This is a genomic window from Acinetobacter sp. 12966 (genome assembly GCF_031196995.1).
Lineage (GTDB): Bacteria > Pseudomonadota > Gammaproteobacteria > Pseudomonadales > Moraxellaceae > Acinetobacter > Acinetobacter geminorum.
In genome coordinates this window covers 1-46,979 of record NZ_JAVIMC010000027.1, presented here as the reverse complement: position 1 = coordinate 46,979, position 46,979 = coordinate 1, and the positions used below count along the sequence as shown (strand labels likewise).

Here is a 46,979-nt window from a genome sequence, read left to right as displayed (position 1 = left end):
TTTTTCAACAAGTTTCTATCTGCATCACCGCCGATGGATGTGCATTATAGAGGATTACCAACCCTTTGCAAGCGAAAATTAAAAATTAATGACTCGAGCGTTTACTTTTAAACCAAAATTCCAATTAACATATTGTTTTATATAAATAATTATTTTAATTTTTTATTTTTGGCTTAAATAAGCCAGTATCATGTTCGATAATTCACGTTTAAGTTGTTGTTCTGAGATAAGAAAATTGCTCTGACTTACATATCGCATCATCGTAAAAAGCGTACTATTAATAATTACAAAGGATTTATGCTTTACCTGTTCGAAGTCCCACTGATGAGGATTTCTACTGAATGTATATAGCCCTACTTCAAAAAAATGCTTTTCTAAAATCTGAGCAGCTTGCGAATGACTATAGTCATGCCAATGTTTCAATACTTCTATAAAAAATCCATGATCGGCTTTTAATGCATTAAATCCCAACTCTATTGCTAAGGGAATGAGCAGCTCTAAAGGAATATTTCCTTGTCGCACAACTAATTCTTTAAGTTGATGTCCTAACAGTTCGCTTTTACGGCGTAATAGTTCTTCTATGATTTGATCTTTATTCTCAAAGTATTGGTAAATCGACCCAACACTTACTCCAGATTTCTCTGCAATTTTAGGCGTCGTCGTATGTAGTAATCCATACTGGGCGATACACTGCTGTGTTGCCTCTAAAATATGGTCAACAATAATTTTTGAACGCTGTTGCTGTGGGGCTTTTCTCATCGTTTTTTATTCGTTAAATGCGAATTGAATGCGAATAATTATTCATATTAGCCTATTTATTATTCAGTTCAATAAATAAGTAACGATATGCAAACGATTAGCCCGACTCGACTTGCTTCTTTTAATGACATGCAAGACAGTAATTTCTTTACTCAGTTTTTAAATATCTGTTGTGAAAAACCTGTACAACCAAACTATACGGAATATGTGTCTTTACAACGTGCTCTTTATGAAGGGGACGTTGAAATGGATAAGGTGATTGATTGGGTTATGCAAAATCCCAAAGATCACCGCATGATTTTTGAGAAGATATTATTTCAAGGCCGCGATGACCTATCTGAGCCTATACCTACTGAGTTAGAAAATTTCTTTAATTACATTGAACAAAAGCCTGAATGGTTAGATCAGCGTCAAATTGATGAGGCTGTTAAATTTACTCATCGTTTAGGAATAAATAATGGTTTTATTCTTAGAGATTTATCCTTAATGGCGGGATATTTATATCCGGGATTTAATCAGCCGCTAATTTTAACGGGAGCATTAAAGAAACAAGCGGGTACACGTTTAGCTGAAACCACAAAATGGTGGGTTGATATTACTGAACCTCAAGGACTTGAGCGTCTAAGCGCAGGTTTTACATCAACGATTTATGTTCGTTTTATTCATGCACTCGTTCGCCGACAATTAAAAAAGTCTGATCGTTGGGATAGCGAGGTTTGGGGAATTCCTCTTAATCAATTTGATTTAGCTATGACCAATTTGGCTTTTAGCAGTGTAGTTTTACTCGGTATTAGAGCCTTAGGTGTATGGCCGACCAAACAAGAAGCCAAGAGTTTTTTACATTTTTGGCGTTATGTTGGCTGGTTGATGGGTATTGATGAAAAATGGCTTATTCAATCTGAATCTGAGGGTTGGAGGTTACTTTACTGGATGCAGTTTGCTCACCCTCGCTCCGATCACAGCAGTGTTGAGTTAGGATCAAGCTTATCTAAAGAGCCTTTTGAGAGAAAATATCTGCATTTACGCTCTTTGCAGCAGAAGCTTGCTTATCGACAACATTTAGAACTTACCCAATTTTTTATTGGCAAGAAGAGAATGAAACTACTCGGATTGCCTCAGCAGTCGGCTTCATGGTTTGCTTATTATCTGATTGTGCGTAATTCACTACTTTATAATGGTGCAAAGCTTTCACCAAAAGTTGAAAAGTTTTTATCTAAATCAGGCCGTAATATACAAAAACTTGGCTTAACGCTTTATCAGAATCAAGGTAAGGCAAAAACCTTAGCGAGTATGCATCAATAATTTTTAAAACCTAAAAAACAAAAATGGAAGCCCGTTAATTAGACTTCCATTTTCAAATACTAAGGAACTTATTGAGCTGATGAACTATGCATTTCAGCGTGATTCATTTGCTCGTGTGACTCCATCATTTGCTTCTTTTTTTGACTTGGCATGTAGTCAGGTTCATTGTTGATTGCCAAGTAAAAAATAATCATAAACAATAAACTCAAGATAGAAGCCACAATAAGTAACTTCCATCCCCACCAAGATTGTTCAGGTGATAATTTATTAGTCATTTCATTTCTCTCTTTAAATTAATATTTTCAGTTCATTTAATTCGCTAAGCTTTTTAAAACTTCATGCTCATACGGACCCAGTAGTTTCTTCCGATATTGTTGAACTGCTCTTCACTAGCAAATCCAAAGCCTGCACTACCCGCTTTATTTAAGTGTTCGGTATAGATCTTATCTAATACGTTATCAATGCCAACAGAGACATCGATATCTTTACGAAGGTTGTAACTTCCGTTTAGAGAAAGAGTCGAGAAACCTTTACTTGGTTTTAGGTCATATCCCACGATATTACCCTGATGTAGACTCACACGGTTTTGCTCAGCCACAGCTCGCCATAATAATCCTAAATTATATTTATCAGCCACATAGCGAATATTTAGGCGACCTTCTAAAGGTGAAATTTGAGGTAGTGGTTTGTCATCTGTAGTGTTTTTACCCCATGCATACATCGCACTCAAATCTGCCTGAATATGATCGGTAAATTGATATCCAACACCCGCTTCCGCACCTGCGATGGTTGCATCGACATTCTTAGCACCCGCAGTAATATCATGGCTCATATCATGCCCACCCATTCCAGTACTTGGGTGATGGTGATAACTCATTAAAATGTAGTCATCAACCAAACCAGCATAAGCAGAAGCCCATGTGTTTAATGCGCCATGCTGTTGCTGGAAACCCAGATCCAACTGTAATGTTTTCTCAGGATTCACACCGTTAAAAGTATTAGTTGAACCAGCGTTACCATGTTTAGGCGAGAAAAGTTCCCAATAATCAGGCATACGCTCTACATAACCTAAACCAATATAGCTTTTTAGGTCATGCTCAGGATGTTGATTTTCCCAACGGACAAATGCACTCGGTAAAGTCTTTTCAAGTTTAGTATTAAAACCTTTTGCTTGAGAATCAGCACGCTCATCTTCAACTGTTACTCGATCTAAACGTGCACCTGTAACCATTTTGTTGAAATCGTTCCATTGATAGCCGAGTTCGCCAAAAGCACCATATGATTGAAAACGCATATCTTGGCGATATGGAATATTCATAGAAGGCATTGTTGGCGATGACATGCTACCGCCATGTTTATTAAATTGAGAATCAACGCCTGTGATCAAACTCCATTTGTTCCATTCAGAAGTCATTGCCAAACGTGAGTTTAAGGTACGGCGTGTCACTTGCATTGCCATTGGATTCGGCATCAGCATGGTCATACCACCATGATTCATTTCAACTAATGGCGGGGTACGTAAGCTAAAGTTATCCATAATATGGTCGTTATAGCTGTAGTTCACCTGCCCTTCAATTTTCTTAATGACATCAGTGATATTTTTCTTTTCGAAACGCAGCCCTAAGCTTTCACGCGCAAACTGAGATCCGTCCATTGAACGTCCAGCATAAAGCGATTCACCATCAGATTTTCCACCAGTGAGTTCGACCCACGTGTTTTCATCTAGAGTAAAGCCCAGCGCTACATCAGCATTCCACTTTTTCCATGCTGATGGCACGGTATTGCCACCACCATCTTGATAACTATTCGATTCTGAACGGTTAGCATTTAAACGAATATATTTTTTCTCATCGCCAACGGCCGCTTCAACATTATGATCAATACGTCCAAATGAACCTAGCAAGACACTCGCTTGACCGCGATAAGGTTTTTCAGAGGTGAGCTTCTCAGGCTGACGCTCAAAAAGGACTGTTGCAGCAGAACCTGTATTGGCATATTGAACAGTTTGCGGACCTTTAATAACAGAAATACGATCATAACTTTCTGGTGAAATATAAGAAGTTGGAGCATCCATACGGTTTGGACAAGCACCTAAGTTCTCAGTTCCATCCGTTAGAATTTTGATGCGTGAACCAAACATACCTCGGAATGTCACATCACCATTGGTTCCACCGCTTTGTATGGAGTTAAACCCCATAATACTTTGTAGGTAGTCTGCACCATCTGTAGCAGGCACTGGCTGAATGGGTTGCTTTGGGTCTGCATGTACAATCAGACCATTTGCATCGTTGCCTTGTTGTGCTGTAACAACAATAGGTGCTAATGAGTGAAGCACTTTGGTATCGGCATCATTTTTTTCTGAATCAGCAAAAACTAGCCCCGAATGAGAGACAGCAAGCATCGCAACCCATAAAGGTTGTAGTAAAAATTTAGAATGTGGCATTTTTATACGCTCTAAAACATAAATAAAGTGATATCGAAGTCAGTTAAGACCCCAACAAAAAATTGCTTTTATTTATGCAAATAGAGGTGGTGCACGCCCTTGCGGGAGTAGAAAAAGTCGCTGTAGTGCAAAGTAGACGTGTCTAAATGCTTGTTGATAAGCGACTAAGCGGACTTGTATGCGGACTAAAACTTCTTTTACGCCAAATTCAGGTGGCAAAACCAGATTGGCATAGACGGTACAATATTGACACTGGTGATTTGCATCATGATGATCATGTTGCTCAGAAGCTTGTGCCTGTTCAATATGATGTTCATGATGTGAATGCATGGCATGTGACATGGTTTCCATCTGTGCTTTAGGTTTAAGCAAAGCGAGGGTAATAGTTTCACAGACCGGAGCAATTTGATACTGCTTCGGTAATAGCGGCTGTAGAAATACCGCAACCTGTAAAAATACTGCTGCACATGCAAGCAGTAAACCACTACGGAAAACCAAAAATCACATCCACACTATATTATTAATGTTTCAAGAATAGAAATTTTTAACGTTTTACTGCAACTTTTTCACGCTCACGTTGACGAACAACTTTTTCGACTTTTTCTCGAGCACGCTGACGTTTAAGTGGCGACAAATAATCCACAAATAATTTGCCATTTAAGTGATCCATTTCATGTTGGATACAAACAGCGAGAAGTCCATCAGCTTCTAACTCAAATGCTTGACCTTCAAGGTTAATTGCCTCAATTTTCACACGTGACGGGCGCTCAACTTTGTCGTATATTTGTGGCACCGATAGGCAGCCTTCTTCGTACTGCTGCTTATCTTCTGTCAGTGGAGTTATTTTGGGGTTAATGAAAACCATAGGGTCATCTTTAGATTCAGACAAATCTATGACGATAAGCTGAATATGACGATCGACCTGAGAAGCTGCTAAACCAATACCGGGTGCCGCATACATGGTTTCAAGCATATCTGCTGCAAGTTGACGAATTTCATCAGTAACTTCTTCAACAGGCTTAGCAATGGTACGAAGACGGGGATCAGGAAAACTTAAAATAGGTAATAAGGCCATACTGACGTCCTCACTTATGCCATTGATTGAAAAACCAAATGAAGGAAATACTTCATCGAAAAATTGTGTGTTAGCCGCCTATTATAACGCATCTGCACGCATAATTTTTAGGAATTATCATAATGAAAAAGGTTTTTGACGGCATGGTTCAATTTCATGCTTTGGGGATAAAAAAGCATTTACTTGCTTTAGCACTTTTTACAGGGGTTGCATTCGGTACAGTAGCAGAGGTTTATGCTGCTAGTCCAAACCATAATCCACCCTCTCTTAAAAGTAATGCACCACATGTCTACGTTGTAAAACGAGGAGATACGCTATGGGATATTTCCGGTCATTTTCTAAACAAACCTTGGCGCTGGCCTGAAATTTGGGCAAGCAACCAACATGTTAAAAATCCACACTGGATTTATCCAGGTGATCGATTACTGTTATGTAGTTTAGATGGCCGTCCATTGGTTGGAAAAGATGAGGGAGATGGCTGTGTCGGCATTATTCGCCGTTACACAGGTCAAATGACAAATTTGCAACCTCAAGTTCGTGTGGAGTCACTTAACAATAACGTACCTGTTATTCCTCTTGAACATATCAAACAATGGTTAGAACACAGCACAATTTTGCCAGCCGACGCAATTGAACACACTCCTTATATTGTTGGTACTGCTGATCAACGCGTGCTTGCGGCAAAAGGTCAAACTATTTATGCGCGCGGACAAGGTTTAATTGATGGTCAACGTTATGCAGTTTATCGTGAAGGTGAACCTTATTATTTCACAGACAGTAAAGGTAAAAAGCATAGTCTAGGTATTGAGCTGCAACAAGTTGCTTCAGGGATTGCGATCTCTTCTGAAAAAGACATAACAACGCTTGAGTTAACTGATAGCTACAATTCCGAAGTACGTCGTGGTGATCGGGTGATGCCAGAAGAAGAGGCAACCCTACCTACTTTATTTTATCCAGTAGACGCTACTCAGATGACCGATGGCGGCAAAATTATTCGTGTAATGGGATCAATTGGTACTGCTGCCAAAAATAGTGTAGTGACTTTGGATAGAGGTACTGTACAAGGTATTCAAGTAGGACAAGTTTTTGATATTACGCAACAAGGTGAAACCATTCGAGATCCTAAAACCAAAGAACCAATACAGTTACCAGGACAACAAATTGGTAGTCTGATGGTCTTTAGAACTTTTGATCAGTTGAGTTATGCCTACGTATTAGAAAGCGATTTACCAGTTAAAGTTGGTTCAAGCATTCAGCCACCCCGCTTTAATGATTAATGCTGGATGTACCTTTTACAATGCTTACTCAACTTTCTTCACACCATTACCACACGCTTAAAGTGTGGTATTTGGTGCAACACTCTTTAGTCAGCTTTAAAAAAATTGTCGATTATTTTGGTAGCTGTGAAAAGGCGGTCCAACCGGCTGGATTATCTCAATGGCGCAATCTCGGGTTACATGCTAATCACTTAAAACGCGTAGCTGAGTTTCAAACCGCTCAAGGTCTAGCTCAGTTTGAAAAACTAATTCAACAGATCCATCAACATACTGACTTTATTTTAACGAAAGATGACTCAGGCTATCCCACTCAGTTATTACCTTATACAGACCATCCACCTATAATTTTTGGAAAAGGCCAAGCTCAAGCTTTATTGCAACCGCAAATTGCGATTGTAGGTAGCCGAAAACCAAGCCCCCATGGTCGTCAGGTCGCTTATGATTTTGCCTATTACTTAAGTGAAAAAGGTTTTTATGTGAGTAGTGGCTTGGCATATGGCATTGATGAAGCTGCTCACCAAGGAGCATCAGCACATCAACGTACGATTGCTGTGACAGGAACAGGTTTAGACAGTACTTACCCTGCTCAAAATAAAAAACTTGCAGAACATATTTTGGCTCAAAACAGCGCCATCATTACTGAGTTTTTGCCTGGAACACCTCCATTACAACAGCATTTCCCACGTAGAAACCGAATTGTCAGCGGTTTGAGTTTAGGCGTGTTAGTGGTAGAAGCTACATTAAAAAGTGGTTCTCTCATCACTGCGAACAAAGCTGCCGAACAAGGTAAAACTGTATTTGCCATTCCTGGTCATATTTACAGTGAGTTTCATCAAGGTTGCCATCAACTTATTCGCGAGGGAGCAATTTTAGTCGATCATCCTGAACAAATTATTGAAGACCTTGCTTTACCCACTCAATGGCAAAGTCAGCAACAAAACTCCACCGAGGAGGCTGTAGTTTCTAGTACCCCAGAAATTCCTGAGCATTTAGTTAACCTTTATCAGTCTTTAGACTGGGTAGGACAAAATATTGATCAGCTTGTTTTACATCACTCTCAGCCTGTTGCAGAACTCACCTCTTCACTGATGGAACTAGAACTACTTGGTTTATGTATGCAACAATCAGGATTGTATTTACGTTGTCGCTCTTAGTATTGGAGTGCACAATAGCAATTCTGTCTGATTGAAAGGAAGAGTATTAACATGATTACCACCTCAGTTACCGAAGCAGCCGAATGTTTACAACAAGGTCAAGTTTTGGCATATCCAACTGAGGCAGTTTGGGGACTAGGTTGTGACCCTTTTAATGAGCAAGCTTTTCAAAAGATTCTTGAGTTAAAGCAAAGGCCTATTGAAAAGGGTGTAATTTTATTAGCAGGTCATATTAGCCAAGTCGAGCACCTGCTAACTTCTCTACCACAAACAACCCAACAAGAAATTATTGATTGTTGGACTAATCATCAACCTTCAGAAAGAGCAACAACCTGGCTATTACCAGCCGGTGAACATATTCCTTCATGGATTAAAGGTGAGCATCCTCTTGTCGCTGTTCGAGTCACTACACATCCTTTATGTGTGGCATTATGCAATGCTTTTCATGGCTTTATTGTCTCGACTAGTGCGAACCCAAGTGGACAAGAACCTGCGCACTCACTACAGGATGCCTGCCAATACTTTGGTTCACAATTAAACTATCTGAATGGTGACTTAGGCCAGAGCCAACAACCAAGCCGAATCATTAACGCTCTTACCAGAGAGATTATTCGCGCCTAATTTCAAACAAAAAAAAGCTCAGTTATATAGGGATAACTGAGCATAAAAAAGGATGGGTATATACCACATCCAGAGGGTTTGGATATCTGTAGAACAAAAGGTAATTTACAAAGAAAAGAGCGCCTTTCGTAGTGGCAGCTATTATGTGGTAAGAGGTTCAATGAGAGAAATATATTATTTCTCTAAAAAAAGCATGAAAAGTGTAGGGAATTTGCGGTTTTTTGCCTATAAATTAAAATTATATTAATATTTTTACTCGGCTTTTTTAATATTTATATTACAACCTATTTCTATAAACTATTTATAAATCATATAGAAAAACTTTAACTAAGAAAAAATTGGCATATTTTTATGAGTTTTTTTCAAAATATGCCATAGTTTTTTTAGCAACTTTAGTTTTGTTCTTGCACTAATTCGCTCTTTTTAGGACTCACCTTCTTCTGAGCCATAATGATACCAATTAAAATAACAATCCCACCTAACGTATGATAAATGGTCCACTGCTCAGACAACCAGACGCTTGCAATAACTGCTGTAAAGACAGGTACCAAGTTCATAAAAATACTTGTTCTATTAGGACCGAGTTGTTGAACAGCTAACATCCAAACTAACGGCGCAATAAGTGAAGCAAATACACCCGCATAAATAGCACTTGGTGCATTTTGTACATTTAAAGCATCAAGTCCAAACCAGAGAATTAAAGGAATATGAAATATGACAGAAAATCCAATCTGAACATATAAGCTTGTCATAATTGGTAGAGGCAACTGCCATTTTTTAAGAAAGACACCATAAAATGCATAGAAGAATACGGCAATAATCATCAAAGCATCACCAAGGTGTCCGCCACCACTTAAAAGCTTATTAATATTTCCTTGGGACATGACATATAACAAACCTGCAAAAGATAGAATACTGCCAAAAACTGCAAAGCGATTAGGCACATCTTTTAAAATGGCAAGCGAAACAAAGATCGTAAAGATGGGAATAAATGCATTCACAATTCCCATATTGGTTGCACTAGTATAATGGGCAGCCGTATAAGCTAAGCCTTGATAAAGCACCATCCCAAATGCACTTAACACAGCAAGCTTAGGTAAATAGGGTATGACTAGTCGTCTTTGTCTCCACACAGACATAAACATAAATGGAGTCAAAATAATAAAAGCGATTAACCACCGATAGAAGCTAATACTTACTGGCGAGATATAATCCGAGACATAGCGGGTGACTACAATATTTAAAGACCAAATCAATACTGCCAAAATGGGAAAAATAAACGCCCATTTGTGATATTTCATGACCTGACTCATAGTAATACACCATCTACAAAAGAGATTTTATTTTGAAGAATGTCTTAATAAATTGAAATATCGTATTTCCGACATTGATATTGAACTTAAGACATCATCTTTTTTTAGAATAATCTCCAAGCTTTCATGGCATGTTCTACAACTTTATGTAATTGATCTGTACTGGCACCGTCTCTTGCCTGAATGGTAAGGCCTTGAATGACAGTGGCATAAAAGTCTGTCATTTCTTGTAGAGGAGCATTAGCTGGCAAATCACCCTGCTCAACACCTTGTTTGAGACGCTCCAATAATTTTTGTTTGGTTTTTATGCGCTTGTCTAATAGGTTCTGCTGCACATCTTGAGTTGCATCAGAACAATTCATGGCAGCAACCACCAACATACAACCAGCTGGTTTATTGGGTTGAACCAGTCGTTTTACGTTGTCATAAAGATATAACTCAAACGCAATTTTTGTAGTTTTTGCTTCTAAAAAGATGGTCTCGATAGGACAGGCTTCATGAGCCAAATAGTAATCAATACTTTTATAAAACAGCCCCGCCTTATCACCAAAGGCACTGTATAGGCTTGGTGCTGTAATTTCCAAAGCTTGCGTTAAATCACTAATAGACGTTGCTTCATAGCCATGCTCCCAAAAGAGCAACATTGCTTTTTGCAGAACCTCTTGTTCATCAAAGCATTTAGGACGTCCGCGCTTTTTTTTCAGCGTATCTTCTGCAACAGCTAAATTCGTTTCATGCCTATTTGTCATAAAGATCACATCTATTTTTATAACAATCGTTATTAAATTAATTGACGTTCGATTTTTTATCAACTATTTTATTTTCATAATGATCGTTAGTTAATTAATAAATTGTCTTTCTTTACTCCAAATTTAGCCAAGTAAGGATTTCCTATGGACCAATCGTCTATCTCTAAAGCACGACCCACGACCTCCACTCAAGGAAGCTGGTTTGCCATTTTGGCCGTTTCTATCGCAGCATTTGCCTTAGTTACAAGTGAATTTTTACCCGTTGGTGTTTTAAATAGTGTTGCAACAGATTTAAATATTTCTGTAGGTACAGCAGGCTTGATTATTACGGTACCCGGCATTATGGCAGCAATTGCAGCCCCTCTATTGCCTGTATCGGTAAAACAACTTGATCGGCGTTATGTGCTTATCTTACTGACTGCAATTATGGTTATTGCCAATACCATTACTGCCTTTGCTGAAAACTTTCATATTTTATTATTGAGCCGCTTAATTTTAGGTATTTCAATTGGTGGTTTCTGGGCAACAGCTATTGCTTTAAGTGGGAAATTAGCTCCTTCACACCTTCCCATCGCTAAAGCAACTGCGGTAGTAATGGCGGGTGTAACTTTTGCTACAGTTCTAGGTGTACCGATTGGAACTTGGTTAAGCGAGTTTTATGGCTGGCGTAGTGCTTTTGGAATTACTGCAGGCATTGGCTTAGTTGTTTTAATCTTACAATTAATCTTTTTACCTAAACTTGTACCAGATTCGGCAATTCACATGAAAGATTTGCCAGCCCTATTACGCACTCCTAAAGCACGTAGTGGCATGTTGATTGTTTTATTGATCGGACTCGCTCACTTTTGTGCCTATAGCTATTTAGCACCTTTCTTTAAAAATGTTGCTGGTTTTAATGGGACAACCATTAGTTCATTATTATTGCTCTATGGAATTGCTGGTATTTTCGGAAATGCTTTTGCCGGATATAGTGGGAATCTAAATGTCCGTTATACATTAGCTTTTGTGGGTACATGCTTTGCAATCGTATTCTTTGGATTTCCTCTTTTTGCCGTTCATGAGTTTGGTGCTATTGTTTTAACCGCGTTATGGGGATTTGCATTTGGTGCCTTCCCTACCTCAGCGAATATTTGGATGTTTGTACATGCGCCAAATGCAGTTGAAAAAGGTATGCCGCTTTTTGTAGGTATGTTTCAGGTGATGATTGCGACAGGTTCATTATTAGGGGGATATGTAGTTGATCATTTCAATGAAAATACTTTAATTTATGGTGTATTAAGCTTCGTTGCCCTAGCATTACTGAGTACATTTACCTTAGCGAAAGGTCTTAATAACCCTAAAGCTACTTGTGAAAATTAAAATATGAGTCAGAGCATATAGATGAACAATGAGGACCAGCAATTTTCATTATTACACAGTATAGAAGTTCATGAATTTCTATACCAAAAAGAAGATATTGTTCGTCCTCATGCATCTCTTTGGGGAGATTTTAATTTCAGTTTAAATGGCATATTAGAAATGGAGATTGAAGAACAGCTATATCTTTCTCCACCTAGCTATGGTCTTTGGATTCCACCTCAAACTGTTCATCAATCTACTCATATTGACCATGAAATTCACTATATCTGTATTCGACTACACCCTCGCCTATGTTCTATTTTAGGAAATAGCTGTCGATGCTTTAGTATTCAGCCTTTTTTTCGCACTTTAGTTTTACAAATTCTAGAACAGCAAAAACAAACCGAACAACCTGAATATTTAGAACATCTTTTACAAGTTTTATTCGATCAACTCAAACAAGCTCCAGCTTATTCACATTATTTACCGCAAACACGGCATCCTGTTTTATTGCCTATTTTAGAAAAACTTTCAGATCCTTTACTTTTTGATCACTCTTTACAGCAGTTGCTACAAAACTTTTCGGTCAGTGATCGCCACTTATTACGTTTGAGTCAACAAGAGCTTCAGCTTTCGTTGTCCGAATGGAGAAATCGGGCCAAAATTGTTTATGCCATTCATCAGATTCATCAAGGGACGCCTATCAAGCGTTTAGCATATGATTTAGGTTATCAACATAGCTCAAGTTTTATTGAATTTTTTAAACGTTACACTGGGCAAACACCTATCCAAATCAGAAATAACTAGAATTCAGCTTATCTTTAAAAACTTTTTCTTTTTTGAACACGAATATTATTGCACTACCCCTCAATAGCAGTTAAAACAAATGCGTTACTTGATATCAATTACAATCTTTAGGAAAGACTCATGACACAATCTGTATATCACATTCCGGTAAAAGCTATTTCAGGCGAAACGGTCGATCTTCAACAATATAAAGGTAAAGTTTTACTTATCGTAAATACTGCTTCTAAATGTGGTTTAACTCCACAATACGAAGGCTTAGAAAAACTTTATCAAGCAAAAAAAGATCAAGGTCTTGAAATTTTAGGTTTCCCAGCAAACAACTTTAAAGAGCAAGAACCAGGTTCTGATGAAGAAATTCAACAGTTCTGTTCATTAAATTATGATATTCATTTCCCTTTATTTTCTAAGGTCTCTGTAGTCGGCGAAGATAAGCACCCACTTTACCAAACTTTGACATCAGCTCAGCCAGAACGCACTGGTGAAGGTCCTTTCCGTGAGCGTTTAGAAGGCTTAGGTATTCCAACCAACCCTGCTCCAGAAGTTTTATGGAACTTCGAAAAGTTTTTAATTAATAAGAATGGTGAAGTCGTGGCTCGCTTTGCTCCAAACATAACAGCAGACGATGAACAAATCGTTAAAGCAGTTGAAGCAGAGTTAGCAAAATAATATTTTAAAATGTGAGAAAGGGCGTTTTATACGCTCTTTTTTATGCTCTCCTCAAAGTGTTGTTCGTTTGCAAAAATACAATCTTTCTTCATATTTTATACCTATAGTATCTATTTGCTTTATTTGATGTTGTTTGTAGTTATGAAAAAAGTTTTACAGGGCGCATTTCTTCCTTTTGTAATTTTTGCCTCAGGCATGCTTTTACTCGGGTGCGATCAGGCACAAGACAATGCTACCGAACAAGAAAAGACTGAAATAGCTGAACAGGCATCTAACCAAAACATTGAACAACAAGAGTCAGATATTGCCCCCAACAAAACCGAACTTAAAAGTGGCAATATTTTTTATATGGTCCGCGATGCTGCTAATTTACAGCTTAAAGCTGGCGACTACGTTGAACAACTTAAAGACACTCAGCTTGATGTTGAACAAGCCATCCAAGATAAAAATCAGAATGAACTAAAAACTACTGTCACCACTTTAAAACAGCAACTAGAAGGTTTAAATCAAGCACTTTTGACTTTAGATATCAAAAGTCAGGAAATTGAGAATATTCGCCAAAGTTTATTACATGCCAACCAACAAGCTCTTAGCATGCCATTACTCAATGGGAAATTAGATCAAATCAATTTTGACCAAATTGAAAAACAGCTTAATACCATTCAAATGGATATGGTGAAGCTTGCTGCCATGATTATGGCAGGAGATGAAAAGTCAGATTCAAAAACTGAATCTTAAAAAAACAACTTATAAAAAAAGCCACCTTACGGTGGCTTTTTCAATCTCAAACCGGCAATTATAGTGCGCGGTTTTTGATTTTACGGATAGTTTCAAGCTGTGCAGCTGTTTCTGCCAAGGCAGCCAACGCAGCAGCCGAGTCCAAATCACTCTTTTGGTTTGCAAGCAATTGTTCAGCATTTTTACGTGCTTCTAAAATTGCCGCTTCATCCAAGTTGTCAGCACGGATTGCAGTATCTGCAAGAACCGTTACAACATGAGGTTGAACTTCTAAAACACCGCCAGATACATAGACGATTTCTTCTGTACCATTTTCCAACTGAACACGAATCGGGCCCGGTTGAAGCAAGGTTACAAGTGGAGCATGTCCTGGCAAAATACCAAGCTCACCACCAGCACCTTTCGCGATTAACATCGTTACTGCGCCAGAGTAAATAGACTCTTTAACACTTACGACATCACATTGCATAGTCGCCATGAGATGATCTCCTTAAATTAGAGTTTCTCAGCTTTAGCAATCACTTCGTCAATACCACCAACCATATAGAACGCTTGTTCTGGGATGTGATCGTATTCACCAGCTAATAGACCTTTAAAGCCACGAATCGTTTCTTTAAGTGGTACTAATTTACCAGGAGCACCAGTAAACACTTCAGCTACGTGGAATGGTTGAGAGAAGAAACGTTGGATTTTACGCGCACGGTAAACAACCAATTTATCTTCTTCAGCTAATTCATCCATACCCAAGATTGCGATGATGTCTTTAAGCTCTTTATAACGTTGCAATACGTTTTGTACTGCACGCGCAATTTCATAGTGCTCTTGACCAACAACTAATGGGTCTAACTGACGTGAAGTTGAGTCAAGTGGATCGATCGCTGGATAGATACCAGAAGATGCGATGTCACGGCTCAATACTACTGTTGCATCTAAGTGAGCAAATGTAGTTGCAGGAGATGGATCTGTTAAGTCATCGGCAGGTACATATACTGCTTGGATCGATGTGATCGAACCAGATTTAGTAGATGTAATACGCTCTTGAAGAACACCCATTTCTTCTGCAAGTGTAGGTTGGTAACCTACCGCAGACGGCATACGACCTAACAATGCTGATACTTCAGTACCTGCAAGTGTATAACGGTAGATGTTGTCAACGAATAATAATACGTCACGACCTTTACCATTTTCGTCTTTTTGATCACGGAAGTATTCAGCCATAGTCAAACCAGTTAACGCTACGCGTAAACGGTTACCTGGTGGCTCGTTCATCTGACCGTAGACCATTGCTACTTTGTCAAGAACGTTAGAATCTTTCATTTCGTGATAGAAGTCGTTACCTTCACGAGTACGCTCACCAACACCAGCAAACACAGATAAACCTGAGTGAGCTTTCGCGATGTTGTTGATCAACTCCATCATGTTAACGGTTTTACCAACACCAGCACCACCGAATAGACCAACTTTACCACCTTTTGCGAACGGGCAAAGTAAGTCAATTACTTTAATACCAGTTTCTAAAAGATCAGTAGAAGCTGCTTGTTCAGCATAAGAAGGTGCTTGACGGTGAATCGGCAAACGCTCTTCAGTCGCTACCGGACCTGCTTCATCAATTGGGCGGCCCAAAACGTCCATGATACGACCAAGCGTAGCTGGACCTACTGGAACAGAAATCGGTGCATTTGTGCTAGTTACATTAAGGCCACGTTTAAGACCTTCTGTAGAACCCATTGCGATGGTACGAACAACACCATCGCCAAGCTGTTGCTGAACTTCTAATGTAGTTTCAGTACCGTCAACTTGGAGAGCGTCATAGATCTTAGGAACGCTATTGCGCTCAAACTCGACGTCGATAACCGCGCCGATGATCTGAATGATACGACCGCTACTCATTGCTGTCTCCTCAATTCAAACTTAATAATGTTAAACGGCAGCGGCACCGCCAACGATCTCGGAAATTTCCTGAGTAATCGCGGCTTGACGCAGCTTGTTGTAAATGAGTTGTAGGTCTTTAATCAATTGTCCTGCGTTGTCTGTCGCTGCTTTCATCGCGACCATACGAGCTGACTGCTCACATGCAACGTTTTCAATCACACCTTGATAAACCATAGACTCGATATAGCGAACCAACAAACCATTTAACAATTCTTCTGCTTCTGGTTCGTAGATATAGTCCCAACCATAAGTACGGTTGAGATCATCGCCTTCTTCTGCTGGTGCTAAAGGAACAAGTTGTTCTACTTTAGGCTGCTGAGTCATTGCATTAACGAAGCCATTTGATACGAGATAGATACGATCTAATTCGCCTTTATCAAATGCATCAAGCATAACTTGGACTGAGCCAGTTAACTGTTCCAAACTCGGCGCATCGCCAAGTTGGGTAGTTGCACCGAGCACTTTACCGCCGTAATTCTTAAAAAACGAAACCGCTTTTTGACCAATTAAAGCAAATTCAACTTCAATTGACTGCTGTTGTTGTGCTTTGACATGCTGCACAACTTTCTTGAACAAGTTAATGTTCAAGCCACCTGCCAAACCACGATCTGAAGACACTACGATATAGCCAACACGCTTAACTGGGCGGTCAACCATATAACGGTGTTTGTATTCAGGGTTTGCTTGTACCAAGTGAGCAATTACACGGCGCATATTATCGGCATACGGACGGCCCTGAGCCATGCGCTCTTGCGCACGACGCATTTTAGAAGCAGCTACCATTTGCATCGCGCGAGTAATCTTTTGCGTGCTCTTGATACTAGCTACTTTGGCGCGAATTTCTTTTAAATTTGCCATACGCTTAACCTAGTATTCGAAAGCTCTTTCGAGCTTCCGAAGGTTGATCCGTGAACCAAACTTAACTAAAACTAAACTTAGTAAGTTTGAGTCGCTTTAAAGCTTTCAATACCTGCTTTGATTGCTGCTTCGATGTCTTTGTTGTAATCACCAGTTTCATCGATTTGTTTCATCAACGGAGCATATTCTGAGCGGAAGTAAGAAATTAACGCAGCATCAAAGTCTACGATTTTCTTAACTTCTACGTCAGCCATGTAGCCTTCGTTAGATGCATAAACAGAAACAGCTTGGTCAGCAATTGAGTAAGGAGCATATTGTTTTTGCTTCATTAACTCAGTTACACGTTGACCATGTTCAAGTTGCTTACGAGTTGCTTCGTCAAGGTCAGAAGCGAACTGAGCAAACGCAGCCAATTCACGGTATTGTGCTAAAGCAGTACGGATACCACCAGACAATTTTTTGATGATCTTAGTTTGAGCAGAACCACCAACACGAGATACAGAGATACCCGCGTTCACAGCAGGACGAATACCTGCGTTGAATAATGATGTTTCTAAGAAGATCTGACCGTCAGTAATCGAAATTACGTTCGTTGGTACGAATGCAGATACGTCACCTGCTTGAGTTTCAATAATTGGCAATGCAGTTAAAGAACCAGTTTGACCAGTTACTGCGCCATTAGTGAATTTCTCAACGTAGTCAGCAGATACACGAGAAGCACGTTCAAGAAGACGTGAGTGAAGATAGAATACGTCACCTGGATACGCTTCACGACCTGGTGGACGACGTAAAAGTAATGAAATTTGACGGTAAGCAACAGCTTGCTTAGACAAATCATCATAAATAATAAGAGCGTCTTCACCGCGGTCACGGAAGTATTCACCCATTGTACAGCCAGAGTACGGAGCTAAGTACTGCATTGCAGCAGGATCAGCAGCCGCAGCAGCGACAACAGTTGTATACGCCATAGCGCCAGTTTCTTCTAGCTTACGCACAACGTTTGCAATTGTTGATTGTTTTTGACCAATCGCAACGTATACACATTTAATGCCAGAGTTTTTCTGAGCGATAATCGCATCGATCGCCATCGCTGTTTTACCAGTTTGACGGTCACCGATGATCAACTCACGTTGGCCACGACCAACAGGAATCATTGTATCAACTGATTTATAACCAGTTTGAACAGGCTCATCTACAGATTGACGCCAAATTACGCCTGGTGCTACTTTTTCAACAGCATCAGTTAATTTCGCATCAATTGGGCCTTTACCATCAATTGGGTTACCCAAAGCGTCGACAACACGGCCAAGAAGTTCAGGACCAACTGGAACTTCTAATACACGACCTGTACAACGAGCTTTTTGACCTTCTTGAAGGCTTAGGTAGTTACCTAAAACAACGGCACCCACTGAATCCTGTTCTAGGTTCAGTGCCATACCAAATAAGCCGCCGTCGAATTCGATCATTTCACCGTACATTGCATCAGCAAGACCGTGAATGCGCACGATACCGTCGGATACCATAACAATGGTACCTTCGTTTTTAGCGGTCGCGCTGGTGTCCAGATCTCCGATACGCTGTTTAATGAGCGCACTGATCTCGGATGGATTCAGTTGTTGCATTGCGCTATTCCTCAATCTTTTATTAGTTCAGTCTTCATCATTTGCATTATGCAAGAAGACGAGTACGCATTTTTTCAAGCTTGTTAAGCGCAGAATCATCTATCACTTGATCGCCTGCACGAATTACAACACCTGCAATAAGCTCAGGTTTAACTTCAACTGAAACAGTTACTGTGCTGTTAAAACGCTTTTCTAAAGCAGATTTCAACAGTTGCTCTTGTTCAGCAGTTAACGGGAAAGCCGATTCAATCACGACATCCACATTGTTGTTATTCTGTGATTTAAGCTGTTCATATTCTGCTTCAATTTCAGGTAACAGCATTAAACGATCGTTATCTGCAAGAAGTGTCAAAAAGTTAGACACTGCTTGAGATTGATCTTCACCTAAAACTTTAGCAAAAAGCTTCACTTGCTCCGCAGGAGTAAGTTCAGGGCGATTTAAATAAGCGGAAAATGCTTCGTCTTGCACCGCAGCACTGAGCACTTGTAACGCATTCGACCAATTGTCTGTTGCACCTTGCTCAGAAGCATAAGCAAATGCTGCTTTGGCATACGGACGTGCCAACGTCAAGAGTTCAGCCATAATTCGCCTCGCTTAAAGTTTAGCAGCCAGCTGAGACAGCATGGCGTTATGAGCTTCTGCATCAACTTGCTGGTTCAGGATTTTTTCTGCACCAGTTACTGCCAAAGCAGCTACTTGTTGACGTAATTCTTCGCGAGCAGAATTGATTTCTTGATCAACAGCTTCTTTAGCCTGTTGACGAATACGCTCACCTTCAGCCGCAGCTTGAGTACGAGCTTCTTCGATCAATTGCGCTGCACGACGGTTCGCTTGTTCGATCAATTGAGCCGCTTGTGCTTTAGCTGCATCAAGCTCTTGCTTAACTTGCGCTTGTGCATCGGCAAGGTCAGCTTTCGCTTTTTCTGCTGCATTTAAGCCATCAGCGATTTTACGCTGACGCTCACTAATCGCATTGATTAGTGGTGGCCAAACAAACTTCATGCAGAATGCAACAAAGAATGCAAACGCAATCGCTTGACCAATCAATGTGAGGTTGATATTCATTGCAATTCCTCAAATAGTGGATTTAGGAATTAAGATGATTAACCTACAAATGGATTAGCGAAGATGAAGAACAAGCCAATACCAACACCGATCATAGGCACAGCATCAAGAAGACCCGCGATTAAGAACATACGAGTTTGAAGTTGTGGAGCCAATTCTGGTTGACGAGCAACAGCTTCTAAAAAGCGACCACCCAAAAGACCAAAACCAATCGCAGTACCCAAAGCACCGAAAGCGATCAAGATAGCAGATGCAATTGCAACTAGACCTAAAGTGAGTTCCATGAAAAATTCCTCAGAGGTTAGGTTATTACCAAATTAAATTAAAAAAATTCAGCCCAACCATCATTTGATAGTTAGGCAATACCATTAATGTTTTTCGCTTGCCATGCTCAAGTAAACGATGGTAAGCATCATAAAGATGAATGCCTGCAACGTGATTACAAGAATGTGGAAGATCGCCCAAGGCACAGACAACGCCCATTGAATCCAGAACGGCAATAAAGCAATTAGGATAAAGATCAACTCACCGGCATACATGTTACCGAATAGTCGGAGAGCTAATGAAATCGGACGAGCAAGGAATGTTACCAATTCCAAAATCAAGTTCACTGGAATAAGCAACGCTTTTGCAACTGGATTACTTGGGTTAAATGGGTTAAGTGCCAACTCGCCAACGAAACCACCAACACCCTTTTCGCGGATGCTGTAGAACAAGATAAGTACAAATACAGATAAAGACATACCTAAAGTAATGTTTGGATCTGTAGATGGAACGATCTTGAAGTAAACGTGGTGAGGGTCCATACCAAATACGTTTGCACCTACAAACGCTGCAACTTGAGGAATCCAGTCAACTGGGATCAAGTCCATTAAGTTCATGAGGAAAATCCACACGAAAATAGTGAGTGCAAGCGGAGCGATTAAACGTGATTTGCCATGAAAAGTATCACGGACACTTGAGTCAACAAACTCAATGATCATTTCGATTGCTGACTGGAATTTAGTTGGAACACCTGCATTTGCAGCTTTCGCAACGATCCAGAACATCAAACAGAAAATCACACCAAGGCCAATTGACCAACCCATTGAATCCAAGTGAATTGCAGTGAACCCCATCGAATGAGCTTCTTCAGCAGTCTCAGCCAATTTCCATGTACCGTCTGGCATTTTGCCATAGGTCATATTGGTCAAGTGATGCTTGATATACTCTGTCGAAGTGAGGGCATGTTCTTCAGCAGCCATAAATCACACCTGGTCAATGTCAATTACTAAAAAGAAGGGAAACGAACATCGGCGTACTGTCGATATCTCGCCACCCTCCAAAAAATCTTCAATTCTTCTTGTTTCTACACCCGTTTTTGTAGACGTGACACCCAAAACGGAGCGACCCACGACATTGCCTGAACGAGAATAAAACCAAACAGCAATGCTAACGGTGATAAAGGTTTAACATTGCTCAAAATCAAAATAAATCCAACGATCATGATTGCAAATTTGCCTAACATGCCCCTATACATGTTAGACAGCACTTGTTTTGATGCTCGTGCACCTGCTGTTCTGAAGGATTGCCACGAAAAATAACCCGTAGAAAGCCAGCAGACCAACGCACCAAGTGCCGCACTTAATGCTGCTGTCATGTCTTTTATGCTCCACGCCACAAGTGCGGAAACAGGGATCATACATGCTTGTAAGAAGACCAAAGCTTTTGCTAATCGTCGGTCAATCAAGCGACTAGTTTGGCTCATTATTTATCCACTCACAGCATAAATGCTTGACAAGTTTAGCTGATGATCGCTTTTAATCGCAGGCATTATAGAGTTACACCCCTGAACATGCAATCTTTTCCCGACTTTAGTCGGGGTTTTTCATGACAGGTGGTGCTGACGCTACAGTCAGCCTTTGTTTACTTTTTATCTTACTTTTGCGTACTTAATACACATTTATCTGTTTTTATAGCCAGTTTCTTCCATGCAGTGACGAAATCATCCTCATTATTCATGCTCTCGTCTACTGGTTGAAAAGTAATGTTACCTAATTTTTGATATTGACTCTTAGTGGTAAAACTCTCTGCCAACAAACACATCTGATTTTTTGGTCGACTATCATTAAGATACTTAATTTGAGCTGCTGTTGGTGCAACGTGAGGGTCATCTGTTAAAGCACCAGCGAATTTTAAGTTTAGTGAACGCTCTAAATATTGATAGGCATCATGATATGCCCAATACGGTTTGCCATTACTTGAACTATCGTAAGCTTGTGCTGCCTGCAACATTTTACGAGCAAACACATTGGCATTATTCCAGTACTTTGCCTTATTTTCAGGATGTTGCTGAGAGCGCAAAGCCGCAATAAAGAAACCAATTCGAACCGCATTGTTAGGCTCTAACCATACATGTGTATCTACTGTATTAGGTAAAGCTACACCACGTGTACTACGCTGGGGCAAAACAGAAACGATACCACTATCCAATAGAGCAATTGCCTTCTTATTATTACCTAATAACTTATTTAAAGGTGCTTCATGTGCTTTACCCAACCAAATCACCAAAGACGCATCATTAATTGCTTTACGATGCGCTGGGGTTAATTGTACGTCATGCCCTGTTTGTCCCTTTAATAAGAGTTGTGGTTCTTCAACCCCTTGAGTGACTTCTTTTGCAATCAGATAAATCGGGTGTGTAGAAACCACCAACCCCTGACTCCACCCTAACGTACTCAAAAGTGAGAACATACTGAAAACAAAAAAACGGAACATGACAGACCATCAATTTAAATTAGCTCGAAGCATGTTATAATATAACAAAGTTACAAAAATACCTAAGATTAATCGAATGAAGCATCGCTTCATGCTAATATTCCGTTAAAAATTCGAGGTTACCCCTATGAGTTCCTGTTCGCATGAACATCATGATTCTTTGCATGGTGTGCATGATCACCATAATGTCGCAAGTCGTTTAGCTGAAGCAGAAAGTTTATGTTCTGCGACTGGCGCACGTCTTACACCTTTGCGCAAAGAAGTTCTGGAACTCATTTTAAATGCATCGGGTCCAATGGGTGCGTATGACTTATTGGCACGTATAAAAAGTCAAACTGATCGCCCTGCTGCACCTCCGACTGTTTATAGAACTTTAGATTTCTTATTAGAAAAAGGCCTCATTCACCGCCTAACTTCTATTAATGCGTATATTCCTTGCTGCCACCCACGTGAAGGCCATCAAGCAGCATTCCTGATTTGTACTGAATGTCATATGGTTAAAGAAGCTTCTTCTCAAGGTCTCACACACCAGCTTGACCAGCTTGCAGCTTCAGATGACTTCGTGGCTCAACACAGCATTATTGAAATTTCGGGGAAATGCCAACAGTGCCGCACAACTCCTTAAATCCTGTATTAATTCAGCTTGAGCAGGTTTCTGTTCATCGTGATGATCGGGATATATTAAAGAAAGTTGATTTTGCCCTACATGAAAATGAAATTGTGTCTTTAATTGGCCCCAATGGCGCTGGCAAATCAACACTGATAAAGGTTCTACTCGGTATTCTCCAGCCGAGTAGTGGGCGTGTTGTCAATCATAAAAAACTTAAAATGGCTTATGTGCCACAAAAGTTTAATCCTTCACACAGTCTCCCTTTACGTGTTCAGGATCTTCTTGATTTAGAAAAATGCAGCTCTGCCCTGCGTCAGGAAATTATTCAAGACACAGGTATTTCAAAGTTACAACAATCAAAAGTACAACAACTTTCAGGTGGAGAACGCCAAAGAGTACTATTGGCTCGTGCACTGCTTCGTCAGCCAGATATTTTAGTTCTTGATGAACCCATGCAAGGTCTAGATATTCAGTCAGAAGCGGAACTTTATGATTATGTTCGTAGCCTGCCAGAACGATATGGTTGTGCGATCTTAATTGTCTCTCATGACTTACAATGGGTTATGCAAGGAACACACCGCGTAGTGTGTTTAAATAAACATATTTGCTGTAGTGGACTACCCGAGAATATTCAACAACACCCTGAATATCAGGCAATATTTGGAACCCAAAGGGTCTTCTATCAACATCATCATGACCATTGTGCTCACGGTGATGCTGCTCACCCTTGCCCTCATAATGACCGCCCTCATATTCACCCAGAACCGGAAGCTTAAGCCATGATGGAATGGTTACAATTATTGTTGCCCGCATGGATTATGGGAACCCTGCTGGTATTTTTGACTGCACCTCTGGGTTGTTTAATGCTTTGGAGACGCATGTCTTTTTTTGCTGACACGATGGCGCACGGAACACTACTCGGGGTTGCTATTGCAGGAGCCTTAAGTCTTCCATTATGGCTTGGCGTTGCAGGCACAGCGGTTTTACTGGTAGGCGTATTATGGGCTTTACACGACAATCGTTTGCCCAACGATGCTCTGTTAGCCTTATGCTCAGCGACATTACTGTGTAGTGGTTTATTGTTTATTCAACATGTACCAAGTTTAAGACCAGAGCTTTTAAGTTATTTATTTGGCGACTTGCTCAGCATTGATTGGCCTGACCTCCCTGTTTTCACTTTGATTATTGCGATATCACTCGTAATTCTTTACCGTTTTTGGCAGCCACAAATACAGTTTGCAATTGATCCGGATATCGCAATTAGTGAAGGAGTGAATGCAAACTGGCAACGCCTTATTTTCATGCTGTTATTAGCCTTATTTACAGTTTTAGCCTTGCGTGCTGTGGGTTCTTTACTAATGGGTGCATTACTCGTGATCCCAGCCTTAAGCGCTCGCCTATTGGCAAACTCGCCAAAGCAAATGGTTATTTGGGCATTCGTGTTAGCCCAGCTCGGTGTTAGTGTCGGTTTATGGTCAAGTGCAGCACTCAATATCTCTACAGGTCTTAGTATTGTTTTATGTATGGCATTAAGTTTTGCTGTTATTTTTATAACTCAAAAGCTAAAAAATCAAACACAGGCGGCCTAACTTAGGACGCCTGATGAACAGTGCTCAATAATAAAGCCGCACAGCTAAACATTACAGCAAAGCCCCGATTTAAATATTTTTGCTGTCTAGGGGATCGAAGTAATCTTAAAACCTTGGATGCCAGCCCCGTATATCCAGCCATTACAATCAAATCGATCGTAATCATAGTGGCTGCCATAATTAGATATTGTATCCATTGAGGCTTGCTCAAATCTAAAAACTGCGGCAAAACTGCCAATAAAAATACGATCGCTTTAGGATTACTAATATTGACTACAAAACCATTTAATAGCAGAGCTAAAGCAGACTTATCTCTTTTTTCTTGTTGAATTTCTATATCTTTTACAGGTGCTGTCCACTGCAAATAGGCTAAATATAATAAATAGGCTACGCCAAACCACTTAACGGCCTGAAAAGCTAAAGGAGTCGTTGCAAATAAGACCCCGACACCTGCTGCCACCACCATAATTTGAAGCACCAAGGCAACTTGTAAACCAATTGCATTCCAGTAACCATGTCTAAAGCCATAATTTAGGCCACTCGACATTGAGGCAATAGCTCCCGCACCCGGAGAGACACTAATGACCCAACAGGCCAACATATAGGCAAACCAAACTTGCAAAGACATAGTAAAAATAGACAATAAAAGTGGAATTATACTGTTTTATAAAACTATATTGATGAGAATTCAAACAATAAAATCAAGAAATAGACTACTAACCGCTCTTCGCATCAGGCACAATAATTAAAGCTCATACTAAATTATAATTGAGGAGATACCTTCCAATGACTGCTCAATCTGTCATTTTGCCGTTGCCATCAGATCATGCCCGATTTATTGTTCTTCGCTTAAAAGACCTATCAATTGATGAATTAAAAGAACAACTCGAAGCGTTGTTTGAAACACGTGACCGTCTCATTACTCAGCATTCAGACGCGCAAATTAAAACAGCAGTCGCTTTTGGTCCAGAACTTTGGAAGCAACTTTACAGTCAATCTCCTGCTGGCTTTAAACAACTTGAACCAGAAAACGGCGCATTCAACATGCCAGCCGTACCAGCTGATGTCCTCATCCATATTGCTAGTATGCGTTCTGATATTTGTTTTGCATTAAGCCAAGCATTTTTTGAAGGTATTAAAGATAAAGTTGAAGTTCTTGATGAGCGTGTTTGCTTCCGCTATTTTGATGGCCGAGATATTACAGGCTTTATAGACGGCACAGAAAACCCTCAATTTCCAGATGACCGCGCAGAAACAGCCCTATTGCCAGAAAGCGCGGGAGTTTTTGCTGATGGCAGTTTCATTTTCGCGCAACGCTATGCACATGACTTAGAAAAATGGAAAAAACTAAAAGTTGATGCTCAAGAAAATGTCATGGGTCGTACTAAGCTTGAGTCAATTGAACTGGATGATGACGTTAAACCAGAAAATGCTCATGTCGCACGTACTGTTGTCGAAGATAATGAAGGCGAAGAAATGGAAATCTTGCGTCATAGTCTGCCTTATGGCGACGGCAGAGGTGATCAGGGTTTATTTTTCATTGCGTACACCAAGGACCTGAATATTATTGATGCCATGTTAAAACGTATGTTTGGTACAAGTGGAGATGGTATCCATGATCGCCTATTGCATTTCGTGACACCATTAGACGGCGCATATTACTTCGCACCTAGTGAAGAATTGCTAGAAGAAGTTTTAGAAGACTAAAATAAAAAGAGGAGCTTAAGCTCCTCTTTTTACGTTCTCAACCTTAGAAAGGAATACGCTTATATTTGCGGTATTCAGGTTTCCAGAATGATTGATCAATTTTTTGCTGTAGCAAATCATCACTAATTGTTACAGCGACACCATCAGCCATAGCAGCTTTTGCAACTTCGAACGCAATAACTTTAGAAACTTGTTGAATCTCACCCAACGGCGGTAATAAATCAGCTTGTGGATCTTTAAGCAATGGAGAGCAATTTGCTAAAGCACTACTTGACGCCATTAACATATTTTCAGTAACGCGTTTAGCACCCGATGCCACCACACCTAAGCCAATGCCCGGGAAAATGTACGAGTTATTACACTGAGAAATATTATAAAGCTTGCCGTGATGATTCACAGGAGCAAACGGGCTACCTGTTGCAATTAATGCTCTACCTTCAGTCCATTCCACAATATCAGCCGGTACTGCTTCAACACGTGAAGTTGGGTTAGACAATGGCATGACAATTGGGCGTTCACAATTCGCTGCCATGGTCTTAATAATCTCTTCTGTGAAGAGACCTGGTTGACCAGAAACACCAATTAACACTGTAGGCTTAGCATTTTTAACAACATCAAGGAGTGAAATCACTTCTTCAATATTGCCCCATTGATCAACCACTTCAGCTTTTTGCGCCAATTTGCGCTGGAAGTCCAATAAGTTTGGCTGATTTTCGGTAATCAAACCAAAACGATCCACCATGTAAACGCGTGCACGGGCTTCAGAATCAGTCAGACCTTCAGCAACCATTTGTGCAACGATTTGCTCTGCAATACCACATCCCGCAGAGCCCGCACCTAAGAAAGCAATTGTTTGATCTTTTAATTGCTTGCCTGCTGCACGACTTGCAGCAATCAAACTACCTACAGATACCGCTGCTGTTCCTTGAATATCATCGTTAAAACAACAAATTTTATCGCGATATTTTTCTAGAAGTGGCATCGCATTTTTTTGTGCGAAATCTTCAAACTGAATTAATGCTTTTGGCCAACGACGCTTTACAGCTTCAATCACCATATCGACAAATGCATAATATTCATCACCACTAATACGTGGCTGACGCCAACCCATATAGATCGGATCATTTAGTAATTGTGGATTATTCGTCCCCACATCAATTGTGATTGGTAATGTATAGGCTGGGCTAATTCCACCACAAGCGGTGTAAAGTGAAAGTTTCCCAATAGGAATACCCATACCACCAATGCCTTGGTCGCCAAGACCTAAGATACGCTCACCATCAGTAATCACGATCACTTTTACATTATTTTTATTTACGTTTTGCAAAATATCATCAATCACATCACGATCTGGATATGAAATAAAAACACCACGATGACGACGATAGATATCGGAGAAACGTTGACATGCTTCACCCACTGTTGGGGTATAAATAATCGGCATCATTTCTTCAAGATGATTTTCGATTAAATGATAGAACAAGGTTTCATTGGTATCTTGGATATTACGCAAATAGATATGGCGATTGATATCATCAGTAAAAGCGCAATATTGCTGATAAGAGCGCTGGCTCTGCTCTTCAATAGTTTCAATAATATGGGGGAGTAAACCGTGTAAGTTAAAGTTACTTCTTTCTTCTTCAGTGAAAGCCGAACCTTTATTTAAAAGTGGTAACTCTAAAAGTGTAAAACCTGCATATGGGATATAAAGGGGATGTTTACTTGGGTGTCCTGATATCATTGCCTATCTCATTTTCCAGCTTAGAGTAGAGAAAAACACGTTTTGTATGGTCTCTAAAACTCTTTGTGCGTATAAGCTTAAGCCTAATTCGATCAAAATAGATATTTTAAACCGTGATGTTAAAATTGAACACTATTTAGTTAAAACATGTTTAAAAATAAATGATAAAAATCAGAGTATTAATGTTTTTATAATTTTAAAAATTTCTTTTATTTTCTCAATTTTAAAAGCAATAATTATATGATTTAGCGGCAACAGGTATTTCCTCAGAAAATAGCATTAAATTAAACACATAATTTACTCACAAAAACTGCCCAGAAGGCTTGTAATTCTTTATTTTCAGAATAATAAGGCGATTCATCAACCAACATTCATTTAAAAAATAATCATCAGTAATTTGCATAAAGAATTATTGGAATATTAAATCCCCTCCCCTAAGTCATCGGAAATTTGCTATATTTGACGTTTTTCTGCGACATCTATTTTCGATTGATATGAATACGGCAATACAAGCAGCTCTCGACCATGCAGTGCAAACTCTTCAACAAGAAGGGGTGCTTCCTTCCGACTGGAAAAACACAAGCAACTTAACACGCACCAAAGACCGAAGCCATGGCGACTTTGCTTCTAATATTGCTATGATCGGCTCGAAAGCTGCTGGTATGAAACCACGCGATTTAGCTGAGAAAGTTCTAGCTGCATTACCAGAAGTGGCAGATATCAGTAAAGCTGAAATCGCAGGACCCGGATTTATTAACTTCTTTTTAAATGCAGACCAGCGTTTTGCTATTCTTGATCAAATTCAAGCACAAAAAGAAATTTTTGGTCGTAGCCAAGCAAATGCAGCGAAAAAGATTCAAGTCGAATTTGTTTCTGCAAACCCAACGTCTAGCCTACACGTAGGTCATGGACGTGGTGCGGCATATGGTATGACTGTTGCTAATTTACTTGAAGCAACGGGTGCTAAAGTTGACCGCGAGTACTACGTGAATGATGCTGGCCGTCAAATGGATATTTTGGCGACTTCTACTTATTTACGTTATTTGGAACTACTTGGACAAAACCTTGTATTCCCTAAAAATGCTTATCAAGGCGATTACGTTAAAGAAATCGCACAAGGCATCATTGATAAAGATGGTGATGCTTACGTTCGTGAAGTTGCGAATGTTTATAAAGATGTCCCAGAAGATGTGCAATATGCTGAAGAGCTAGATAGCGAAGGCAACAAAGTTGTATTATCTGGTGATAAAGAAAAGCATATTGATGGCCTTATTGCCAACTCACAACAATTATTGGGTGAAGGCTACCGCGTATTTCATCAAGCTGCCCTTCACGCCATTTTAGATGATATTAAAGATGACCTTGCTGATTTTGGTGTAACGTTCAATCAATGGTTCAGTGAAGCATCACTTAGTGCAAAAATTGATGAAGCTTTAGAAACGTTAGATCAACGTGGCTTCCTTTATGAAAAAGATGGCAACATCTGGTTCAAGTCAACTGAATTTGGTGATGAAAAAGACCGTGTTGTTAAGCGTCGTAATGGCCAAACGACTTACTTTGCATCTGACATTGCATATCACTTAAATAAACTACAACGTGGTTATACTGACCTAATCGACATTTGGGGTTCTGACCACCATGGCTATATTTCTCGCGTAAAAGCGGCGATTGATGCAATGGGTTATGACTCTAAAAAATTGACTGTTCTTTTAGTTCAGTTTGTAAGTTTATGGCGTGGCGGCGAGATGGTTCAAATGTCTTCTCGTTCTGGTCAGTTCGTAACTTTACGTGACTTGCGTAAAGAAGTGGGCAATGACGCAGCTCGTTTCTACTACGTAATGCGTAAGAGCGAACAACATATCGACTTTGACCTTGACCTTGCTGTTTCACAAAGTAAAGACAATGCTGTGTACTATATTCAATATGCACACGCACGTATTTGTCGTATGTTAGAAAAAGCAGCAAGCACAGATTTACAATTCGATGTAAACGCTGCTCGTCCACATGCAGCTCGCTTGTCTCTTGATGCAGAAACTGAGATTCTTGCTAAACTGGCAGCATACCCAGACGCGGTATTACGTGCTGCAAATGCATATGAACCTCATCAGGTTGGTAACTACTTAAAAGAGTTAGCTGCCCTGTTCCACGGTTGGTACAATGAACATAAAGTATTAAGCGATGATGCAGAGCTTACACAAGCCCGTTTATTGCTTTCAATCAATGTACAACAAGTGCTTCGTAATGGTTTAGAATTACTTGGTGTATCTGCACCAGAATCTATGTAATAAATATATTGCATGACAGCAAAACAAAGGTCATGCAATATATAGTAAGCGGTGGTTTGTATAATTAAGATAGCGAATACAGACCACTGTTTTTAGCATCGTAATACGAGAATCAAACTCGAATTAAAACAATCAAAATACAGAGGAATAATCCACGTGTTTGGCAAAACGCAACGCGGTGTATCTGAAAGACCTAACAAGCCTAAAAAGCCCCTAATTCCCAAATGGTTAGGGACACTTGTCGCTATTTTGGCGGTCTTATGTATCGCTGTAATGATTATGCTTTGGAAACCTTGGCAACCTGTTCCTGCAAAAAATCAGATTACTTCTGAACACTATCAAGAAGAAGATACCAATAAAGACTATCGTTTCTACGATCTATTACCCCAACAGCAAGTAACGCCTATTCCGGAACAAGCGATTCCTGAAAGCAAAAATCAAGGCACGGCCATGATTGTTGAGGCACCAAGTGTAACTCAACCAGCTGCTTCAGAAAGTGCAGGAATTGACCCGAATCAGTCAGCTACAACTCCTCAGCAACCCACCTATATTTTACAAGTTCGTAGTTATAATGATCCTGATCAGGCTGATGCCCGCCGTGCAGAAATCATTTTAAATGGTTTATCTGCTGATGTAGTCAAAAGTACTGAAAACGGACAAACATGGTATCGCGTTATTTCCGGACCATATGACACTCAAGACGCTGCTTTAGCTGCGCAGCAAACCTTACAACACAGCGGCATTGATTCTATTGTGATCAAACGCAAGTAAAGTGAAAATAAAAAAGGAACAAATATTTGTTCCTTTTCTTTTAAATATCAGCACAATTCCTTTCATTAGAACCAATTCCCTTTTTTTTCGCTTTTTGAAACGCTACCCTTCGTCGAATACGATGTAAAAAAGCCTGAATATGAGGATACTTACCTTGCAAACGCGTTTGCAAAGCCTCTAAAGGAAAACTCATTTGAATATCAGCAAAGGAAAAGTCACCTGCAAAATATTCATGCTCTGCCAAATAGTTTTCTAAAAAACTAATATGATCTTTCATACGCGGGCGAACAAAATTTGCTTTCACCCCTTCTGTGATTTTTTTTGCTACTGGCTGAATTAACCATGGCACATGCTTATTTACATTATTCATGACCAAAGTCATGACTAAGAGTGGCATGAGTGAGCCTTCTGCATAGTGCATCCAATAAATATACTGCTGTAAATCTTGGGGCTGTGTAGGTTTAAATTGTTGATTCTGATCATAACGTTGCTGTAGATATTCCAAGATCACAGCAGATTCTGCGATGACTTGCTCATCATCTGTCAGAATTGGAGCCTTACCCAAAGGATGAATACATTTCAATGTTTCTGGAGCGGAATAGTTAGGTAGGCGCTGATAATAATGAATATCATAATCTAAGCCTAACTCTTCTAAAGCCCATAAAATTCGAAATGAACGCGAACATTCCAGGTGGTGTACACTAATCATGTTATTGCCTGCTTTTATTTTTCTTTTTTACATAAAAAACAGCATGTGAACATGCTGCTTTATTCCATTTGTGGGATGGATATAAAATCATCCACCTCAACAAAATAGCATTTTTACGCTGTAACAAGCACAGTATGAATGTCTAAACTACGTAACAAAGTTTTAGTGACTGGGGTTTTACCGCATACCGCTAAGATTTTTTGTTGAAGCTCTTCGTTTGGCAAGTCTTTAAAAACAATACGACGTTCTATATGTTCTTCATGCTCTCTATTGGTATGAAAATCAATTTCAACCGAAAACTCACCAAAATCATAACCCTTATGCTTTGCATACATTCTTAAAGTAATGAGCGTACACGCTGCTAAACTCCCAGTAAGCAAATCATATGGTGCTGGGCCTTGATCTTGCCCCTCCAACTTCTCTGGCTCATCACAAAAATATTGATGGCGACCACTGGTGATTTCGCCCTTCCATTGTTCAGTAAGGGGCTTTGCTTTACTGCTTGCGATTACTGCTGTCATTTTGATGCTCTCATTTGATCTGGAAGAACAGGGGCTTCTAAACGTGCACCAACATAATCTGGAATCTCACCAAAACGTGCATCATGGTTAATCCATTGCTCACGGGCTTCTTTTAAATCATCCATTGTACGTGCAACAAAATTCCACCATAGTAAAATTGGAGTTTCAAACGGTTCACCACCAACTAACAGCACACGGTTCCCTTTCTTTACTTCAATTTCGATCTCACTAAGACCCGTATCTAATACCACCATGTTGTCAGCCGTTAACTCATGACCATTCACATGGGCAACACCATCTAATGCCATAAAACCATATTCAAACTCAGGATTTAATGGAATGCGGGTTTTAGTATCTTGGGTAGCAATTAAGTCAACACCCACTAATGGCGTATGTACCGAGACTGGAGAAGTAGTTGCCAAATATTCACCCACAAGCACGGTAAATTCTAGACCGTCTTTCTCAACCACAGGCAGTTCAGGATAATGTTCAAATTTCGGATCCATGTTGCGCTTATCATCTGGCAAAGCAATCCAGAGCTGAGCAGCGTGCATTTGAGTTTCTGTATCAGGTGCAACTTCTGTATGCGAAATTCCGTGTCCCGCTGTCATCAAATTAACTTGCTTAGGACGAATTAGTTGTTTTGAGCCTAAGCTATCGGTATGCATCATGGTGCCTTCAATCATCCACGTGAAGGTTTGTAAACCAATGTGAGGATGAGGACCAACATCTAAACCATCACCCGCAGGGAAGGTCACTGGGCCGGCATGATCCAAGAAACACCACGCACCAATCATTCGTTTTTGTCGGCTAGGTAAAGCCCGCTTAATGACTGTCCCCTGTCCAATTTCAGCAGAGCGAATTGGAAACTCCTGAATAAACTGATTGGCAAATTTCTCGCAATCCTTTGAATCAGAAATATCGTAATCATTATTATTGCTCATGATATTACTCTCTTTTACCTATGCTTTTGCAATGAGTTGTTATATTGATCTTAACAATACATTCATTATTCAATATAGTCTTTTAGTAATACACAGGGTGCTATGAATGAGACAATCCATTTTTTAATTATAGAAAAATAAAAGCTGCACTGAGCAGCTTAAGTTGATTGAGTTTTAACGAGTTGTTTTAGGTTTTTCATAAATTGACCAAATTGTGGGAGAAACTCTTGAAATAGTGGATGGTCTCGATTTTCTAACATGACTTCACTAGATAACTTCAAGCCAACACCAAAAGATTTTGTTGTTTCATCATCAAAAAAATCTGCTTTTTTTAAGCGCTCGACAATTTCAAAAATATCGTCATGATTTCCCGTATAGAATTCAAGACGTTCAGTATAGGTAGAGGCCTCTCCTTTCGCATTTTTTAAGTGTTGAACCGTGACATGATATTGATGTTGTTTCATATAAAAATTCTCTCTTAAAAATTAATAACTTTGAATAATTTCAATTTGCTTAAGGTCGACTTATAGGCGCCCAATCGCAACCGCAGCTTGGTCAATTTTTTCGGCAATTTGAAAAATCTGCTCTTGTTGGAAACCAGCAGAGTTCAACTTCAAACGTAAGGCTGTTTTTAGGTTTTCCATTGCACGATGAATTTCAATTAATTCATCATTACTGTGGATTTCTCGTCTTAAGCGTAGTTTTTCTAATAGTTCGTTCAATTTGTCTTGTTGTTCAGTTAAGTAAGCTTTCCCAAATTCCGTGATTTGATATTGCTTACGCTCAACATCTAGCAAATTAATTAAATTCATTTCTTCAAGGCTAGTTAACGTTGGATAAATTGTTCCTGCACTTGGCGTATAGCCATCGCCCACCAAATCACTTATTTCTTTAATAATTTCATAACCATGTTTTGGGCTTTGCTGAATGAGATGAAGCACTAAAAGTTTCATGCGTCCAGCTTCAAAAAGTCTTCCACGGCGTCCCGAACGATGATGTTCAGCATGATGCTGTTCTGATTGTTGTTTCATCTTTTAAGACCCCAAATGATCAATTTATAACTATTAAGATATATCTTAATATATCTTTTATCAAGTAAAAGTAATAAGAGTTGATCTATTGCTTTGATAGTTATCAAAATTAATTTTGAGCTTTAAAAGCTAAGTAATAAAAAAGAGTGCTCAAGCATCTTACTAGCTAGTTTTCTGAGAAAAAGTTTAAGCTGACGAAAGAAAATAATATTTAGGATGAATTTCTTATAAAATGTAATATGTTAATTTTTCTCTTTAATCATAAATAATATGCACTTGTGTTATTTAAGCGATTTAACATTAGCAGATGCCTCTAATTTAGTTAGACTTTATACAAATGATACGACTAGAAAGTATTTAGGCGGCCCATTGGAAGTATCTTTAGCTCAAACACGAGCACATGCTGATATTAATACTCCAAGTAAATTACCTATTTGGGCAATTCGATCTTCTACTAATCATAATTTTTTAGGAATTATATCTCTGGATACCCATCATGACGGCTCAGATATCGAAGTATCATATGAATTGCTGCCGGAATATATGGGATATGGATATGCAACTCAAGCACTTGAATTTGTTTTAAATTATTCATTTAATGAATTAAATCTTAAGAAAGTAATAGCCGAGACTCAAACACAGAACAAAGCATCTATCAAATTGCTAGAACGTGTTGGAATGATTTTTGGCAAATCAGTAGAACGTTTTGGTTCAAATCAAAGTATTTTTTTTATTACTAGTCACCAGTATATCGATAAACATAAATAATATTTTTATCAATAAACATAAAAAAAGGCAGGATTTAATCCTGCCTTTTCATTTGATTATTCCCACTCAATCGTTGCTGGTGGTTTAGATGACACGTCGTATACAACACGTGATACATCTTTAATTTCATTCATAATACGCGTTGAGATTTTATCAACCAATTCGTATGGTAAATGTGCAAAACGAGCTGTCATAAAGTCAACCGTTTCAACTGCACGAAGCGCAATTACCCATGCATAACGACGACCATCACCTACTACACCAACTGACTTAACAGGTTGGAATACGGCAAAAGCTTGAGCAGTTTTATCATACCAACCACTGTCACGAAGCTCTTGCATGAAGATGTCATCAGCAAGACGAAGAATATCTGCATATTCTTTTTTCACTTCACCCAAAATACGGACACCTAAACCAGGGCCCGGGAATGGATGACGGTAAATCATGCTATGTGGCAAGCCAAGTGTAGTACCTAATTTACGAACTTCGTCTTTGAACAAGTCGCGTAAAGGTTCTACCAATTCAAATGCTAAATCTTCTGGTAAACCACCCACGTTATGGTGTGATTTAATTACATGTGCTTTACCTTGTTTGCTTGCAGCAGATTCGATTACGTCTGGGTAAATCGTACCTTGTGCCAAGAATTTCACACCATCAAGTTTACGTGCTTCTTCAGCAAATACTTCAATAAACTCACGGCCAATGATTTTACGTTTTTTCTCTGGATCAACTTCACCAGCCAATGCAGTTAAGAAACGTTGTTCAGCATCTGCACGAATAACACGGATACCCATGTTTTCAGCAAACATTTGCATCACTTGATCGCCTTCGTTTAAGCGAAGTAAACCATTATCAACAAATACACATGTTAACTGGTCGCCAATTGCTTTATGTAAAAGAGCAGCAACGACAGATGAATCAACACCACCAGAAAGGCCTAAAAGAACTTTTTCATTACCGATTTGTTCACGTAATTGTTCTACACGTAAATCAATAATGTGTTCAGGTGTCCAAAGACCACCACATCCACAAATTTTATGAACGAAGTTCGCAAGTAACTCTTCACCTTTTGCCGTGTGTGTTACTTCTGGGTGGAATTGCACGCCATAGAAACGACGTGCTTCATCACTTACAGCAGCAACTGGACAACTTGGTGTGCTTGCAGTAATCGTAAAGCCTTCTGGAATTTGGCTAACTTTATCGCCATGACTCATCCAAACATGAAGTTGGTTTTCACGGTCTTGTAAGTTGCCAATCAGTTGGTCGCGTTTAACGATATCAACTTCGGCATAACCAAACTCATGCACAGTACCAGGCTCAACTTTACCGCCTAACTGTTCAGACATGGTTTGCAAGCCATAGCAAATACCCAATACTGGAACGCCTAACTCAAACACCACTTGTGGTGCACGAGGGCTGCCTTCTTCATGCACACTCTCAGGTCCACCTGACAAAATAATGCCATTTGGCTTAAAAGCGCGAATGTCTTCTTCAGACATATCAAAAGCATACATTTCAGAGTAAACACCAGCTTCACGCACACGACGTGCAATGAGCTGACTATATTGAGAGCCGAAATCCAAAATCAGGATACGATCTTCAGTAATTTGAGTATTGGTAGTCATGACAAACCACTAAATGGCAAAAGAATTAAGCGCGCCATTTTAACATTTTTCGCGCTTCGACGCACCGCAAATCATCATATATCTTATTTTTTTCATATCAGAATCATTTCTATAATTGAATTGTTTGATATAAATCAAAATTTACTTATATTTATCAACTGTATGGGTTACGCTTAAAAACTCCATGTGTATTGATAAATTCATCACATTCTATGCAACATCGTCTTGGATTTGATGTTAAGATGAGCCGATAAAACAGGCATTACCATGGAAAGGTAAATACCATAAGCGATATTTGTCTGTGCTTAAACAATTATCCATTTTTATGGCTTGTTGCCCCCTATCAAAATCAATAGAAATCTAAGGAACAACAATGCTTCAAACTATGATTGCAGATTTCCAGCAACATTTTTGGTTGTATGTCTCTATTCCTTTTATGAGTGGTTTAATTGGCTATATCACCAAGGTGGTTGCCATCCAGATGATGTTTTCACCACTTGAATTTAAAGGTATTAAACCATTTTTGGGTTGGCAAGGCATTGTGCCTCGCAAGGCCGAGAAAATGGCAACCATTGCTGTTGAACTCATGACAGCAAAGCTGATTAAACCTGAAGAAATTTTTGCACGCCTAGATCCTAAACGTATTGCCAAAGAAATAGAAAAACCTCTACTTGCAGCGGCTGAAGATATTACCCGTGACGTTGCTCAAGAGTATCAGCCCGGTTTATGGGAAGGCATGCCAGAATTTGCTCGCCAAAGACTCATCCGTCGTGTGCAATCCAAAGCACCCGAAATCGTTGAACACATCATGAGCGAAGTACAGCGTGATGTGAATCGATACTTTGATATTAAACATCTGGTTATCAGCAACTTGCTTAAAGATAAACGTTTACTCAACAATATTTTTAAACGTGTAGGGAAACAAGAATTTAAATTTTTCAGTAATGTGGGTTTCGTATTTGGCTTCGGTATCGGTGTGATTCAGATGCTGTGCTGGATTGTCACTCAAGGAAAATATCCTTGGATGCTACCTTTGTTTGGTGGTTTTGTGGGTTTCTTCAGTGACTGGATTGCACTGCAAATGATGTTTAGACCACTTTATCCTAAAAAGATATTGGGTTACACATGGCAAGGCCTGTTTATTAAACGTCAAAATGAAGTTGCAGCTGACTATGCAGCTTTAATTTCTAAACAGCTTTTAACTTCACGTCACATGATGGAAGAGTTATTTTCGGGTACACATTCAGCACGTGTTATTGATCTGGTTAACCGCCATATCAAACAAGAAATTGATATGCAAGCTGGGGTTATTCGTCCGTTAGTTGTATATGCAATTGGCGGAGAAAAATATCAGAATATGAAATCACAAGTTGCTGAACGTATTATGCAACAGCTTCCAGAGACGATGAAATATGTAGAGTCTTATGCAGAAGATGCAATGAATATTCGTAGCACACTCATTGAACGTATGCAAAAATTAACACCTTCTGAATTTGAAGGGATGTTACGTCCTGCATTTAAAGAAGATGAGTGGGCCTTGATTGCAGTCGGCGCAGTTCTTGGTTTCGTGGTTGGGGAATTGCAAATCCAATTTATGCTTTAATTTTTAAATAAAGAAATAAAAAACCGGATGAATTGCTCATCCGGTTTTCTTTTGTCTTATATCTTATTTTTCGATTGCATGATCCAGACTAATACGGCCAGCACCATGAAGCATTAGGAAGAATAAACCACCTGCCATTGCTAAGTTTTTCATAAAATGGATGCCATTATTGTATTGTGCTGCTGCGTCAGCCCCACCTTGGTGGAACAAGAATGCAGTTAAAATACTAAAGATACCAAGACCAAAAGCTGCAAAGCGTGCTTGGAAACCAAATAACAAGGCTAAACCACCACCAAACTCAACCAAGATAACTAATGGAAGAATTCCACCTGGTACACCCATTGCTTCCATATATCCTGCAGTTGCTGCATAACCGGTAATTTTCCCCCAACCAGCAACAAGGAAGATATAAGCCATAAGAAGACGAGCAATAAGGCTAATAAAACTGTCCGCGCCTGATTGCGTTACGATATTTTTGACCACTACATTTGGATTAAACATTTTGCCACCTTTATTTAAATGCTTATTTATTGATGAGCTCATTCTAGGTTTGGGACATTGATAATTAAATACTCAAAATCCATATGTATCGTTGCACAAACAGGATGATCAATTTGTATATTTTTGATGTTTTATACTGACTTTCTATAGGCTCACTGCTAGGATTTGAGCACGGTTTACCACTTAATCATCTCATGGAACTTCTTGATTTTATTCTACACGTTGATCAGCATCTCGCCGAGTTTATTACAAATTACGGGACGTGGATTTATGGCATTTTATTTTTAATTATCTTTGTCGAAACCGGTTTAGTGGTTATGCCGTTTTTACCGGGAGATAGTTTACTATTTGCAGCTGGTGCTTTAGCAGCATCTACAGGTGCGATGGATCCATGGTTATTGGGTGCTCTACTCTTCATTGCTGCCGTTTTAGGCGATACAGTGAACTACCATATTGGTCGTTTTATCGGGCCACGTGTATTTGAAATGAATTCACGATTCATTAATAAGCAGCATTTAATTAAAACTCAAGAATTCTTTGCTCGTCATGGTGGCAAAACAATTATTTTTGCTCGCTTTGTTCCATTTGCCCGTACTTTTGCCCCTTTTGTTGCGGGTGCTGGCAGCATGAACTATAAGTTTTTCCTAACTTATAATGTGATTGGCGCATTTTGTTGGGTCGCTTCTTTTGTTGCGTTGGGCTATCTATTTGGAAATATGCCAATCGTTAAAGACAACTTCACTCATCTTATTTTTGGCATCATTATTATTAGTGTTTTACCGGGTATCATCGGCTTTATACGTGAAAAACTAAAAAACCGAAAAACCAAGATTTGAGATTGGTTTAAAAGAAACGGAATACCACCGGAAGCATGCATAAAATGAGTAACATAGCCGATCCTTTATATAAATGATCGGCTTTTATTTTCTGTACTGGGCCCGTTAATAGTGCACGTCCAAAAATCATCCAGAAACTCGCAACAGGAATAAGAGTCAATGTAAAAACACCAAATACAATTAGACAATTTTCAGGCGAATTCCATGTTTCGGCTGGAAAAATACCTGCTGCAAAAAGTAAGGATTTCGGATTTTTTAAGGTTGAGAAGAATAATTGACGTGGGCGAATGTTACGGTGAGTTTGACTAAATTGTTGTAAATGGGTAGTTTTCCATAATCGGAATGCCATCCAGAACACATATGCCACACTTGTAATATGCAAAATGAGCAATAGCGCAGGCCAAACTGGAGCTGCCAAATGAATGAATACAGCCCAGAAGCTAATGCCATAAGCATAGCCTAACCATTCCATTGGAATAAGCCAAAAAGCTTTAGATAAACCTTGAGAATGAGCTGCGGTTGCAAGTAAAGCATTTGTCGGCCCCGGAATGAGCAAAACAGCCAACATTGCTAATACAAAAAACCAACTCTCAATCATAAAGTTTCCATAATATCCAAGATGGGGCCACCTTAAACGAAATAGGCAAAATATAGCAAGTTTATGAGGCTTATTGATTACAAAAAATACAGGATTTTAGAAGCTTAAAAACTAATAACTAATTTATTTATATTGATTTTATTATGAAACATTTTGCTAAACTTTATTCATCACAACATGCCTTAATTAGCATATTGTGATGCAAAGTTGACTATTAATTGGTCTTTTTACGAACAATAATTGGACAGCTCTTAAACTGAGCAGCCTGAACAATTGCTTCTTGTTGGCCTAAAACACGTGAAAGTTCAGTATTTTTCGTTGAAGAAGACTGTCCCATATTTACAGAAATAGATGGACCGAATCCCCAACCACCTCGTCCCCAGCCACCACCGAGTCCAAGACCAACACCCATACCTGTACTTTTTGGAGTTTGCACGCCATTGTCGATATATTGCTGAATACGGTTATATTCACTTTGTAGCTGTTGGCAGCTCAAAGATTGATATTGTGTTGGAGACACATAAGTCGGTTTTACCGTTGTAGCACAAGCGCCAAGAAGTAAAGTGGCTGCCACTAAAGGCGCAATATATAAGCCTTTCATCATTTTTCTCTTATCGTTTTGGCTCAATCTCACCAAACAATGTCTCATACGCTTGAGTCAATTTATGTTCGGGTGCCAAATGGGCCAAAGGTAAATTTTTCTGATGCGATTCTTTCATCAAAATTGAAGGCGGTAACATGCTATTGAGTACAGGCAACCCTTCATCTTTTAACTGCTGAACCACTTCCCGAGGTAATTTTGCTTGGGATTGGAATTGATTCACCACAATTCCTTCAATTTCCAAGCGATCATTATGATCATCTTGCGTTTCGAGAACATTTTCAATCAATGTTTGTAACGCACGCTTTGAAAAAACATCACAGTCGAAAGGAATAAGTACTTTATCTGCCGCAATCAGAGCAGAGAGAGTAAAAAAGTTAAATGCTGGTGGTGTGTCTATATAGATACGGTCATATCGTCCGACTAAGTTTTGAATCGAATCACGTAATTTATAAATTTTATGTTTACTTTCAAGCGCATGTTCAAGCGCGCCCAGTGTCGGACTTGCTGGAAGCACATCTAATTTTGCAAAAGGAGTTGAATGAACAAAACTGTCGAGATCTTTATTTCTTGGAGCTTTTAAAATTGAACCTAATGCATTACCGATTAGACCTTTTTGTTGATTGTTGCCCAACACATCATCAAAGAAATTTTCGATATTTGGCTCTAAAATTGATTTTTCAGCAGAATAGGTTGCTTCATCACCTAAAAGATACTGACTAGAATTGGCTTGAGGATCAAGATCGATCACCAATGTTCTTAAGCCATGTTTGGCACTAATTGCAGCCAAATTTACAGTAATACTTGATTTCCCTACACCGCCTTTTTGGTTAAACACCACACGAGTTAACATGTTTCCCTCTGCATATTATTTTACTGTACGCAGTTTAACCTAGAGCTTAATCAAAAAGGCAAAGAATGTAGAACAATTAAGCAAAAACAGGTTTCACAATCACTAAGATAATAATAGCAATAAATGCAATCGCACTAATGACCAAACCTGCACGGCGCTGTGCCAATAAAAGAGTGTCATCTTTTTTAAAGGCTTTCATCAGGGAAGATAACAACACTAAAAATAGAATAATTTTAGCGTAAAACCACGGTTGTACTTGAAAGTCTTTCATGACTAACAAAATTGCACCCGTAATGAAAACTACGGTAAATGACAAATGTTGTAAGGCAACTAATACTTTACGCCCTGCTGGATTGGGTTGTTCACCTTGAACACCTATAAACAGAGTTGAAGCGCGTAAAACGAAGACCATAAGTGCGGCAGCCACCGCAGTCATATGAATAATTTTAGTGAGTAAATGTGCATCCATGAAATTAACCCTTAGCTTTTAGGTGCATGTGCACATTCTGGGCTAGCAGGTGCTTGACCTTGCCACTCACTTGGCAAATAAGCATGAATCGCTAAAGCATGAATTTGGCCCGGATTCATCAAATCAGAAGCTAACGCGTATACTTTTTGATGACGTTGAACCAAACGCAATCCATTAAATTCGTCGCTCACTATAATCACTTTAAAATGAGATTCCTTACCTGGAAAATAACCACCGTGCCCGGCAGACTCATTGATCACTTCCAAATGGCTAGGTGCAAGTGTTTGTAACCGTTCAATCAACTGTTGTTCAAGGCTCATAGCTTTTCCTTTTACGATTATTCGTATATTTGAACCTAGTATACCTTGTCTACACACAAACAAAAGTTGCTCTTGTATGCTTTGACTTCAAACAAAATGTCTATTTATTCGGCAACTTAACAATAGAAATACCGCTAAATGCTCATTTCTGTTTTTATTTTATGCAATCAGCATAATTATTTGCATAAAGTTGTTGACCCTTGTTTTGCTTAATGTATTATAAGCGGCACGCGGGAATAGCTCAGTTGGTAGAGCATAACCTTGCCAAGGTTGGGGTCGCGAGTTCGAGTCTCGTTTCCCGCTCCAAATTGGTTTTTTTTGAGAAAGTTTTAGTAAAAACTGCTTATATATGCGGGAATAGCTCAGTTGGTAGAGCATAACCTTGCCAAGGTTGGGGTCGCGAGTTCGAGTCTCGTTTCCCGCTCCAAATTCAGAAAGCCCTCATCGAAAGATGGGGGCTTTTTTATTGTTGATTTTATTAGATTTTTTAAAACAAGAAAGATTTTTAGACTGCTTTCAAATAACGTCTATCCCAACGTCTTCAATTTGCAGGTGACCATAAGTGACCAAAAAGTGCCTTCAATAAATCAAAAAGATAAGAACCCCTTTCTAAAACTGCTTAAAAAATTATTCCATCGAAAATTTCTATGTCATTAGACTTCTATTATTTTCAATTCAATATTTTTACAAGATCAAATAGGATCGTGACCAAATTTGGTCACGCAATAAAAATATCGACAAATACTAATCATTTCTAGTTTCAAAAACTCTGCCCAAAGAGCCAGATTTAACGACTGTTCTCACAATTAAAAATACTTCAAAAAAGGAAGGTGACCAAATTTGGTCACCTTATTTTTATTAATATTTCATTAACTTAGTCTTCATCAGCTTGTAATTTTAGAAGCTCCCCTACTTCTACATTTAGCAATAAGCAGAGCTTTTCAATAGTTTCAAAATCAATACGCGTCGATTGACCATTATAGAGTTTATGCAGAGTAGTTTTACTCATCCCTGTTTCACGCGCAACATCCGCAACCTTCATTCTGCGCTCAGCTAATAAGACTGGTAAATTGCAAACTATCATTAATTACCACCATTGTGTAATAAAGTACTTGCATGATGTATTAAATGCTTATAGTATTGCATTGTGATCTTAAATAACATCATTGTGATACTTTTTAAAAGGATATACATATGAACTTCACGTATCTTACTACAAAAGAACTGTCGGAACGAATTCATTACAACGAGCGTACTATCCGAAATCAACTCAAAGATAGTGTTTTACTCGAAGGCGTTCATTACATTCGCCCATTTGGTGGACGCAAAATTCTTTTTGTTTGGGAACGTATTGAGGAAGACATGACTAAAACCTCGTTCGGTTCTCTACATAGCCTACAACTACAATAGGAGTTTCAAGCCAATGGCTTCAATCCGTACTAGATACGGCAAGCTTACAATCGATTTTCGGTACTTAAATAAGCGTTGCCGTGAAACAACTGCAATGGAGGACACACCTAACAATCGCAAAAAACTTGAAAAAGCGATTGAACGTATGGAAGCTGAAATGCTCTTAGGTGTATTTGATTATGCAAAATATTTTCCCAAAAGTGCTCGACTGGCAGAAATTAAAGCTGCTGAAAACCAAATCAATGCAGTGAGTTCTAAAGCACCTGTTTTTTCTAAGTACTGTGAAATATGGGTTGCTGATAAAGAAATAGAATGGCGTAGCAGCTACGCAGAAAAAATTAGGATTGTTATTCGAAAATATTTAACTCCATATTTCGGAACAATTTCTGTTATTAACATCAAAAAGTCAGACATCCTTGGATTCCGTTCATCCCTCGCCAAAGTGACATACGGAAATAACCAAGAATGCCTTTCACCATCACGAATCAACCAGATTATGACAGTACTTCGTATGATACTAGATAGCGCATCCGAACGATATGATTTTGATAGCCCTTACAAAAACATAAAAAGTTTGAAAGAAGGTCGGATTGAAGTCACGCCTTTCTCTCTTGAAGAAGTTCAGCGAATTATTACATCTGTTCGTGACGACTTTAAACCTTATTACACCATCCGCTTTTTTACGGGTATGCGCACCAGTGAAATCGATGGCCTTCAATGGAAAAATATCGACTTGCAACGTCGTGAGATCCATATCCGTGAAGCGTTAGTGAATGGTGTTCTTGGTGGAACCAAAACGTATGGTTCTGACCGCACGATCCAGATGAATGACCGGGTGTACCAAGCCTTTCTGCAACAGAAAAGCCTCAACAACGGAAAATCGGACTTCGTCTTCTGCAACCGTGATGGTGGTCCTCTAGACTACCGTTTAGTTAATAAGCGTGTATGGCACCCTATCCTGCGTTTTTTAGGATTAACGCCTCGTCGTGCTTATCAAACACGTCACACAGCTGCCACACTTTGGTTATCTGCGGGTGAAAATCCTGAATGGATTGCACGTCAGCTAGGTCATTCGACCACTGAAATGCTGTTCCGTGTTTACAGCCGCTATATTCCCAATGTTACGCGTCGCGATGGCAGTGCATTTGAAGCCATGCTGGAAAGACTAAATACAGAGGAGCTTGCACATGAATAGTAAAGCTTTCTTTGGTGGTGTAGTCGTTAGCCCAGAAGCAGATATGGTCGCGCGTGAACTCATTCATGAGTTACACATTCCCAAACTGCACAATCTGGCCTTTTTGCTGGAAATCAATAAATGCTTCGATGATCACCAGGCGTTGAGACTTTGGCTACAGCGAATGCTGGATGATGGACAAGCCCATTACGACGACCTGGCCCAACAGGCTCGCCTCCGGTTAATGAGCTTAGCTCCCTGATCTAATAAATATACAAGGTCGTCCAATCGATGACCTTAGCCCCTCTATACCTATAAAAAAGGTGAACACATGCATAAAGATATTTCAATTTGGATGCCACTCTATATTGGCGACTTACAGGCAAAATTTGCACGAATGACTGCAGAGCAAATCGGTGCATCACTGCTGTTAATGATGGATTTCTGGAAAAATGGAACTATTCCTCATGATTTAGCAACGGTATGCAGCATCACGAAATTACCGCAGCATACCAAGGCTAAAACTTTGTTGAATACGCTGACAGCATTGGAATTATTTGAAGTCGAATCTGAACAAATTCTTTCAAGTTTTTTAACCAGTTTAAAAAACCAAGCATTGCAAAATCAACAGATGAAATCTGATAAAGCTAAAAATGCAGCTCAAGCACGCTGGAATAAATCTGCAAGTAATGCTCAAGCATCAACTATGCAACGAAAAGTAAATGCTCAAGCAGCTCTAGAGAAGAGCCTGAGTATTACTCAAGTCATGCTTGAACCATGCCCTTCATCTTCATCTTCATCTTCATCTTCATCTTCATCTTCATCTTCATCTTCATCTTCATCTTCATCTTCATCTTCATCTTCATCTTCAAATTTTGAAGAAAAAAATGAGGATTTTTTAGAAAATTCAAAGTGGATTTAGGAGATCAGTCATGAATACCATGCTTAAAACACTCCAGTTTCACTCAGAAACAACGGAAACACTCTGTCCTACCCATCATACACCCCTGATGGAAATCGCAGGTCACAGGCTCTGTAAATTGTGTGCCAAAGAAACCGTGCATCACTCACATGCAGCCTATGAGGATGAACTGCAACAGCGATTGCTACAACAGAAAATTAAAAATTCAGGGCTCAATAAACGCTACCTGGATAGTGGCTTCAAGAATTATGTAGTTGCATGCCCTGCACAAGACAATATCATCAAGCTATGTCAGGCATTTGCACAGCAAATTATTTCTGACCACAACCCGAACATGTTGATGATTGGTACACCGGGTACAGGTAAAACCCATCTGAGTGCATCAATTATTCGCAACATTCTGCATAACAGTACAAAATCTGCACGCTACTATACCAGTGCAGAAATTGCTCAAAAAATGATGGATACTTGGTCAGATACTTCACGCTCTGAGAAAGAAGTCATCGACCATTTCTCCAGTTTTGATTTATTAGTGATTGATGAATATGGCCTGCATGACCGGCATGAAAAACGCCTGGAGATGGTACATAAGGTTTTGTATAGTCGTTATGACAACATGAAATCTACCCTTCTGATTTCCAATTTCACAGTCCAAAATATGCAGCGAGATTTAGGTATCCGATTATGGTCACGATTACATGAAAACAATTTGATTGTAGTACCGTGTTATTGGGATGATCAGCGGATAACCAAATAATACGACTCTTTACTTAAGCCAATTATCTCGCTGAAATAATTGGCTTTTATAATTAGATTTTTCAAAATTGCATTAATTGCATATTCTTATTAAATGGACAGATATTCTTATTTGAAGCTAAACACCCGTTCTTATTTGGTGGTGTTTCAAAAAGTAT

At 39.3% G+C, this 46,979-nt stretch carries 53 protein-coding genes, 2 tRNA genes and 1 pseudogene; 24 read left to right on the top strand and 32 right to left on the bottom strand.

Annotated elements, in window-relative coordinates:
• Window positions 1-188: 188 nt before the first annotated feature.
• A pseudogene (locus RFW85_RS05660) lies at window positions 189-759 on the bottom strand (TetR/AcrR family transcriptional regulator).
• An 87-nt stretch (window positions 760-846) separates the two neighbouring features.
• Between RFW85_RS05660 and RFW85_RS05655 the strand changes: the two are divergent.
• Window positions 847-2,061, top strand: coding sequence for an oxygenase MpaB family protein (locus RFW85_RS05655; protein WP_170249085.1), 1,215 nt, complete (start codon window positions 847-849; stop codon window positions 2,059-2,061).
• Window positions 2,062-2,129: 68 nt separating this feature from the next.
• Here RFW85_RS05655 and RFW85_RS05650 read toward each other — a convergent pair whose 3' ends face one another.
• The 4 genes from RFW85_RS05650 to def form a co-directional block, all read right to left on the bottom strand.
• Window positions 2,130-2,336 (bottom strand): hypothetical protein, encoded by a 207-nt coding sequence (locus RFW85_RS05650; RefSeq protein ID WP_005072046.1) that lies wholly within the window; start codon window positions 2,334-2,336, stop codon window positions 2,130-2,132.
• 53 nt (window positions 2,337-2,389) lie between these two features.
• Window positions 2,390-4,504, bottom strand: a complete 2,115-nt coding sequence (locus tag RFW85_RS05645) for a TonB-dependent copper receptor (RefSeq protein ID WP_170249083.1) — start codon at window positions 4,502-4,504, stop codon at window positions 2,390-2,392.
• Between the two features lie 72 nt (window positions 4,505-4,576).
• Window positions 4,577-5,002, bottom strand: coding sequence for a DUF2946 family protein (locus RFW85_RS05640; RefSeq protein WP_086394857.1), 426 nt, complete (start codon window positions 5,000-5,002; stop codon window positions 4,577-4,579).
• Between the two features lie 46 nt (window positions 5,003-5,048).
• Window positions 5,049-5,579, bottom strand: coding sequence for a peptide deformylase (def, locus tag RFW85_RS05635; RefSeq protein ID WP_002114101.1), 531 nt, complete (start codon window positions 5,577-5,579; stop codon window positions 5,049-5,051).
• Between the two features lie 122 nt (window positions 5,580-5,701).
• On the opposite strand from def, the gene RFW85_RS05630 reads away from it, so the two are divergent.
• The 3 genes from RFW85_RS05630 to RFW85_RS05620 are packed head-to-tail and all read left to right on the top strand — an operon-like array spanning window position 5,702 to window position 8,631.
• Complete coding sequence (locus RFW85_RS05630) at window positions 5,702-6,856, top strand: LysM peptidoglycan-binding domain-containing protein (protein ID WP_170249081.1); 1,155 nt, start codon at window positions 5,702-5,704, stop codon at window positions 6,854-6,856.
• A gap of 20 nt (window positions 6,857-6,876) precedes the next feature.
• The gene (dprA, locus tag RFW85_RS05625; RefSeq protein ID WP_309171234.1) at window positions 6,877-8,010 is read left to right on the top strand and encodes a DNA-processing protein DprA; all 1,134 of its coding nucleotides are present in this window, start codon (window positions 6,877-6,879) and stop codon (window positions 8,008-8,010) included.
• A gap of 51 nt (window positions 8,011-8,061) precedes the next feature.
• Entirely contained in the window at window positions 8,062-8,631 is a 570-nt protein-coding gene (locus RFW85_RS05620; RefSeq protein ID WP_005072030.1) for an L-threonylcarbamoyladenylate synthase, read from the top strand.
• Window positions 8,632-9,023: 392 nt separating this feature from the next.
• Here RFW85_RS05620 and RFW85_RS05615 read toward each other — a convergent pair whose 3' ends face one another.
• Window positions 9,024-9,944: a DMT family transporter gene (locus RFW85_RS05615; protein WP_081309703.1), complete on the bottom strand. Its 921-nt coding sequence runs from the start codon at window positions 9,942-9,944 to the stop codon at window positions 9,024-9,026.
• A gap of 104 nt (window positions 9,945-10,048) precedes the next feature.
• On the bottom strand, window positions 10,049-10,702 hold the full coding sequence (locus tag RFW85_RS05610; protein WP_170249077.1) for a TetR/AcrR family transcriptional regulator: 654 nt from the start codon (window positions 10,700-10,702) through the stop codon (window positions 10,049-10,051).
• A 135-nt stretch (window positions 10,703-10,837) separates the two neighbouring features.
• Here RFW85_RS05610 and RFW85_RS05605 point away from each other — a divergent pair, with 135 nt between their 5' ends.
• The 4 genes from RFW85_RS05605 to RFW85_RS05590 all read left to right on the top strand — a co-directional run bounded on the left by RFW85_RS05605 (window position 10,838) and on the right by RFW85_RS05590 (window position 14,242).
• Window positions 10,838-12,052, top strand: a complete 1,215-nt coding sequence (locus RFW85_RS05605; protein ID WP_046813020.1) for an MFS transporter — start codon at window positions 10,838-10,840, stop codon at window positions 12,050-12,052.
• A gap of 21 nt (window positions 12,053-12,073) precedes the next feature.
• Window positions 12,074-12,838 (top strand): helix-turn-helix transcriptional regulator, encoded by a 765-nt coding sequence (locus RFW85_RS05600; RefSeq protein ID WP_078220006.1) that lies wholly within the window; start codon window positions 12,074-12,076, stop codon window positions 12,836-12,838.
• Between the two features lie 120 nt (window positions 12,839-12,958).
• Complete coding sequence (locus tag RFW85_RS05595; protein ID WP_309171233.1) at window positions 12,959-13,504, top strand: glutathione peroxidase; 546 nt, start codon at window positions 12,959-12,961, stop codon at window positions 13,502-13,504.
• A gap of 141 nt (window positions 13,505-13,645) precedes the next feature.
• Window positions 13,646-14,242, top strand: coding sequence for a hypothetical protein (locus tag RFW85_RS05590; RefSeq protein ID WP_086266263.1), 597 nt, complete (start codon window positions 13,646-13,648; stop codon window positions 14,240-14,242).
• A 58-nt stretch (window positions 14,243-14,300) separates the two neighbouring features.
• Here the strand turns inward: RFW85_RS05590 and RFW85_RS05585 are convergent, their stop codons facing one another.
• The 10 genes from RFW85_RS05585 to RFW85_RS05540 form a co-directional block, all read right to left on the bottom strand.
• Entirely contained in the window at window positions 14,301-14,720 is a 420-nt protein-coding gene (locus RFW85_RS05585) for a F0F1 ATP synthase subunit epsilon (protein ID WP_002114076.1), read from the bottom strand.
• Window positions 14,721-14,737: 17 nt separating this feature from the next.
• Window positions 14,738-16,132, bottom strand: coding sequence for a F0F1 ATP synthase subunit beta (gene atpD, locus RFW85_RS05580; protein WP_002114045.1), 1,395 nt, complete (start codon window positions 16,130-16,132; stop codon window positions 14,738-14,740).
• A gap of 30 nt (window positions 16,133-16,162) precedes the next feature.
• Window positions 16,163-17,032 (bottom strand): F0F1 ATP synthase subunit gamma, encoded by an 870-nt coding sequence (atpG, locus tag RFW85_RS05575; protein WP_002114131.1) that lies wholly within the window; start codon window positions 17,030-17,032, stop codon window positions 16,163-16,165.
• Between the two features lie 77 nt (window positions 17,033-17,109).
• Entirely contained in the window at window positions 17,110-18,654 is a 1,545-nt protein-coding gene (atpA, locus tag RFW85_RS05570; RefSeq protein ID WP_002114049.1) for a F0F1 ATP synthase subunit alpha, read from the bottom strand.
• Between the two features lie 46 nt (window positions 18,655-18,700).
• Window positions 18,701-19,237 carry a F0F1 ATP synthase subunit delta gene (locus tag RFW85_RS05565; protein ID WP_002114070.1) on the bottom strand — a complete coding sequence of 179 codons (537 nt, stop codon included), beginning with the start codon at window positions 19,235-19,237 and terminating at the stop codon, window positions 18,701-18,703.
• Window positions 19,238-19,249: 12 nt separating this feature from the next.
• Window positions 19,250-19,720, bottom strand: a complete 471-nt coding sequence (locus RFW85_RS05560; protein WP_001024691.1) for a F0F1 ATP synthase subunit B — start codon at window positions 19,718-19,720, stop codon at window positions 19,250-19,252.
• Between the two features lie 38 nt (window positions 19,721-19,758).
• A complete protein-coding gene (gene atpE, locus RFW85_RS05555; protein ID WP_000424060.1) occupies window positions 19,759-20,004 on the bottom strand; it encodes a F0F1 ATP synthase subunit C in 246 nt (81 codons plus the stop codon).
• 84 nt (window positions 20,005-20,088) lie between these two features.
• Window positions 20,089-20,964 carry a F0F1 ATP synthase subunit A gene (atpB, locus tag RFW85_RS05550; protein WP_002114072.1) on the bottom strand — a complete coding sequence of 292 codons (876 nt, stop codon included), beginning with the start codon at window positions 20,962-20,964 and terminating at the stop codon, window positions 20,089-20,091.
• A 104-nt stretch (window positions 20,965-21,068) separates the two neighbouring features.
• Window positions 21,069-21,467, bottom strand: a complete 399-nt coding sequence (locus tag RFW85_RS05545) for an ATP synthase subunit I (protein ID WP_309171232.1) — start codon at window positions 21,465-21,467, stop codon at window positions 21,069-21,071.
• Window positions 21,468-21,637: 170 nt separating this feature from the next.
• On the bottom strand, window positions 21,638-22,477 hold the full coding sequence (locus tag RFW85_RS05540; protein ID WP_309171231.1) for a metal ABC transporter substrate-binding protein: 840 nt from the start codon (window positions 22,475-22,477) through the stop codon (window positions 21,638-21,640).
• A gap of 127 nt (window positions 22,478-22,604) precedes the next feature.
• Here RFW85_RS05540 and RFW85_RS05535 point away from each other — a divergent pair, with 127 nt between their 5' ends.
• Genes RFW85_RS05535 through znuB form a run of 3 tightly spaced genes read left to right on the top strand, consistent with a single transcriptional unit; the run spans window position 22,605 to window position 24,676 of the window.
• Complete coding sequence (locus RFW85_RS05535; protein WP_002114130.1) at window positions 22,605-23,102, top strand: transcriptional repressor; 498 nt, start codon at window positions 22,605-22,607, stop codon at window positions 23,100-23,102.
• Complete coding sequence (gene znuC / locus RFW85_RS05530) at window positions 23,075-23,863, top strand: zinc ABC transporter ATP-binding protein ZnuC (RefSeq protein ID WP_309171230.1); 789 nt, start codon at window positions 23,075-23,077, stop codon at window positions 23,861-23,863. Before RFW85_RS05535 ends, znuC begins: the two co-directional genes overlap by 28 nt.
• Window positions 23,864-23,866: 3 nt before the next feature.
• Window positions 23,867-24,676 (top strand): zinc ABC transporter permease subunit ZnuB, encoded by an 810-nt coding sequence (gene znuB, locus RFW85_RS05525; RefSeq protein ID WP_005071996.1) that lies wholly within the window; start codon window positions 23,867-23,869, stop codon window positions 24,674-24,676.
• A 1-nt stretch (window position 24,677) separates the two neighbouring features.
• On the opposite strand, the gene RFW85_RS05520 is transcribed toward znuB, so the two are convergent.
• Window positions 24,678-25,304 carry a LysE family transporter gene (locus tag RFW85_RS05520; RefSeq protein ID WP_005071994.1) on the bottom strand — a complete coding sequence of 209 codons (627 nt, stop codon included), beginning with the start codon at window positions 25,302-25,304 and terminating at the stop codon, window positions 24,678-24,680.
• A gap of 158 nt (window positions 25,305-25,462) precedes the next feature.
• Here RFW85_RS05520 and RFW85_RS05515 point away from each other — a divergent pair, with 158 nt between their 5' ends.
• Complete coding sequence (locus RFW85_RS05515) at window positions 25,463-26,383, top strand: Dyp-type peroxidase (protein ID WP_309171229.1); 921 nt, start codon at window positions 25,463-25,465, stop codon at window positions 26,381-26,383.
• A gap of 43 nt (window positions 26,384-26,426) precedes the next feature.
• Here the strand turns inward: RFW85_RS05515 and RFW85_RS05510 are convergent, their stop codons facing one another.
• Window positions 26,427-28,124 (bottom strand): NAD-dependent malic enzyme, encoded by a 1,698-nt coding sequence (locus RFW85_RS05510; protein ID WP_002114135.1) that lies wholly within the window; start codon window positions 28,122-28,124, stop codon window positions 26,427-26,429.
• 494 nt (window positions 28,125-28,618) lie between these two features.
• Between RFW85_RS05510 and argS the strand changes: the two genes are divergently transcribed.
• Together argS and RFW85_RS05500 are read left to right on the top strand one after the other, a co-directional pair.
• Window positions 28,619-30,409, top strand: a complete 1,791-nt coding sequence (gene argS, locus RFW85_RS05505) for an arginine--tRNA ligase (RefSeq protein WP_086266224.1) — start codon at window positions 28,619-28,621, stop codon at window positions 30,407-30,409.
• Window positions 30,410-30,565: 156 nt separating this feature from the next.
• Entirely contained in the window at window positions 30,566-31,180 is a 615-nt protein-coding gene (locus RFW85_RS05500) for an SPOR domain-containing protein (RefSeq protein WP_309171228.1), read from the top strand.
• Between the two features lie 40 nt (window positions 31,181-31,220).
• Here the strand turns inward: RFW85_RS05500 and RFW85_RS05495 are convergent, their stop codons facing one another.
• The 5 genes from RFW85_RS05495 to RFW85_RS05475 form a co-directional block, all read right to left on the bottom strand.
• Window positions 31,221-31,889 carry a glutathione S-transferase gene (locus tag RFW85_RS05495; RefSeq protein WP_170249061.1) on the bottom strand — a complete coding sequence of 223 codons (669 nt, stop codon included), beginning with the start codon at window positions 31,887-31,889 and terminating at the stop codon, window positions 31,221-31,223.
• A gap of 113 nt (window positions 31,890-32,002) precedes the next feature.
• Window positions 32,003-32,410 carry an OsmC family protein gene (locus RFW85_RS05490; protein ID WP_046813010.1) on the bottom strand — a complete coding sequence of 136 codons (408 nt, stop codon included), beginning with the start codon at window positions 32,408-32,410 and terminating at the stop codon, window positions 32,003-32,005.
• Window positions 32,407-33,354: a pirin family protein gene (locus RFW85_RS05485; protein WP_309171227.1), complete on the bottom strand. Its 948-nt coding sequence runs from the start codon at window positions 33,352-33,354 to the stop codon at window positions 32,407-32,409. Before RFW85_RS05485 ends, RFW85_RS05490 begins: the two co-directional genes overlap by 4 nt.
• Before the next feature lie 158 nt (window positions 33,355-33,512).
• A complete protein-coding gene (locus RFW85_RS05480) occupies window positions 33,513-33,818 on the bottom strand; it encodes a DUF3861 domain-containing protein (RefSeq protein ID WP_069036560.1) in 306 nt (101 codons plus the stop codon).
• A gap of 60 nt (window positions 33,819-33,878) precedes the next feature.
• Window positions 33,879-34,385: a PadR family transcriptional regulator gene (locus RFW85_RS05475; protein ID WP_069036561.1), complete on the bottom strand. Its 507-nt coding sequence runs from the start codon at window positions 34,383-34,385 to the stop codon at window positions 33,879-33,881.
• Between the two features lie 270 nt (window positions 34,386-34,655).
• Between RFW85_RS05475 and RFW85_RS05470 the strand changes: the two genes are divergently transcribed.
• Window positions 34,656-35,153, top strand: coding sequence for a GNAT family N-acetyltransferase (locus RFW85_RS05470; protein ID WP_069036562.1), 498 nt, complete (start codon window positions 34,656-34,658; stop codon window positions 35,151-35,153).
• 56 nt (window positions 35,154-35,209) lie between these two features.
• Here the strand turns inward: RFW85_RS05470 and guaA are convergent, their stop codons facing one another.
• Window positions 35,210-36,778 (bottom strand): glutamine-hydrolyzing GMP synthase, encoded by a 1,569-nt coding sequence (guaA, locus tag RFW85_RS05465; RefSeq protein WP_002114136.1) that lies wholly within the window; start codon window positions 36,776-36,778, stop codon window positions 35,210-35,212.
• Window positions 36,779-37,163: 385 nt separating this feature from the next.
• Between guaA and RFW85_RS05460 the strand changes: the two genes are divergently transcribed.
• On the top strand, window positions 37,164-38,381 hold the full coding sequence (locus tag RFW85_RS05460; protein ID WP_309171235.1) for a DUF445 family protein: 1,218 nt from the start codon (window positions 37,164-37,166) through the stop codon (window positions 38,379-38,381).
• A 63-nt stretch (window positions 38,382-38,444) separates the two neighbouring features.
• Here RFW85_RS05460 and RFW85_RS05455 read toward each other — a convergent pair whose 3' ends face one another.
• A complete protein-coding gene (locus RFW85_RS05455) occupies window positions 38,445-38,882 on the bottom strand; it encodes a DoxX family protein (protein WP_002114126.1) in 438 nt (145 codons plus the stop codon).
• A 194-nt stretch (window positions 38,883-39,076) separates the two neighbouring features.
• On the opposite strand from RFW85_RS05455, the gene RFW85_RS05450 reads away from it, so the two are divergent.
• On the top strand, window positions 39,077-39,718 hold the full coding sequence (locus RFW85_RS05450) for a DedA family protein (protein WP_069036563.1): 642 nt from the start codon (window positions 39,077-39,079) through the stop codon (window positions 39,716-39,718).
• 7 nt (window positions 39,719-39,725) lie between these two features.
• On the opposite strand, the gene RFW85_RS05445 is transcribed toward RFW85_RS05450, so the two are convergent.
• From RFW85_RS05445 to RFW85_RS05425, 5 genes are all read right to left on the bottom strand, one after another.
• Entirely contained in the window at window positions 39,726-40,316 is a 591-nt protein-coding gene (locus tag RFW85_RS05445) for a LysE family translocator (RefSeq protein WP_069036564.1), read from the bottom strand.
• Window positions 40,317-40,530: 214 nt separating this feature from the next.
• Window positions 40,531-40,917 (bottom strand): hypothetical protein, encoded by a 387-nt coding sequence (locus RFW85_RS05440; RefSeq protein WP_069036565.1) that lies wholly within the window; start codon window positions 40,915-40,917, stop codon window positions 40,531-40,533.
• Window positions 40,918-40,927: 10 nt separating this feature from the next.
• Window positions 40,928-41,770, bottom strand: a complete 843-nt coding sequence (locus tag RFW85_RS05435; protein WP_005071966.1) for a ParA family protein — start codon at window positions 41,768-41,770, stop codon at window positions 40,928-40,930.
• 76 nt (window positions 41,771-41,846) lie between these two features.
• Window positions 41,847-42,239, bottom strand: coding sequence for a SirB2 family protein (locus tag RFW85_RS05430; RefSeq protein ID WP_005071964.1), 393 nt, complete (start codon window positions 42,237-42,239; stop codon window positions 41,847-41,849).
• An 11-nt stretch (window positions 42,240-42,250) separates the two neighbouring features.
• Complete coding sequence (locus RFW85_RS05425) at window positions 42,251-42,559, bottom strand: BolA family transcriptional regulator (protein ID WP_002114074.1); 309 nt, start codon at window positions 42,557-42,559, stop codon at window positions 42,251-42,253.
• Window positions 42,560-42,789: 230 nt separating this feature from the next.
• On the opposite strand from RFW85_RS05425, the gene RFW85_RS05420 reads away from it, so the two are divergent.
• A tRNA-Gly gene (locus RFW85_RS05420) sits at window positions 42,790-42,865 on the top strand.
• Window positions 42,866-42,910: 45 nt separating this feature from the next.
• Window positions 42,911-42,986, top strand: a tRNA-Gly gene (locus tag RFW85_RS05415).
• 447 nt (window positions 42,987-43,433) lie between these two features.
• On the opposite strand, the gene RFW85_RS05410 is transcribed toward RFW85_RS05415, so the two are convergent.
• Complete coding sequence (locus tag RFW85_RS05410; protein WP_017396932.1) at window positions 43,434-43,643, bottom strand: helix-turn-helix transcriptional regulator; 210 nt, start codon at window positions 43,641-43,643, stop codon at window positions 43,434-43,436.
• Between the two features lie 110 nt (window positions 43,644-43,753).
• Between RFW85_RS05410 and RFW85_RS05405 the strand changes: the two genes are divergently transcribed.
• The 5 genes from RFW85_RS05405 to RFW85_RS05385 all read left to right on the top strand — a co-directional run bounded on the left by RFW85_RS05405 (window position 43,754) and on the right by RFW85_RS05385 (window position 46,822).
• Window positions 43,754-43,969 (top strand): hypothetical protein, encoded by a 216-nt coding sequence (locus RFW85_RS05405; RefSeq protein ID WP_004684369.1) that lies wholly within the window; start codon window positions 43,754-43,756, stop codon window positions 43,967-43,969.
• A 13-nt stretch (window positions 43,970-43,982) separates the two neighbouring features.
• Window positions 43,983-45,164, top strand: a complete 1,182-nt coding sequence (locus RFW85_RS05400) for an Arm DNA-binding domain-containing protein (RefSeq protein ID WP_004684368.1) — start codon at window positions 43,983-43,985, stop codon at window positions 45,162-45,164.
• Window positions 45,157-45,405, top strand: coding sequence for a hypothetical protein (locus tag RFW85_RS05395; RefSeq protein ID WP_004684367.1), 249 nt, complete (start codon window positions 45,157-45,159; stop codon window positions 45,403-45,405). The genes RFW85_RS05400 and RFW85_RS05395 overlap by 8 nt, the downstream gene beginning before the upstream one ends.
• A 69-nt stretch (window positions 45,406-45,474) precedes the next feature.
• Window positions 45,475-46,065 (top strand): DUF1376 domain-containing protein, encoded by a 591-nt coding sequence (locus RFW85_RS05390; RefSeq protein ID WP_119686928.1) that lies wholly within the window; start codon window positions 45,475-45,477, stop codon window positions 46,063-46,065.
• A 10-nt stretch (window positions 46,066-46,075) separates the two neighbouring features.
• Window positions 46,076-46,822, top strand: a complete 747-nt coding sequence (locus RFW85_RS05385) for an ATP-binding protein (protein ID WP_068534509.1) — start codon at window positions 46,076-46,078, stop codon at window positions 46,820-46,822.
• Window positions 46,823-46,979: the final 157 nt, after the last annotated feature.

Bases quoted from the DNA above. Each gene is read 5' to 3' on its own strand.
- RFW85_RS05655 (WP_170249085.1), top strand. From the start codon at position 847: ATGCAAACGATTAGCCCGACTCGACTTGCTTCTTTTAATGACATGCAA.
- RFW85_RS05650 (WP_005072046.1), bottom strand. From the start codon at position 2,336: ATGACTAATAAATTATCACCTGAACAATCTTGGTGGGGATGGAAGTTA.
- RFW85_RS05645 (WP_170249083.1), bottom strand. From the start codon at position 4,504: ATGCCACATTCTAAATTTTTACTACAACCTTTATGGGTTGCGATGCTT.
- def (WP_002114101.1), bottom strand. From the start codon at position 5,579: ATGGCCTTATTACCTATTTTAAGTTTTCCTGATCCCCGTCTTCGTACC.
- RFW85_RS05630 (WP_170249081.1), top strand. From the start codon at position 5,702: ATGAAAAAGGTTTTTGACGGCATGGTTCAATTTCATGCTTTGGGGATA.
- dprA (WP_309171234.1), top strand. From the start codon at position 6,877: ATGCTTACTCAACTTTCTTCACACCATTACCACACGCTTAAAGTGTGG.
- RFW85_RS05620 (WP_005072030.1), top strand. From the start codon at position 8,062: ATGATTACCACCTCAGTTACCGAAGCAGCCGAATGTTTACAACAAGGT.
- RFW85_RS05615 (WP_081309703.1), bottom strand. From the start codon at position 9,944: ATGAGTCAGGTCATGAAATATCACAAATGGGCGTTTATTTTTCCCATT.
- RFW85_RS05605 (WP_046813020.1), top strand. From the start codon at position 10,838: ATGGACCAATCGTCTATCTCTAAAGCACGACCCACGACCTCCACTCAA.
- RFW85_RS05600 (WP_078220006.1), top strand. From the start codon at position 12,074: ATGAACAATGAGGACCAGCAATTTTCATTATTACACAGTATAGAAGTT.
- RFW85_RS05595 (WP_309171233.1), top strand. From the start codon at position 12,959: ATGACACAATCTGTATATCACATTCCGGTAAAAGCTATTTCAGGCGAA.
- RFW85_RS05590 (WP_086266263.1), top strand. From the start codon at position 13,646: ATGAAAAAAGTTTTACAGGGCGCATTTCTTCCTTTTGTAATTTTTGCC.
- RFW85_RS05585 (WP_002114076.1), bottom strand. From the start codon at position 14,720: ATGGCGACTATGCAATGTGATGTCGTAAGTGTTAAAGAGTCTATTTAC.
- atpD (WP_002114045.1), bottom strand. From the start codon at position 16,132: ATGAGTAGCGGTCGTATCATTCAGATCATCGGCGCGGTTATCGACGTC.
- atpG (WP_002114131.1), bottom strand. From the start codon at position 17,032: ATGGCAAATTTAAAAGAAATTCGCGCCAAAGTAGCTAGTATCAAGAGC.
- atpA (WP_002114049.1), bottom strand. From the start codon at position 18,654: ATGCAACAACTGAATCCATCCGAGATCAGTGCGCTCATTAAACAGCGT.
- RFW85_RS05565 (WP_002114070.1), bottom strand. From the start codon at position 19,237: ATGGCTGAACTCTTGACGTTGGCACGTCCGTATGCCAAAGCAGCATTT.
- RFW85_RS05560 (WP_001024691.1), bottom strand. From the start codon at position 19,720: ATGAATATCAACCTCACATTGATTGGTCAAGCGATTGCGTTTGCATTC.
- atpE (WP_000424060.1), bottom strand. From the start codon at position 20,004: ATGGAACTCACTTTAGGTCTAGTTGCAATTGCATCTGCTATCTTGATC.
- atpB (WP_002114072.1), bottom strand. From the start codon at position 20,964: ATGGCTGCTGAAGAACATGCCCTCACTTCGACAGAGTATATCAAGCAT.
- RFW85_RS05545 (WP_309171232.1), bottom strand. From the start codon at position 21,467: ATGAGCCAAACTAGTCGCTTGATTGACCGACGATTAGCAAAAGCTTTG.
- RFW85_RS05540 (WP_309171231.1), bottom strand. From the start codon at position 22,477: ATGTTCCGTTTTTTTGTTTTCAGTATGTTCTCACTTTTGAGTACGTTA.
- RFW85_RS05535 (WP_002114130.1), top strand. From the start codon at position 22,605: ATGAGTTCCTGTTCGCATGAACATCATGATTCTTTGCATGGTGTGCAT.
- znuC (WP_309171230.1), top strand. From the start codon at position 23,075: ATGCCAACAGTGCCGCACAACTCCTTAAATCCTGTATTAATTCAGCTT.
- znuB (WP_005071996.1), top strand. From the start codon at position 23,867: ATGATGGAATGGTTACAATTATTGTTGCCCGCATGGATTATGGGAACC.
- RFW85_RS05520 (WP_005071994.1), bottom strand. From the start codon at position 25,304: ATGTCTTTGCAAGTTTGGTTTGCCTATATGTTGGCCTGTTGGGTCATT.
- RFW85_RS05515 (WP_309171229.1), top strand. From the start codon at position 25,463: ATGACTGCTCAATCTGTCATTTTGCCGTTGCCATCAGATCATGCCCGA.
- RFW85_RS05510 (WP_002114135.1), bottom strand. From the start codon at position 28,124: ATGATATCAGGACACCCAAGTAAACATCCCCTTTATATCCCATATGCA.
- argS (WP_086266224.1), top strand. From the start codon at position 28,619: ATGAATACGGCAATACAAGCAGCTCTCGACCATGCAGTGCAAACTCTT.
- RFW85_RS05495 (WP_170249061.1), bottom strand. From the start codon at position 31,889: ATGATTAGTGTACACCACCTGGAATGTTCGCGTTCATTTCGAATTTTA.
- RFW85_RS05490 (WP_046813010.1), bottom strand. From the start codon at position 32,410: ATGACAGCAGTAATCGCAAGCAGTAAAGCAAAGCCCCTTACTGAACAA.
- RFW85_RS05485 (WP_309171227.1), bottom strand. From the start codon at position 33,354: ATGAGCAATAATAATGATTACGATATTTCTGATTCAAAGGATTGCGAG.
- RFW85_RS05480 (WP_069036560.1), bottom strand. From the start codon at position 33,818: ATGAAACAACATCAATATCATGTCACGGTTCAACACTTAAAAAATGCG.
- RFW85_RS05475 (WP_069036561.1), bottom strand. From the start codon at position 34,385: ATGAAACAACAATCAGAACAGCATCATGCTGAACATCATCGTTCGGGA.
- RFW85_RS05470 (WP_069036562.1), top strand. From the start codon at position 34,656: ATGCACTTGTGTTATTTAAGCGATTTAACATTAGCAGATGCCTCTAAT.
- guaA (WP_002114136.1), bottom strand. From the start codon at position 36,778: ATGACTACCAATACTCAAATTACTGAAGATCGTATCCTGATTTTGGAT.
- RFW85_RS05460 (WP_309171235.1), top strand. From the start codon at position 37,164: ATGATTGCAGATTTCCAGCAACATTTTTGGTTGTATGTCTCTATTCCT.
- RFW85_RS05455 (WP_002114126.1), bottom strand. From the start codon at position 38,882: ATGTTTAATCCAAATGTAGTGGTCAAAAATATCGTAACGCAATCAGGC.
- RFW85_RS05450 (WP_069036563.1), top strand. From the start codon at position 39,077: ATGGAACTTCTTGATTTTATTCTACACGTTGATCAGCATCTCGCCGAG.
- RFW85_RS05445 (WP_069036564.1), bottom strand. From the start codon at position 40,316: ATGATTGAGAGTTGGTTTTTTGTATTAGCAATGTTGGCTGTTTTGCTC.
- RFW85_RS05440 (WP_069036565.1), bottom strand. From the start codon at position 40,917: ATGAAAGGCTTATATATTGCGCCTTTAGTGGCAGCCACTTTACTTCTT.
- RFW85_RS05435 (WP_005071966.1), bottom strand. From the start codon at position 41,770: ATGTTAACTCGTGTGGTGTTTAACCAAAAAGGCGGTGTAGGGAAATCA.
- RFW85_RS05430 (WP_005071964.1), bottom strand. From the start codon at position 42,239: ATGGATGCACATTTACTCACTAAAATTATTCATATGACTGCGGTGGCT.
- RFW85_RS05425 (WP_002114074.1), bottom strand. From the start codon at position 42,559: ATGAGCCTTGAACAACAGTTGATTGAACGGTTACAAACACTTGCACCT.
- RFW85_RS05410 (WP_017396932.1), bottom strand. From the start codon at position 43,643: ATGATAGTTTGCAATTTACCAGTCTTATTAGCTGAGCGCAGAATGAAG.
- RFW85_RS05405 (WP_004684369.1), top strand. From the start codon at position 43,754: ATGAACTTCACGTATCTTACTACAAAAGAACTGTCGGAACGAATTCAT.
- RFW85_RS05400 (WP_004684368.1), top strand. From the start codon at position 43,983: ATGGCTTCAATCCGTACTAGATACGGCAAGCTTACAATCGATTTTCGG.
- RFW85_RS05395 (WP_004684367.1), top strand. From the start codon at position 45,157: ATGAATAGTAAAGCTTTCTTTGGTGGTGTAGTCGTTAGCCCAGAAGCA.
- RFW85_RS05390 (WP_119686928.1), top strand. From the start codon at position 45,475: ATGCATAAAGATATTTCAATTTGGATGCCACTCTATATTGGCGACTTA.
- RFW85_RS05385 (WP_068534509.1), top strand. From the start codon at position 46,076: ATGAATACCATGCTTAAAACACTCCAGTTTCACTCAGAAACAACGGAA.